This window comes from Streptomyces sp. Ru71 (assembly GCF_002920535.1).
Taxonomy (GTDB): Bacteria; Actinomycetota; Actinomycetes; order Streptomycetales; family Streptomycetaceae; genus Streptomyces.
Map to the genome: position 1 here is coordinate 1 of NZ_PQSS01000034.1, position 56,236 is coordinate 56,236.

A 56,236-nucleotide genomic window follows, 5' to 3' on the forward strand; every position below is an offset into this window, starting at 1 on the left:
TGCTCAGCCGCTTCCCGCCGAGGCCGCCGGGCCCGTGGACCCGAACTCCACGCAGGGCCGGTCGATCAGCGTGCGCACGCTGGGGCAGGGCGTGCCGTTCACCCGTCAGGCCGCCCCCGCCCCCGGCGCCCCGCAGGCGCCGCACCCCGCGTCGGCCACCCCGGCGCCGCACGCGCCCGGAGGCAGCGGACGGCGCCGGAAGCTGGGCACCCCGCCCGATCCCGCCACCCGCACCGCCGACCAGACGGCCGGCGGGGCCGCCGGAGCCACCGGAGCTCCCGGAGCCACCGGGCAGCGGCCCGCGCCCGGGGCGGCTCGCCAGCAGCCGCCGCAGCCCGCCCACCCGACTCCCGGAGCCGGTCCGGCCGGGCAGCAGCCGGCGCCCGGCGCACCCGTGGCGCACCCCTCGCTCGCCGGGCAGGCGCGGCCGGTGCAGCCGGGTACCGAGGGTGCCGGGCGGTCGTACGCCATAGGGGCGCCGGACGAGAACGCCGCCGAGGGTCCCGAGCCGCTCGACGGGCCCGGCGGAGCCGTGGAGGTCGCCGACGCGCCCCCGCCGCGGCCGATGGACGACGAGCTGCCGCCCGAGCCGCTGGACAACCCGCGCCGGCTGCTGGTGTGGCCGGCCCCGGACGTGTCCACCGAGCAGGCGCTGAGCGACCGCGGCTACCGGCCGGTGATCGTGCACTCGCGCGAGGAGGTCGACGCGCAGATCGCGGCGTTCCCGGCCGCGCTGTTCGTGGACCCGCTGACCGGGCCGATCACCCGGACCGCGCTGCAGCAGCTGCGACAGGCCGCCGTGGCCGCCGAGGTGCCGGTGATGGTGACGGCGGGCCTCGGGCAGGCCTCGCGGGAGGCGGCGTACGGCGCCGACCCCGCCGTACTGCTCAAGGCGCTGGCGCCGCGGGACAGCGAGCAGCACCCGCCGCGGGTGATGCTGATCGAGGAGCACGCGGAGATAGCGCTGGCGCTGACCGCGACGCTGGAGCGGCGCGGGATGCAGGTCGCGCGGGCCGCGAGCGACGCGGACGCGGTGGCGCTGGCGGGGCAGTTCCGGCCGAACCTGGTCGTGATGGACCTGATGCAGGTGCACCGGCGGCGGGCCGGGATCGTGGACTGGCTGCGCGCGAACGGGCAGCTCACCCGCACCCCGCTGGTCGTCTACACGGCCGCCGTCGACCCGGCCGACCTGCCGCGGCTGGCGTCCGGCGAGACGGTGCTGTTCCTGGCGGAGCGGTCCACCAGCGCGGAGGTCCAGACACGGATCGTCGACCTGCTGGCCCGGATCGGCACGAACTAGCTCATCGCGCGATCAGCCTGCGCGCCGCTTCCTTGACCGAGGCGCGCAGGCGGGCGCGGTCGGGGTCGTCGGCGCCGACCAGGATGCGGCTCATCTGCGGGACGACGGTGACCCAGTTGGCCAGGGCGATCAGCAGAAGCAGCAGGTCGGCGGCCGGGATGGCGTCGCTGATCACGCCGCGTTCCTGGCCGTCGCGGATCGCGGCGACCTTGGCGGCGTAGTGGTCCTGGCGCTCGGCCTCGTCGGGCAGTTCGGCGGTGCCGTACTCGATGCCCTCCCAGTAGAGGAGGCGCAGCAGTTCGGGGTGGGCGGCGTGGTAGTCCATGAGCCGGTCCAGCCAGCCCTCGATGTCGTCCGGGTCGACCGGCACCGCGGCGGCGAGGTCGACCATGCGGCGGCCCAGGACCTGGGAGAACAGCTCCGACTTGTTGCCGAAGTAGGCGTAGATCAGCTGCTTGTTGGCCTTCGCCTCGCTCGCGATGCGGTCGATGCGGGCGCCCGCGATGCCGTACCGGGCGAACTCGGCGACGGCCGCCTCGAAGATCCGGGCCCTGGTGGCCTCGGGGTCCCTTGCTGCCATGGGGCACAGCTTAGCCCCTCGGGTAACCAACTGGTTGGTTGACAGGGAATCGAGCGGGACTCCAGACTGTTCACCCAGCGTCCAACCAACCAGTTAGTTGTTAGAGCAGGCTCGAAGGAGACCCTCCCCATGCCCGCCACCACCACCGGCGTCCGCCACCGTCCCCCGGTGCGCGACCGCGGCCCCCGCACCACCTCCTCGGGGCTCTTCCTGACCCTCATCGCCGTCTGCTCCGCGGTCACGGCCGCCAACATCTACCTGGCCGCGCCGCTGCTCCCGCTGATCGCCCGCGACTTCGGCTCGGCGCCCTCCGCGATCGCCTGGATCGCCTCCGTCGCCCAGCTCGGCTACGCGGTCGGCCTGCTGTTCTTCGCCCCGCTGGGCGACAGCGCCAACCGGCGCCGCCTGGTCACCGTGCTCACCGTCGTCACCACGGTGGCGCTGGCCGCCAGTGCCGCCGCCCCCGGCACCGGGGCGCTCGCGGGCGCGGTGTTCGTCGCCTCCGCGGCGACCGTCATCCCGCAGCTGCTGGTGCCGCTGGTCGCCGAGCGGGCGCCCGCCGACCGCCGGGCCTTCCATGTCGCGGCCGTCATCTCCGGGCTGTTCGCGGGCATCGTCGCCGCCCGGGTGGTCGGAGGGCTCGCCGGGCAGGCCTTCGGCTGGCGCTGGGTGTTCGCGGGCTCGGGCGTGCTCACGCTGACGCTGGGCCTGGCGACCGCGCTGGTGCTGCCCTCCACCCGGCGGGGCGGCGCCGGCTTCTTCGCCGGGATCGCCGCGCTGCCCGGGCTGCTGCGCCGCTCGCCCGACCTGTGGCGGGCGTGCGTGCGGCAGGCCGGGATGTTCGGGGCGTGGAGCGCCCTGTGGACCTCGCTCGCGCTGCTGCTGACCGGTCCGCGCTACGGCATGTCCACGGCGACGGCCGGGCTGTTCGGCCTGTTCGGGCTCGCGGCCAGCGTGGTGGCGCCGCTGGCGGGCGGCCTGGTGGACCGGTTCGGCGCGGCGAAGGTCGTGCGCCGGGCCTACCTGGTCGCGGCCGTGTCGGTACCGCTGTTCTGGCTCGGCGGGCATGTCGTCGCCGCGCTCTTCGCGGCCGCGATCGCGATCCACGCCGCCCTGGTGGCCTCGCACGTGGCCAACCAGACCCTGGCCCTGACCACCACGACCACCCCGGCCACCGCCAACACCGCGTACGTGGTGAGCGGCTTCGCGGGCGGCGCCCTCGCCTCCGCCCTGGCCGGCCCGGCCTTCGGCCACTTCGGCTGGGGCGGCGTGTGCGCGGTGGCGGCGACCTGGCTGCTGATCGGCTGGGGAGCCACGGCCGCACGCCGGTGATGGCCCGGGGCCACGGCCGCACGACGGTGGGCCCCCGGCCACGGCCGCACGGCGGCCCCGGGCCACGGCCTTACGCCGGGACAGCTCCTGACCACGGCGTACGCCGGGACGGCTCCTGGCCACGGCGTATGCCGCCCCCGCCGTCCGGGGCGGCCGGGCAGGCCGGGCCGCCGGCCAGCCGGGGCGGCGGGGCCGCCCGGGCCAGTGCGGGGCGCCGCCCCGCCCGGGTCCACGCGGGGCGGCGCCGCCCCGCCAACCCGCGCGGGCCGTCACCGCCGTACGACGGTGACGGCCCGCGCGACGGACACCGCGTGTGTCCGTCGGCCGAGCGCCGCACACGCTCGTGCGACGGGCACCGGGCGTACCCGCGCAGGGCGTCACCGCATCGCGGCGGTGGCGCCCCGTGGTGTGACTAGAGCTTGGTGATCTCCAGCTCGCCCTCCGCGTACTGCCTGCGGAGCACCTTCTTGTCGAACTTGCCGACGCTCGTCTTCGGGACCGCCTCGACGATCGTCCAGCGCTCCGGGAGCTGCCAGCGGGCGATGTGCCCCTCGTCGGCCAGGAAGGCGCGCAGGGTCTCGAAGTCGGCGGTGGCGCCCTCCTTGAGAACGACCGTGGCCAGGGGCCGCTCGCCCCACTTGTCGTCGGGGACGGCGACGACGGCCGCCTCGGCGACGTCCGGGTGGGACATCAGCGCGTTCTCCAGCTCGACGGAGGAGATCCACTCGCCGCCGGACTTGATGACGTCCTTGGCCCGGTCGGTGAGGGTGAGGAAGCCGTCGGGGGAGATGGTGCCGACGTCGCCGGTCTTCAGCCAGCCGTCCTCGCTGAACTTGTCGGCGGGGCGCAGGGCTTCGGCGTCGGGGCCGTTGTAGTACGCGCCGGCGATCCACGGGCCGCGCACCTCCAGCTCGCCCGCCGACTCCCCGTCCCAGGGCAGGCGTTCGCCGCCGGGGCCGGTGAGGCGGGCCTCGACGGAGGCGGGGAAGCGGCCCTGGGTCAGGCGGTAGCCGAACTCCTCCTCGGTGCCGACCGCGTGGGCCGGCGGGCGGGCCACCGTGCCGAGCGGGGAGGTCTCCGTCATGCCCCAGGCGTGGCAGACCCGCATGCCGAGCTTGTCGAAGGCCTCCATCAGGGAGGGCGGACAGGCCGAGCCGCCGATGGTGACCTGGTGCAGCGAGGAGACGTCACGCGGCCGCGCGGTGAGCTCGGCGAGCAGGCCCTGCCAGATGGTGGGGACGGCGGCGGCGTGGGTCGGCTTCTCGCCCTCGATCATCTCGGCGAGCGGCGCCGGCTGCAGGAAGCGGTCCGGCATCAGCAGGTTGACGCCGGTCATGAAGGTGGCGTGCGGCAGGCCCCAGGCGTTCACATGGAACTGGGGCACCACGACCAGGGACGTGTCCTGGTCGGTCAGGCCCATCGACTGGGCCATGTTGACCTGCATGGAGTGCAGGTAGATCGAGCGGTGGCTGTAGACCACGCCCTTGGGGTCGCCGGTGGTGCCGGAGGTGTAGCACATGGAGGCGGCCTGCCGCTCGTCCAGCTCCGGCCAGTCATAGGTGGTCGGCTTCCCGGCGAGCAGCTCCTCGTACTCGTGGACCCGCGCGGTGGCGTCCGCGAGCAGCGAGCGGTCACCGGGGCCGCTGACCACGACGTGCTCGACGGTCTTCAGCTGCGGCAGCAGCGGGGCGAGCAGCGGCAGCAGGGAGCCGTTGACCACGACGACCTTGTCGGCGGCGTGGCCGACGATCCAGGTCAGCTGCTCGGCGGGCAGGCGCAGGTTGAGCGTGTGCAGGATCGCGCCCATGGAGGGGATCGCGAAGTACGCCTCGACGTGCTCGGCGTTGTTCCACATGAGCGTGGCCACGCGGTCGTCGTCGCGTACACCCAGGTCCTCGCGCAGGGCGTGCGCCAGCTGGGCGGCGCGGGCGCCGATCTCGGCGTAGGAGCGGCGCTGCGGTGCGCCCTCGCCGGTCCAGGTGGTCACCTGCGAGGTGCCGTGGACGGTCGACCCGTGGGTCAGGATCCTGGAGATCAGCAGCGGTACGTCCTGCATCGTGCTCTGCACGGCGTCCTCCCGGGCGACGTTGCCTACGCGGTGGTAACGGGTTGCGCTGATTCTGCGCACATACCGCGCGGTATGTCACTAGGGAGCGGCGATCGATCACTGCGCCGTAGGTCACGAAACGGCTGTGAGCGACGACTCGCGCCCTCAGCCCGCCGGTATCAGCTCCGGGTCCTCGCGCAGCTTGCCCAACGCCCGCGACACCGCCGACTTCACCGTGCCGACCGACACGCCGAGCACCTCGGCCGTCTGGGCCTCGCTGAGGTCCTCGTAGTACCTCAGCACGACCATCGCCCGCTGTCGCGCCGGCAGCTTCATGATCGCCCGCCACATCGCGTCGTGCAGCGCCTGCCGCTCGGCCGGGTCGTCGTCGCCGGGCACCGGCTCCGGCTCGGGCAGCTCGTCGGTGGCGAACTCGTCGACCTTGCGCTTGCGCCACTGGGAGGTGCGGGTGTTCACCAGCGCGCGCCGCACATAGCCGTCGACCGCCCGGTGGTCCTCGATGCGCTCCCAGGCGGCGTACGTCTTGGCGAGCGCGGTCTGCAACAGGTCCTCCGCGTCGCTCGGGTTCGCGGTGAGCGAGCGGGCGGTACGCAGCAGCGCCGACTGGCGGGCCCTGACGTACGACGAGAAGGACGTGTACGACGGCGTCCACGTCGCGGCCTTCGAAGCGCTGGTGCAGACGGGTGTGGTCATGGCTCCACGCTAGGAGCCTCGGGCGTCGTCGCGGATCGCCCGCAGGTCCCGAAGCGGAGTCCCCCTCAGGTTGTAGGGGTGGGGCTCGCCCCACCTCCCAGAGGTGGAGCCGGGGGGGACCTCCCTGCGGGATGACCCCTGGGGGCCTCACCGGTCCACGGCCAGGACCAGGCCCGATGTCGGCACCCCGGTGCCCGCCGTCACCAGGGTCAGCTCGGCCCCCGGCACCTGGTTCACGGACGTGCCGCGCAGCTGCCGTACCGCCTCGGCTATCCCGTTCATGCCGTGCAGATACGCCTCCCCGAGCTGGCCCCCGTGGGTGTTCAGCGGCAGCCGGTCCTCCGCCACGAAGGCCGAGGCCTCCCCGGGCCCGCAGAACCCGAACTCCTCCAGCTGCATCAGCACGAACGGGGTGAAGTGGTCGTACAGGATCGCCACGTCGATGTCGGCCGGCGCCAGGCCGCCGGCCCGCCACAGCTGCCGTGCGACCACGCCCATCTCGGGCAGGCCCGTCAGGTCGTGCCGGTTGAAGCCGGTCATCTGCTCCTGCGCCCGGCCGGCGCCCTGCGCGGCGGCCGCGATCACGGCGGGCGGACGGCGCAGGTCGCGGGCGCGTTCGACCGAGGTGACGACGACCGCCTGGCCGCCGTCGGTCTCCTGGCAGCAGTCCAGCAGCCTGAGCGGCTCGGCGATCCAGCGGGAGGCGGCGTGGTCGGCGAGGGTGATGGGCCGGCCGTGGAAGTACGCCGCAGGATTGGTCGCCGCGTGCCGGCGTGCCGTCACCGCCACCGGCCCGAACGCCTGCGGGGTCAGCCCGTGCGCATACAGGTACCGCTGGGCCGCCATCGCCACCCAGGACGCCGGTGTGAGCAGCCCGAACGGCATCACCCAGCCCAGCGCCACGCCCTCGGCGGTCGGTTCCCGGTGGGTGACACCGGAGCCGAAGCGGCGGCCCGAGCGCTCGTTGAAGGCCCGGTAGCAGACCACCACCTCGGCGAGGCCGGAGGCGACGGCGAGCGCCGCCTGCAGCACGGTCGCGCAGGCCGCGCCACCGCCGTAGTGGACGCGGGAGAAGAAGGACAGCTCGCCCATCCCGCAGGCCTGCGCCACGGTGATCTCCGGGCTGGTGTCCATCGTGAACGTCACCAGCCCGTCGACGTCGCCGGGCGTGAGCCCCGCGTCGGCCAGCGCCGCCCGCACCGCCTCCGCCGCCAGCGCCAGTTCGCTGCGGCCCGAGTCCTTGGAGAACTCCGTCGCCCCGATCCCGGCGATCGCGGCCCGGCCGCCGATCACGGCCCCTCCCAGGTGACGGTGACGGTGCCGGTGACGTGCCGGCCGAGGCCGTTGTCGCCGGTGACCTCGACGACGGCGCTGTCGCCGGTGACGTCCCGCAGCCTGCCCCGGAGCACCATCGTGTCGCCGGGGTGGTTGGGTGCGCCGAGCCGGATGGCGATCTTCCGCAGCACCGCCGTCGGGCCGAGGTGGTCGGTGACGTACCTGCCGACCAGGCCGTTCGTCGTCAGGATGTTCATGAAGACGTCCGGGGCGCCCTTGTCCCGGGCGAGCTCCGGGTCGTGGTGCACGTCCTGGAAGTCGCGGGAGGCGAGGGCCCCGGCGACGATCAGGGTGCGGGTGATCTCGACGGTGAGCCGGGGAAGTTCGTCCCCGGGCCGGAGCACGGGCGAGGACATCGGTTTCACTGGCGTACCTCCAGGAACACGGGCAGCACGAGGTCGTCGTCGTACCGCCGGAAGTCCAGCCGCACCGGCATCCCGATGCGCACTTTGTCGTACGGCACGCCCTCCACGTTGCCGACGATCCGCACGCCCTCGGCGAGTTCGACGAGGACGACGGCGTACGGCGGGTCGAAGGCCGGGAAGGGGGGATGGTGCATCACGACGTAGGAGTGGACCGTGCCCTCGCCGCGCGCCTCGACGGTGTCCCACCGAGGCGAGCCGCAGGCGTGGCAGCCGGGCAGCCACGGGAAGCGCAGGGTGCCGCAGGCGCCGCACCGCTGGATCAGCAGCCGGTGTGCGCGCACGCCCTCCCAGAAGCCGGCGTTGTCGCGGTTGACGACGGGCCGGGGCCGCGGCGGGCGCCGGCGTGCGGGCGCGTACTTGAGGATGCGGAAGCGGTGGGTCCCGGCGAGTTCGCCGCGTACCCGGATGTCGGTCCGGGTCGTCACGAAGTGGCCGCTGCCGAGCTTGGTCGTCTTGCGCTCGGAGACCGACTCGATCACCGAGTCGAAGGTGATCTCGTCGCCGGGGCGCAGGGGGCGCAGGTACTCCTGCTCGCAGTCGGTGGCGACGACGGCGGTGCAGCCCGCCTCGTCGAGCAGGGCGAGCAGTTCCTCGTACGCGGCGGAGCGGCCGCCGTGACCGCTCAGGCCGCCCATGGTCCACACCTGGAGCATCGCGGGCGGTGCCACGGCGTCCGGGCCGGTGTAGGCGGGGTTGCGGTCGCCGACGGCTTCGCACCAGTGCCGGATCATGGGGAGGTTGACGGGGTCCTTGCCCGCCGTACCGGCGGCGGCGGTCCGCCCCTCGTAGGCCTTGAGCCGTGCCCCCAGCGGATCCGTCACCACAGCACCCCCCTGAACGTCCGGGTCATGTCCGACGAGCCATTCCTGACTGTCCGTCAGATCTGATGCTGTGTCAACACAGCTGCGCGGCGGTGCCGGAGCACCGCCGCGCGACCTTGTGAACCACCCCACAGAGCACACTTCGAGCGGGCACCGAGGGGGCCGGCGCCGTTCGCGCCGGCCCCCTCAGCTCACCACCACAGCGGGGAGAAGCTGACGGCGACGTTCTCGTTGCCCTGGTTGATCGCGGTGAAGGCCGAGCCGTTCACCTGGGCGGTATTGCTCTGGTTGGAGGCACCGGAGCCGGTCGCCTGCTGCTGTGTGGTCGACGAGTTGCCGTTGTTGTCGCCACCGACCCCACTGCCGACGATGCCCTGGATCGCGCTGGTGACGGCCGCACTCGATCCGTCGTCCGCGATGGCGCCGTTGTCGGCCGTCGCGACGCCGGCGAAGAGAGCGGCGGCCAGCGGGAGGGCGGAGACGGCGGCGAGAACGCGGGCGGTACGGATGCTTGCCATGTGAGTTCCTCCATCAGGACCCGTTCACGCGCCGGCCGGGTCGGCCGGTCACGCGTCAACTACGTTCCATCGCGGGGCAGTTGGCCGTCCGCCCCGGGTGATCTGTACGACGTCGCGAGACCAGAGTTGCCCACCGAATCCCCGGCGAACCATCCCGGAAGGCGCGATTCGCCCTCAAGCGTGATGACAAGTCGATAAACCCCTTTCACCACCTTTCACCGGCCGTTCAACCACAGGTCGGACACCTCGGGCCGGACCACCCCAAGCACCGCAAGGGGTGAACCGTTCCGGCGCGGTTCCCGCCGTTCCGCCGCCCCACGGCGTGTCGGCCCGCACCGACCCGAAACCGCTCTTCCCTTACTCGAACATGCGTACGAACATAGACGCATGGCCCCCACCGACCGGCAGGCCAGGACGCTGGCCCTCGCCCACGCGCTGTCAGCCGCCGAACGCGGCCTGGCGGTCATCCCCCTGTCCCGCACCAAGCTCCCGGCCCTGCGCTCCCCCCACCACGACGACCCCGCCGGCGCCCCGCCCTGCCACGGCGAGTGCGGCCGCTTCGGCCACGGCGTGTACGACGCCACCACCGATCCCGAACGGATCCGCGCCCTGTTCGCCGCCGCGCCCTGGGCCACCGGCTACGGCATCGCCTGCGGGCTGCCCCCGCACCACCTGATCGGCATCGACCTGGACACCAAGTCCGGCACGGACTCCTCCACCGCCCTGCGCGAGCTGGCCCTTCGCCATCTGTTCACGATCCCGCCGACGGTCGTCGTCCTGACCCCCTCCGGCGGCCGCCACCTCTGGCTCACCGGCCCCCCGGACACCGCCGTCCCCAACTCCGCGAGCCGGCTCGCCCCGGGCATCGACGTCCGCGGCGCCGGCGGCTACCTGGTCGGCCCCGGCTCCCGCACCCGGCACGGCGAGTACACCGTCGCCCCCGGCAGCGCCCACCTCGCCCCGGCCCCCTGCCCCCCGGCCCTGCTCCGGCTGCTGCTGCCCGCCCCGCACCACCGGCGCACCTCGGCCGGCGCCCACGGCCAGGGCCTGGTCCACTTCGTGCTGGCCGCCCACCGGGGCCAGCGCAACACCCGCCTGTTCTGGGCCGCCTGCCGCGCCTACGAGAACGGCATCGGCCCCGCCCTGCTCACCTCGCTCGTCGACGCGGCCCTCGACACGGGTCTGACGGAACACGAGGCCAGGGCGACGATCGCGTCGGCGGCACGGCTGACCGGGCATCGGCCTTGACGGCTCACGCGGGCCGGCCAGACATCGGCCGTGAGGGCTCACGCGGGCCGGCCAGACATCGGCCGTGAGGGCTCGGCGCGGGCCGCCGACGACCCGCCGGCAGGCCCTCGGCGTGATCGTCGGCGACGAGCCGCGTCCCCCGCCGGCCTCAGCCGGAGCCGTACTCGCGCAGGCCGGCCTGGACCTCGTCGATGTTCATCACCGGAAGGAACTCGATCCTGGCGCCGAGCTCCTGGAAGAACGGCTCCGCGATGGTCGGGATCTTGGCGGGATCCTGAAGATCGAAAACGATGAACCCGGTCCGCATGCCGTCCTTCGCCCCGAAGAACGCCGCCTCCGGGTTCAGCCGCTCCAGCGTCGACTTCATGATGTCCGGCAGCGTCTGGTCCTTGATCGCCTTGTTCGCCCTGTCGGTGTCCATCTGGACAGTCAGCAGCACCCTCATCAGCGCTCCACCTCGATGTCTCTCCCTCGGCGCCACGGGTGCCCTGCGCACCCAGGCCGAGCAGCGGTACGTCAACGGTCGTCGCCCCTGGTGGCGGCTGCATCCGCACAAGGCCGAACGGGTCGCGGCGCCGGGCCGGCGCCGTCGCACCGCGTCCGGGTTGGGTTTCTCCATGGCGCGGGCATACGGGAGAGGCGGCGTGAGGAGATCGCGCGACACTCGTGCCGCGGCAACCGGAACGCACACTCGATCTTCAGGGGGGCGAGGACATGACGGACAGGGAAACCGCCGAGACCGGCCATGACCGGCCGGCGGGCGTCCCCGGCGCCCGGCTCCAGGACGCGCTGGAGGCCATCGGGGCCGGCGCCTACCTGGTCGACGAGCAGGGCCGTATCGTCGCCGCCAACTCCCTCGCCGAGCGCCTGCTGGACCGGCCCGCCGAGGACATGATCGGCAGGGACGCGCACGAGCTGCTGCACCGCGGGCCCCAGGGCCAGCCACTGCCCGCCACGCAGTGCTGCATGCGGCAGGCCTTCCACGCCGGACACCCCGCGCAGGCGGCGGAGGACTACTTCGCCCGCGCCGACGGCTCCGTCCTGCGCATCTCCTGGCTGATCGCCCCCTACGCCATGGACGGCTCGGAGCCCGGCACACTCGTGATCTTCCACACCCCCGAGCCGGCGCCCGCCACCGGGCCGCGTCCGGAGCAAGCCGCCGAGCGGCTCAGCGACCTCGAACGGCTGGCCCTGCTGGCCGAGACCACGTCCCAGCTGACCTCCACCTTCGACGTCGACGAGGCACTGCGCCGCCTCATCGCCCTGGTGGTGCCCCGGCTGGCGGACTGGGTCGTGATCGACCTGATCACCGAACGCGACGAGGTGTGGCGCACCGCCGTGGTCCAGGCCGACGGCGACACGCTGGTGCACCACGAGGAGTTGCAGGGGCCCATGCCGCCAGTTCCCGAGGAGTCCCCGATGCCCCTCTCCCGGGCCCTGCGCGGCGTCGCCTCCACCCTGGCGGGGCCCGAGACCTACCGGGTCGCCCCGGATTCCGGGATCGCCGTGGAGCAGCGCCGCCTGTTCGACGCCACCGGCATCCACTCGGCGGCCATCGCACCCCTTCGCGGCACCCGTGAAGTCCTGGGCGCCATCACCCTGGGCCGCGCCAAGAAGGCGGGCGACTTCACCGTCGCCGACCTTCCGCTGCTGGAGGACATCGCGCGCCGCGCCGGTATCGCCCTGGACAACGCCCGGCTGTACCAGCGCCAGCGCGCGGTCGCCGAGACCATGCAGAACCATCTGCTGCCGCAGATGCCGAGCGTGCCCGGCCTGCAGATGGCCGTCCGCTATCTGCCCGCCCCCGACGACTCACAGGTGGGCGGCGACTGGTACGACGCCTTCACGCTGCCCGACGGCGCCACCGCCCTGGCCGTCGGAGACGTCGTCGGCCACGACCTGGAGGCCGCCGCCGGCATGGCCCAGCTGCGCAACATGCTGCGCGCCTACGGCTGGTCCCGGCAGGAACCCCCCAGCCGCATCGTGGAACGCCTCGACGAGGCGATCATGCCCATCACCGACGTCTCCATGGCCACCCTCGTCTTCGCCCGGGTCACCCGGACCGACGACGGCCGCTGGCAGCTGTCCTGGACCAACGCCGGGCACCCCCCGCCCCTGCTCATCACCCGCAACGGGCTGGCCCGCTACCTCACGGGCGGCCATGGTCTGCTGCTGGGCACCGGTGTGCGCGGATCACGCCCCGACGCCACCGCCGCGCTGCCGCCCGGATCCACCCTGCTGCTGTACACCGACGGCCTCATCGAAGCACCCGGCCGCACCCTGGACGACGGCCTCGACCGCCTCCGCCAGCACGCCGCCGCCCTGGCCCACCGCCCCCTGGCCTCCTTCACGGACGAACTCCTGCGCCGCGTCCAGCCCCCCGGCATCGACGACGTCGCCCTCCTGGCCGTCCGAACACCACACGATGCGGACGCCGGGAGGACGACTCCCCCGGGGCCCGTGACGAGGAACGACACGGGCAGCCCGTGACGAGGAACGACAAAGGGGTGTCTCCCGCGGGAGACACCCCTTCAGACCTGTGGTGTCCACAAGTGGTGCGGAGGCGGTGGGATTTGAACCCACGGTGACATCGCTGCCACGACGGTTTTCAAGACCTTTCCACAGTCACGACCCCTAGCCGCTGCACCGCAGGTCAGACGCGTGCGAGCACTCCCGCAGAGCCGTCGTCGTCATCATCGTGCCCCCTACGTGCCCCTTTGGCTTCGTCGTGTCCGCTGAACCACGCATCAGAAGCCTCGGCGACCTGGTCGTCACGGCCGGCCACCGGGCGGGCGTAGTGCCGGGTCGTCACGCTCGCATTCGAGTGCCCGAGCCGATGGGCGGCGGTCATGACGCCATACCGGTCGGCAACCCAGGTTCCATGCGAAGCCCGGAGGTCGTGCGGAGTGACGTCGGTGAGCCCGGCCGCCGTCACGGCAGGGTCGAAGTACGCCTTACGCCACTGGTTGTAGCGCAGCGGCTTGCCTGCAGGAGTGGTGAACAACAGAGCGTCCTCACCCCCGGGCAGCACTTCGAGGTAGGACCCGAGCCGCTTCACCAGTGAGGGTGCCAGGCGCAGAAGCCGCTTCTGATGGGACTTCGGGGTGTCGAAGACCAGAGCGCCGTTCGCTTCGGCGAGGTTCTCGTCGACCAGGAGGAAGCCGCCGGCCACGTCGACGTCCGAGCGCCGAAGGGCGAACGCCTCCCCCACCCGGAGGCCCGCGAAGGCGAGCAACGCAATCAGCAAGTCATGCGGCTTCGCAGCACTGCGGACGATGCGTGAGGCTTCCAGCGGGGTGACGATGTGCGGCTCGGTCTGCGGCATGCGTGGGAGGCGTACACCACGGCACGGGGTCTGCGGGATCAGATCGTTGTCCACTGCCGACGCCATGATCTGCGACAACACTCGGTACGCCTGGCGGATACGTGAGGGGCTCAGCCCCTCAGTGCGCATCGCAGCCACCCACTCAGTGACCGTGATCGGCCGCAAACTCGACAGCTCGCGATCACCGAGCGCCGGATTGATCCGCGAGTTGATCAGGGACCTGTAGGACGCCTGTGTCTTGTGCTTGAGCTGCGGAGCGACGGCAGCAAGCCAGCGAGCGGCCCAGTCCCGCACGGTCGTCTGTCCCTCGGCGGGGTCGAGCCAGCGGCCTTCCTCGATCTCGATGCGCTTCCGCATGAGCCACCGGTCGGCATCCGTCGACGTGGCGAACGTCCGATCCGCAGGCCGCAGCACACCGTCCGGGCCGGGGTAGCGGGCTTGGAAGCGGCCGGACGGCAGCTTGCGCACACGGCCGAACGTCCGGCGAGACCTGCGCTTCGGCGCCATCAGGCAGCACCCCGCAGAGCCATGGGGCGCAGGATGACCGGTTCCACGGTGTTGGCGGCCACGAACGCCTCCACAGCACTCTCAGGGATGCGCACATGCCGACCGACCTTCACAAAGGTGATCCGCCGCTCTTCGATGAGTCGGCGAGGGAACCGCACGCCCGTGCCGAGGCGTTCGGCGACTTCCTGCACAGTGAGCAGTCGGTCCGTGGTCACTAGTCGTCTCCTTCCGAACGGCTGTCGGCGAGCGCTTCACGTGCGAGTTCGCGACCTTGCTGGATGTCGCGGCGGATGTTGGCGGCGAGCCATGATTCGCCGGGGGTGTGGCCGTGGCCGGCGTAGGTCCAGTGGGCGAGGGTCAGGGTGGTGGCCTCCTGGTCGTCGGGGTCGGGCAGGCCGAGGGCTTGGCGTTGCTGGGCGGCGCGGTAGTCGGCGCGGACCTGGCGCAGGGCGCCGTGGGTGGTCGAGTAGCGGCGAGACTTAGTGGAGAAGTGGCCGCGGAAGCCGAGCATGTGGGCCCAGTCGCGCAGCTTGCGGTCGGGGTAGAGCAGGTGCAGGTCGAGGCAGGCGGCGATGAGCCGGGCCGGGTGGTCGGGCACGCCGAGCAGGGCCAAGGCCTCCTTGTTGCCGATGCGGCGGTCGACGGTGCCTGTGGTCTCGGCCGCCTTGGTGGCGTACTTCGCGACGTACGAGGCCACGGCCTGTTCGGTGATGTCCTGGCCGTCGCCGAAGGCCTTGATCGGGCGCACGTCGAGCTGCGCGCCCCAGCGCAGCGTGCGGGCAGGCGCGGTCCTTGCCGGTTGATCGGGGTCCGGCTGATACCGAGCCGAAGGCACGTCCACGGCGACGCGGGCGGCTGCAGCGCGGATGGCGTCGGTGAGCAGGTCGAGGGTGGCCCAGGCCGGGGGCGGGGTGTCGGGTCCCTCGGGGCCGTCGAAGCGGATCACGGCATGGAAGTGGACGGCTCCACGCTTTTGGTACTCGGCGACCTTGCCGAAGGAGACCCGGGACTGTTCGTGGGCGGCCTTCTGGGTGAGGCCGGCGCGGCGGGCGATCTCGCGGCGCAGATAGATCGTGAAGTAGCGCCACAGCTCGGAGGCGTGGTTGTTCCACAGCACGGCGCCTGCGTAGTCGTAGGACTCCGGGTCGAGCGGGGTGCCCAGCTCTGGGGCGTCCTCCGGGTGGCGAGTGCCGCAGCGGCAGGGCCGGTTGCCGGGCCGGTTGTGGACCGGGCCGAACGACGGCGCGGTCAGCGTGGCGAACACGCGGGGATGGTCCCGGATGGTGTCGGGGGTGCCCTTGGCGGGGTCACCGACGAGACCGGCGCGGATGAGGTGGTAGGTGTCCCCGGCGTAGGTCCAGGCACAGGCGGGGCAGCGGGAGGCCCGGCGGTTGCCGCACGCGATCCGGAGCCGTCCACCGGGCTCATTGTCGGACGTGTAGGAGTGCAGGACCTGCCGCGTTTGCTTGTCCCGGACGACGACGGATCCTTGCAGGTGGATGGGGTCGGAGCAGCCGCCGGTCCGGCGGATCTGGTCTTGGATGCGGTCGAAGCCGTCAGACCCGGCCAGCCTCAGCACGTCCTTGAGGGTGGCCGGGTCCAGGCCCGCCATGGTGGCGGTGTCGGTCAACTGGTCACCTCCCGACGCGGGCGAGCGTGGCGGCGAGGAGCTGGTGGCCGGTGCCCTTGCAGCTGGGGCAGTTGACGCGGAGCGTGGCGCGGGTGCCGTCCGGGTGGCGGGTGCCGGTGGTGATGGCGGCGGTGGCGAAGCCGTCGCAGTCGCGGCAGATCCGCCGGTTGGGGGTGTGCTGGGGCATGATGAGGCTCCCTTTTCGGGTCCGTTGGGTTCGGAAGGGGTTCAGGCGCCCGGAGCGGACGAAGTTTGGCGACCGAGGCCGCTCCGGGGGCCGCTTAGCGTGTGTTGCGCCTGCCGTGGCCTTTGGCCGCGTACATCGCGGCGTCGGCGGCGGTCAGGGCGTCGGTGAGAGTCGGCACCGGCAGGTGTACGCGGTGGCAGTGGCCGACCGAGGCCGCCACCGGCAGGACGCAGCCGTTGTGCGTCACCGGCTGGTCCAGCGCGAGCTGGAGCGCGTAGAGGCCGGCGGTTTGAGTGGGGTCGGTGACGAGGGCGGCGAATTCGTCTCCGCCGAGGCGGGCGGCGATGCCGTGGCGTCCACACCAGTCGGCGAGGCGGCGGGCGGTCGCCATCAGGGCCGTGTCGCCGGCGGCGTGGCCATGGGTGTCGTTGATGGCCTTGAAGTCGTCCAGGTCGACCAGGACCACGAGGGCGTTCGGGTGCTTGGCCAGCAGGTGTTCGGCGCGGGTGGTCCATCCGGCGCGGGTGTGCAGGCCGGTGAGCCGGTCGCGGCGGGCGGTCGAGAGGCGGCGGGTGAGCAGTCCGCCGTGCAGGGCCCAGCCCAGGGCCGGTAACCCGGCGGCTATGACGTGGGTGTCCATGCTGGTCACCGCCCCTTCTGGAGGTCCTTGACGAGGAGGCGGAGGACGACGGCGACGACGGCAACGGAGACGCCGGTGATGGCAACCGCGAGGAGCATGGAAACCAGGACCGCGCCGACGACCAGGACCACGGCGCCACCGCCGGCGGCGAGGGCCAGCGCGCTGCCCGGGGTGAGCTGCACGGCGGGCCGGTTCGAGGCCGGGACCACCGGAGCGGCGGCCGGGACGGCGGGCGCCGGGGTACTGGACTGCGGCGCCAGGTCGGCCGGGGGCGGGGCGGTGTCCTGGGGCGGGTACTTCGGGGTGAGCACGGTGGTTCTCCCTTCAGGTCACTTGTTGAGGGCGGTGCCGATGACGGGGCTGAGGAAGCTGTCGGCGACGAGGTAGCCGCCGAGGAGGAGCACGATCACGAGCCACCAGGGCGGGCGGACGAGCTTGACGCCGAGGTAGCCGACGACGAGGAGGGCGAGCCAGAGCGGAACGTCCATGGCAGGTGGTCTCCTAGGCCTGGCACCGGTGGGTGCGGGCGGCGAGTTCGGCGGCGGAGCGGTCGGGGTAGTCGGCGGAGAAGCCGCAGCCGGGGGCAGTGCAGGCGGCGGTGTGCTTGTCGCGGCCCCGGCCGTCGTAATAGGTGGCGACCTGAACGGGGCCGATGCGGATGCGGTCGCGGAAGTTGCGGTACACAGCCACGAGCGATCTCCCTTGGGAGTTAGGCGAGTTGGAGTTGGGCGGCGATGGCGTCGACCATCGGCGCGGGCAGTCCGAGCCGGGCCGAGAGCGCGTCGGCGGGCATCGGGGAGCCGGTGGACGCCTGGTGGGCGTCGGCGAGCTTCCGGGCGTGGTCCAGCAGCGCGGCCGGGACCGACGGAGACGCGGGCGCAGGCGTGGGCTGCGGCGGGGCCGAGGGCGAAGCTGGGGCCAGTTCGGGCGTCGGGTCCGGAGCCGGGGCCGTTTCGGCCGTGTCGGCGCGGTGCATCTCGACTTCCGACGCAGCCGGTTCGTCGTCCTCGGGCTGTGCGGGTACGGCCGGGGTGTGGACGAGGAGGGTTCCGCCGAGGAAGGCCAGTGCCGGCCATCCGGCGACGAGGATGCGCAGCCAGGCGGGCACGTGCTCCAGGTCGAGCAGCCCGGCAGTGGCGACGTTCGCGCCGAGTGAGGCGGCCAGGGCGATGACGAACCAGGTCCAGGCCGAACGGTCACGGCGGGCCGTGCGCAGCCGCCGCCAGGCGGCGACCAACAGCAGGTCGACCGAGACCGGGTAGGCCCAGGCCTTCCAGCCGGACTGGCCCGCGGCTGCGGCGAGGTCGTGGAGGTGGGCGAAGGACAGAGCTCCGGCGATGACGGCCTGGATGAGCACGGCGTCCGGGCGAATCGAGCGAGGCATGACACCTCCCTTCGGGCGTCAGTCGGTGCCCGGGCGGGGCTTGACCAGCGACGGGCCGGGCGCCGGCGCCTCGGCGGGCACGAACGGGCGGAAGGGCTCCAGCGCGGGGAGGTCTGGGACCAGGTGGGCGAACTCCCGGCAGACGGCGACCACTTCATCCCGAGAGGTGTGCGGGGTGCGGATCTTCGACCAGCCGCCCGTAGAGTCCGCCGCCACAGCGGTACCGGGGCGCTCCATCGGGATTAGGCTGGCGACCGGCACCGCGTCCGGAGCGACGTCGGCAAGGCCCATCTCTGCGGTCTGCTTGTCGTTGACCCGGTGCACCACGCGGCCGGTGAGCTGGGCGCGGAGCATCGTGGCGCCCTTGCCCAGCTCGGAGCCGAAGCGCTGAGCGCAGATCTCCAGGTAGATGCCGACCGCGCGGGCCATCTGCGCCAGCCGGATCAGCGCGGTCACGATCCGCTCCCGGCGTTCCTCGTCCTTGCGCGAGGAGATCAGGAACAGCTCGGCCACCTCGTCGACCAGGACGACGACCGGCACGGGCCGCACGGTGTCGGGCAGGTCCCAGATGTCGGAGGCACCGTGCAGGCTCAGCAGGTCGAACCGGTCTTCCATCTCCGCCACCAGCACATCCAGCAGCGAGGTGGCATCGTCTGGAGTGGTGACCAGGGCCGAGAATCGAGGCGCGAAGGCGGACTGTTCCACCCCGCGCTTGCAGTCGATCCCCACCAGCGCGACCGGAAGCTGAGCGAGGCCCTTGATGAGGTTGCGCTGATACATCGACTTGCCCGAGTGGTTCGCGCCCAGCGTCAGGGCCATGGGGGCCTTGCGGTAGTCCCGCACGAACGCGGTCCCGTCCTCCCGCAGCGCGACCGGCACCACCATGTCGTGCGGCCGTGCCTTGCGCGGCATCCGCACCCGGCCGAGCACGTCATAGCCGGTCATGCGCAACTCGACGTATCCGGGCTTGGTCTCCACCACGGTCACCGAGTGCACGCCCCAGGCGTGACGCAGCCGCTCCGAGGACGCCTTCACGTCCGCCGGTTCGAGGCCGGCGGGCAGGCGCAGGGTGACCCGCAAGCCAGTGGGCGTGGCCCGCACCCGGCGGATCTTCGGCGGGACCGGCTGCACCTCGCGGCGGGCGACGTTGCGGGTGACGAACGCCCGCAGGCCGGACGGCTGAACCGTCAGCCCGCACACGTCCATCGTGGAGCGGTACGAGAAGGTGAACCGGCCCCAGGTGAGCGGTGCCCCGAGCAGCGACCAGTACACGCGCGGGGCGTGGACCTTCGCATATCCGAGCCCACCGGCACCGGCTAAGGCTCCCGTGGTCTCCAGCCACGTCGTCACATCGGCCATGTCAGGCCACCGGGGTGATCGCGACCGCGCGGAACGAGATCCCGTGCCGCTTCTGCCCGTTGAACTCCTTCTCCCAGTCCCGGGCCTTGAGCCCGATCACCTTGACCGGCATGCCCGGCGCCAGACCCTCCGGGTAACCCGTCTCCGGGATGGTCACCTGGTACAGGTTGCCCTCGCCCTCGTCGGAGACCAGCAGGCCCACCGTCGAGAGGCCGGCACCGGTCTCCCGGTCGATGGCCCGTTCCCCGGTCTTGGCGTTCGCCATCTTCGGCACCGGCGGGGTCGCCACGAACACCACTGCGGTCGAAGTGTCGATCTTGAAAGACGGCATGTACCCATCCCTCGTTCAAAGGAGGTCGCCCGCTGCGACCTCTCTAGACATCTCTAGGAGAACTCACATCTCTAGAGATGTCAAGAAAGATGTCTAGAGAGGTTCTCTGGCGCGGGTGAGGGTTACACGCAAGAGGCAGGGCAACATCTGTTGCCCTAGAGTGGGATGTCTAGAGAAGAAGGGAGGACTCCGGGATGGCCAGCACCGACAACGACCGTCGGCCGAAGTACCAACGGATCGCGGACTCTCTACGGGAAGCGATCCGGTCCGGCACGTACGGTCCCGGTGACCGGCTTCCAGGGGAGAACGAATTGATGGCCACGCATGGCGTGGCACGCATGACCGCTCGTCAGGCACTCAGCGTGCTCAAGGACGAAGGGGTAGCCGAGTCCCGAAAGGGTGCCGGCGTCTTCGTCCGAGCCTTTCGCCCGTTGAGGCGCCGAGGTATCCAGCGGCTTTCACAGGAGCAGTGGGGCAGCGGGCGCTCGATCTGGTCTGCCGACATTGAGAACCGCACCCTCACGGTCGATCAGGTCACGGTGTCGGAGGAAGAGGCACCTGAAGGGATCGGGGCCGTCCTGGAGCTCGGGGACGGGGATACCGTGTGCGTGCGGCGGCGGCGATTCGTCCTGGACGGGAAGCCAGTCCTCTTGGCGACCAGTTATCTGCCCACCTCGGTGGTCGCGGGTTCCGCGATCATGCAGGAGGACACGGGTCCTGGCGGAACGTACGCCCGACTCGCCGAACTCGGTTACAAGCCCGTCCACTTCCGCGAAGAGATCCGCTCGCGCATGCCTACGAAGGGCGAAGCGGATCAACTGAGCATCTCCGCAGGTACGCCGGTCATCCTCATCTGCCGGACCGCGTTCGCAGACGAGGGGCGCCCCGTCGAGATCAACGAAATGACGCTCGATGCCGCCTCCTACATCCTGGAGTACGACTTCGACGCCTGAGCTGCAGGCTCGTCGAGTGTTCGTTCGCCAGGGGTAGCACTGCAGCAGGTGCCGATCCACTGCCCGGCGCAAGTACCCTCCCCCGCATGGCACCTAACGAGCATGAAGCGAAGACGGCGCAGCCGCGCATGGCCGCGGGTGCGCTTTTCTTTGACTCCGACGGCCGAGTCCTCATGGTCGAGCCCACCTACAAGGACTACTGGGACGTGCCCGGGGGCTACGTCGAGGTGGGGGAATCGCCGCTGCAAGCCGCCGTTCGAGAGGTGCGAGAGGAACTCGGGATCTCCGTCTCGCTGGGGCGGTTGCTGGCGGTCGATTGGGCACCCAACGACGCGGAGGGTGACAAGGTCCTGTACCTGTTCGATGGCGGGCAGCTCCCGCCGGAACTACTCGACCAGGTCGCGCTGGGAGCCGACGAGCTGCGAGCCTTCCACTTCGTGCCGCTGGCGGACATCGAGAAGCGGACGATTCCCCGGTTGGCCCGCCGTATCCGGAGCGCCGCTCAGGCTCGCGATGACGCTGCACCCATCTACCTGGAGCACGGCACGACTCCCGAGGCACCGGCGGCCTAGGCGTTCCCGGGCTCGGGGGCAGGCACCTGTTACAGGTTTCTCTACCTCATCAAGGCACCCGGCTCCGCTCCGCTCCGCCGGGCGCGCTTCCCGGCTCCGCTGCGCGCTGCGCTCCTGCCTTCGGCCCGCTCCGCGCACGCTGCGCCGACGCGCGCCCACATGTGGATAGGACCGGTGGCCATGAGGGGATCACCGCATTGCGCGGCCCCTGTCAGAACAATGCCTCCGGCGGGGGATCGGCCGGCACCGGGATGGAGGGGGCGCCGTCGCCGACCGCGGGTCCGATGTGGCGTGCGCGGGGAGCTCCCATCCCGTCCACCGTCGACCCAGGCGAAGCCGAGCAGACGCGGCCCATGGCGTCCAGGTCGTTCGTACAGTGGCGCGCTCCACCTGGACGCCATGGACCACGCCCGCTCCACGGTGTGTGGGTCGACGGCGGACGGGATGGGAGCTGAGGAGAGTGGTGGTTACTGTGGCTGGTTATCCACTCACCAACGCAGACCGTCGAGAACCAACATCGCTAGCCCGAACACGTGCCGCTCAACTTGTGCAGGGCGATGGACGTGATTGCGCTGCCGATGGGTGCGATTGCGCTGCCACAGTCCGGGCAGTTTCTTTGTCCGGTTCCGGTAGGAGCATGTTCCTCAAGCTGGTGCCTTAGGTACGGATACTGGTTGCCGAAGGCCTTGCCGCAGATGTCGCAGCGATACGGGAGCGAGCGGCTCGGGCAGAGAATTGGGTGGCCAATCGCGTCCGCGACCGGGCGATGGCAATAGCGGCACTCCGGCAGTTGCCCCGTGGGCGGCGGAAGGGCCGAACGGGCCTGCAACGCAAGTGGTGCGGTGGGGTGGGTGCCCGCCGGCAGCCAAAGCCCGCCTGCCGCCCTGACGGGGTCACGTGCAGTGAACAGTGCGTCGCGGCTCGCCCCCATGCCAGCAATCGCGTACTCGCCACTCGGCACGGTGACGTCGAGCTGCTGCCCGATTCGGGCGGGAATCACCAGGCCGTCGCGCTGCGCCGGTCCGGTGCGGCCAGCCAGAAGCAGGGAGACTGGGTCACCATCGCGCAGCCCTGACCCGCGCGCCGGAGAATCCAGCTGGGGGACAACGGAGATCACCTGTTGCGGCACGCCGGGCCCGCCGAGTGTCTCAGCAGCATCGAGGTGAGCCCACTGTCCGTCCGTGACAGGGGGCGGGTCCCCCACCAGCCTGACAGCCTGTAGCGGCTGTCCATTGGGGCTGAAGATGAGGTGGCGTCGGCGGTAGAGGTATTCGCCACCAGCGACGAGCAGCGGCCCAAAGGGTCCGACGAGCAGGGACAGAGCGCCGAGGATCCCCTTAACCCACTTCAGGGAGTCTTCCTCGTCGGGGCGCCAGGATTGCGGCGGAGGGGGTGCATTCATCTGGCCTCGAACCTCCAAGGCCGGGTGGCTAAGGCCAATTATCCCCAGGAATGGCCAGCTATCGCTACGTGTCACACATATCAGCGGCACCTCTGTCGGGGCATGGTCGCCGCGCAAAGGGGGGAAGGCGTGCCCCTCACGTGCCCGAACTGACGGGAAATCATGGGGAACCGCGGGTGATCACGGGAAGTGGGAACGGGCGAGAGCCCCTGACCTTTTGGCTGGTCAGAGGCTCTTGCGCTGCGGAGGCGGTGGGATTTGAACCCACGGTGACATCGCTGCCACGACGGTTTTCAAGACCGTTCCCTTCGGCCGCTCGGGCACGCCTCCCCGCGCCGCCGGTCAGGGCGGCGCGGGACAAGACTAACGGGTCGGCAGGCGCCGTGGGCCGGTCAGCTGTCGCCGACGCGGGAGCCCAGGGTCAGTTCGACCGTGTGGGACGTGCCGTCGCGCTCGTAGGTGATCGTCACCTTGTCGCCGGGCTGGTGGGTCCAGATCTCGCCGATCAGCGTGGGGCCGGAGTCGATCACGTGGTCGTCCAGCTTGGTGATGACGTCGCCGGGCTTGAGGCCGGCCTTGGCCGCGGGGCCGCCCGGTTCGACGGAGGCGGAGCCGCCCGCGCCCTGCGGGGTGATCGTCGCGCCGTTGGCGGACTCGTCCAGCGAGACCGACGCGCCGATCTTGGCGTAGACCGGCTTGCCCGTCTTGATCAGCTGCTGGGCGACGTACTTGGCCTGGTTGACCGGGATGGCGAAGCCCAGGCCGATCGAGCCGGACTGGCCGGAGCCGCCCATCCCGCCGCTGCCGGTGGACTGGATCGCGGAGTTGATGCCGATGACGTTGCCGTGCGCGTCCAGCAGCGGGCCGCCGGAGTTGCCCGGGTTGATCGAGGCGTCCGTCTGCAGGGCGCTCATGTAGGACGCCTGGCTGCCGGAGCCGTCGCTGGAGGCCACGGGGCGGTTCTTGGCGCTGATGATGCCCGTGGTCACCGTGTTGGACAGGCCGAAGGGCGCACCGATCGCGATGGTCGCGTCGCCGACCGCCACCTGGTCGGAGTTGCCGAGGGGGAGCGGCTTGAGGTTCGACGGGGCGTTCTTGAGCTTGATGACGGCGACGTCGTAGCCCTGGGCGTGGCCCACCACCTCGGCGTCGTACTTCTTGCCGTCCGGGAAGGTCGCCGTCAGCTTGCCGCCGTCCACCGCGTCCGCCACCACGTGGTTGTTGGTGACGATGTGGCCCTGGGTGTCGAAGACGAAGCCGGTGCCGGTGCCGCCCTCGCCGTTGGTGGACTCCGCCTCGATGGTCACCGTGCTCGGCAGCGCCTTGGCCGCCACCCCTGCCACCGTGCCGGGGTCGCGCTTGACATCCCCGCCGCTGGTGGCCGCGGAGACGGTGGTGGAGCCGGTGCTGTCGTTGTCCTTGGCCAGCGTGTAGCCGAGGCCGCCGCCCAGGCCGCCGGCGACCAGCGCGGCCACCAGGACGGCGGCGAGCAGACCGCCGCGCCCCGACTTCGGCTTCGGCGCGGGCTGCTGCGCGTACGGCACGCCCCAGCCGTGGCCCGTGCCGCCACCGGCCGCACCACCACCTGCCACGCCGCCACCGGTCGTGCCGTCGCCGTACGTCGGCTCGCCCACGGCGTACGCCGGGGTCGCAGGCGGCGGGGGCGGCCAGCCGGCCTCGGGGGCGGAGCCGGCGGTGCCCGGGTGGGCCGCCTGCTGCGGGGCGTCGGCCGCGGGGCTCGTGGCCGGCTGGGCCGGCGGCTGCTGCGGGGGCGCCGTGGACGGGGTCACCGGTGCCTGGCCCTGGGGCGCGGGTGCCTGGCCCTGGGGCGCGGGCGGCTGCGCGGAGGCTGCGGGAGAGTCCACCGGCACGGGAGGTGCAGACGGGGCCGGGGGTACCTCAGTGCCCTCGTTCTCGGTGCTCACAGCTCTTCTCCTCGATCCACGGCTGTCGTTGTCGAAACACAGGGTCACAGGTCGACGGGTCACAGGTCGACCGTCTTCGGGCACGCGCGGCCCCGATGCATGTGCATTTGTATGCCGCCAGCTTTTCCCACCTGCCGTCAGGGGGCCGTAAGCGGTGGCTGTGGGTTCCTGACCATCCTTTATATAGGACCTGTCGGACTAAAGGTGCGTACCACTGGAACGTCTCCCGCGCTTCCGCCCACCCGCGGTCCCCCGTCTACCCCGTCCCGGTGGCACCATGACGCGGTGACCCACGCACGACCGCACCACATCCAAGTCGTCGCCCACCGCGGAGCCTCCGAGGACGCGCCGGAGCACACCCTCGCCGCCTACCGCAAGGCCATCGAGGACGGCGCGGACGCGCTGGAGTGCGATGTCCGGCTGACCGCCGACGGACACCTCGTCTGCGTGCACGACCGCCGCGTCAACCGTACGTCCAACGGCCGCGGCGCGGTCTCCGCCCTGGAGCTCGCCGATCTGGCCGCGCTGGACTTCGGCTCCTGGAAGACGCGGGACGCCTGGCGCGGGCGGGACGAGGAACCGGACTGGGAGTTCCGGCCGGAGGACCGCGAGGCCACCTCGGTGCTGACCCTGGAGCGGCTGCTGGAGCTGGTGGCCGACGCCGATCGGCGCGTGGAGCTGGCCATCGAGACCAAGCACCCCACCCGCTGGGCCGGGCAGGTCGAGGAGCGGCTGCTGCACCTGCTGAAGCGGTTCGGGCTGGACGCGCCGGACTCGCCCGAGGAGTCGCGGGTGCGCGTGATGAGCTTCTCGGCGCGCTCGCTGCACCGGGTGCGCACGGCCTCCCCGACCTTGCCGACGGTCTATCTGATGCAGTTCGTCTCGCCCCGGCTGCGCGACGGCCGGCTGCCCGCGGGCGTGCGGATCGCGGGACCCTCGATCCGGATCGTGCGCGGCCACCCCGGATACGTGGAGCGGCTGAAGCGGGCCGGCCGGCAGGTGCACGTGTGGACGGTGAACGAGCCGGAGGACGTGGAGCTGTGCGCCCGGCTGGGCGTGGACGCCATCATCACCAACCGCCCGGCAGCGGTGCTGCGGCAATTGGGGCGCTGAGCGCGAGAGGCCACCGACGGCCCGGCGGCAGTCACTTCGGTCACATCAGCCCTACAGGTCTCTTGACCCTCGGGCGCTTGCTGCCCCATCCTCCCCTATCGGTCACACCGATGAAATCCAGCCACATGACTACGGGGAGTGCTCCGGCGCGTTCGGTCCGTGTTCGACGGCGGTGAATGCGTCCAAGGACGCGGATTGGCCGGTTTCCGGTACAGGCCAATGGGGCAAACACACCGTGGCGTGGGGCGAAGGAGGTCTCGGGGGTGGCGTTGGTGGTGGCACAGGAGGTGCCCACGTCGTCGAGCATGGCCGTACCCCATGGCCCTGCGGGCGTGGGGAAGGCGAGACACCGCATGCGTGATCAGTTGCGCAGCAGCGGTGTGGCCGAATCGGTCATCGATGATGCCGTTCTGATTCTTTCCGAACTCTTGAGCAACGCGTGTAAACACGGCCGCCCCTTGGGCGACGCGCTCGCCGGGGACGGGGACGTACGGGCCGCGTGGCGGGTGGACCCCGACGGCCGGCTCGTCGTCGAGGTGACCGACGGCGGCGGCCCGACCCGCCCGGCCCCGGCCACCCCCTCGGTGACCGCGCACGGCGGACGCGGCCTGAACATCATCACCGCGCTGGCCGACGACTGGGGCGTCCGGGACGACGTGCGCGGCGAGGTCACGGTGTGGGTCGTCGTCCAGGACGACGTGTACGACCCGGACGCCGGACGTCGGCGCGACGACTTCGCCTCGCGCGTTGCCGCACCTCCGGTGGCCGCGATGGTCGACCTGGACTTCGCGGACGCCTTCGACGACCTGGGCTGACCCCGGCCGCGGAGCCGTCCGCGGTCGTCCCGCGCGGCCTGCGCCACGGTCGGCGCCGACGGGTCGTCGTCCACAGGTCGGCGTCGGTCATGGCCTGAACGGCTAGGCTCGCGCCGTACCAGACGAGCCGTATCCGGGAGACACCCACCATGGCCAAGAAGCGACCCCAGACGAAGGCCGCGCGCCCTCAGCTGAGCGACCAGGAGATCCCGGTGGTGGGCGCCCGTGAGCCCTGCCCCTGCGGCAGCGGCCGCCGCTACAAGGCCTGCCACGGCCGGGCCGCCGCGCAGGCGGTGACGGAGCTGGTGCACCGCCCGTTCGAGGGGCTGCCCGGCGAGTGCGACTGGGTGGCGCTGCGCGAACTGGTGCCGGCGGCCACCGTCGAGCTGACCCTGAGGGACGGCCTGCCCGAGGGCGTCCCCTCCGTCACGCTGGCCACCGTGCTGCCGATGGCGTGGCCCGCGCTGCGCCGCGACGACGGCGCGGTCATGCTCGGCCTGCAGAACGACACGGCGTCCGGCGACATCAGCCGCGACCTGGCCGACACGCTGCTGCGCGCCCTGGAGGCGAAGCCGGGCAACCCCGTGCAGGGCCGCCGCGCCCCGGCCGACGGGCCGCGACTGCAGGACCTGCTCGACCCCGAGGGCGCTTTCGAGCCGGTCGTGCACAGCGGCTTCGAGTTCTGGGTGCCGGACGCGGAGAACGCCTCCCCGGAGGTCACCGCCTCCCTGGAGCGGGCGAACGCCGCGGCGATCCCGACCGTGCGGCTGACCGGTGTGGACGCGGCGTACTGGTGCGAGACGCCGGACAAGAACCACCTGCGCTGGGTCATGCCGCACCCGGAGGAGCAGCTTCTGGACGCGCTGGCCCGGCTGCACGCGGCCGGTCGCTCCGGCCTGGGCGAGGGCACGCGTCTGGTCGGTTCCTTCCGGGCGCACGGGCTGACCGTGCCGGTCTGGGACCTGCCGACTTCGGTCACCGCTTCGGACGTGGAGAAGCCCGCCGCCGAGTTCGCCGAGCGTCTCGCCGAGGCACTGGCCGTCAAGGAGCCGCTGACCGCGCAGGAGCGCCGGGCGCGCGGCGGGCTGACCAACCGGCAGGTCACGCTCAGTTGACACCCGCACCCCGCGAGGGGTGACGCCCGTCACAGCGGATGACGCCGCCGGGCCGCCGGGATGTCCGATTGGCCCGGTCACGGCGTTTCCGCGGGTGTCCGAATTCGCGAGGGAAAACTAGAGATCGAATTTGCTTGGCGCCGATCTCTTGTTACCGTCTCCGTAGCCCGGTTGCTGGTGCATCCCCCGTCGCCAGCAACCGGGTCTTTCCATACGCGACGCCGTCCATAGTCCGGCGTGATGCGTCAACTGCCCGTCTGCTCCGGTGAGTTACTCCCGGCCCGCAGCAGCAGCGGCCCCCCACCCCCCGCCCGTGCGAACTCCGCGACCGCCGCGTAGGCGCCCGGCGAGCCGACGGTGGCCTCCCGGGGCGTCTCGCAGGTTCCCGGCTCGTCGTCGGCGCCCAGCGCGCAGCTCAGTTGCACCGTGTGTCCGTCCGGCCGCATCAGGCTCAGCGCCGCCGACAGGGCCCGGCCGGTGGTGTTGCGGTAGTAGGTGCGGGCCCAGGTCTGCGTGCCCTGGGTGAGGACACAGGTCTGCGCCTCGATGCCGTCCGGCGAGGTGAGTTCGGGACCGCAGCGGGCGGCGGTGGCCAGGCCGAGGCCCAGCAGCAGCGGCGAGCGGCCGTCCCCGTCGGGCGGCGCCTCGTGCTCGCCGGGCGGCGACGCGTGCTCTGGGGAGCCGGCGCCGTCCGCGCCGGCGCCGTCGGGCTTCTCGTCGTCGTAGGTGGCACCCGAGTACGTCGGCGACCGTACGACCGAGTGTTCCGCGTCGTTCACGTCGCCCGCGGACGCCACGGCCAGCGGCAGGGCGACCGCGCACGCCACGACGCCCGCGAGGGCGGCCAGGCGGAGGTTCATGAGGGGGACGATAACGACCGGGGGCGGGCACGCGATCAGGTCACGGCCGACACCCCTACAACTCGGGCGCGCTCACACCCGTACGAGTGAGGGCGTCGACCACCGCGTCCACCACGGCCTCCACGTCCGGCACCCAAGGGGCGGCCGAGCCGGGCAGCGGGGCCCGCTCCCAGCGGACCGTGCCACGGCCGGTCTCGGAGGGGGGCAGCGCGAGGTAGCCGCCCTCGCCGTGGAAGCGCAGCGAGCCGGGCACGTAGTCCTTGGCGTAGAGCAGCTCGCCCAACTGCTCCAGGGAGTAGGGGCGGACGAGGATCCACCAGCGGGTATCGGTGGCGACCACCGGGCCCAGGCGCATGCCGTCGCGGTCCAGCGCGGCCAGCGCGCGGGCGGCGGGCAGCGCGGGCAGCGAGACCGCGCAGGGCGCGCGGCCGCCGGTGGCCAGGACGATCGGCGCGGTGGGCCGGTTGGTCCACCACCAGCGCACCATGCGTTCGTCGGTGGTGGCGGCGAGCAGTCCGGGGTCGAAGGGGTGCGCGCCGGGGACCGTGCAGTCCGGGTCGGGGCAGCCGCAGCGCGAGCGGCCCTCGGGGTCCGCCGCCACGCCCGGCAGCACGGGCCAGCGCCACTCGGTGGCGAAGGTCAGGGCCGCGCCGATCAGCTCAGGCCTCCCGCTCCTCCGCCGGGACAGACGGGGCAGTCGGGACAGGAGCCTGCGTCGCCTTCCGGGGATCTCGCGCATGAGCGCTCGTTCCTTTCCGTTGCACGCCTGGCAACACCGAGGACCTCATCACACCATGTGTCGATCTCTGCACTCTGCGTACCTGTTGGCGCATCACACCCCGGCCTCACGCACGGGGAACCCCTGTGGGCCGAGCTTCGGCGGCTACGTGCGGCCGCTGACGTCCATGCCGTGTTCAGTGTTCGGCACCAGCATGGCGTGGCGCGGGGTGGCGAAGTGTGGCGTTTGCCGTCCCGCGTCTTTCGCTTCGCCGCCGCCACGGGAGGATGGGGCTGGGTCGTCGGTGGATAGGACGCCCGATCCGGACACCAGGTTCCGGGCGGCCTCCCCGCCACCCCGGCCCATACCGAGTACGTACCCATCACGACCACTGTGACGCTCCGTGGAGCAAGGCCAGTCGACCGCAATCACCCGATACCCGAGGCAGTTTTCAGCCAACTTCGCTATTGCGCAAGGGGTTACCGCAAGGAGCCCCGCAAAGCCCGTGAACACCACGGACACCAGGAATCCCAGCAGGACAATGCTGGACATCCCCTCACGAGTGCGTGTACATGTGGAGACACTGCTAGCGGCGCAGAAGACATGGGGGTTTGCGATGCTTTTCAGCAGTACGCACCGGTCGGAAAGCCGGTTGCCATGAACGCCCCTCATCCGCAGAAAGTGGCTGGAATCGATTCAACGGTTCCGGCCCCCGCGCACACTGCCGCGCCCGCCGCTGCGGCCACCGCGCCGGTCCCGCCGCCGCACGCCCCCGGCGCCCTGCTCCAGGACCGGCTCGCCGGCTGGGTGTCGGACCTGACGACCCTGCACGAGCTGACCGAGCGCCTGGCCCGCACCGGCACCCTGAACGACGCCCTGCACGAACTGCTGCGTGCCGGGGCCTGTCTGGTCGGCGCCCGGCGCGGGCTCGTCGCCCTGGAACCGGCCGACGGGCGGGGCCCGGACACCAGCGTCGGCCTCGGTCTGGGCCGCGCCGATCTCGGCCACATCGAGACCGTGCCGCGCAGCGCCACCCCGCTCGGCCGCATCCTCGACGGACTGCCCGGCGGCGACCGGGAGATCGCCGAGCCCGACCTGTTCGCCGAGGACGGCCTCGACCCCCGCCACCGCGAGGTGGCCGCCCGCCTCGGATACGCCGCCAGCTACGCCCTCCCCCTGTCCGCCGAGGCCGCCGGCCGCCTCGGCGCCGCCGTCTGGCTGTACGACGAACCCGCCGAACCGGTCGAACGCCAGCGCCATCTGGTCGGCCTCTACGCCCGCTACGCCGCCGAACACCTCGCCCGGCTGCTGGAGGTGGAGCGCACGCGCGCGTGCATGGCGACCATCTCCGAGGAACTCCTGCCGGCCCGCCTCCCCCGGGTCGCCGGTGTCCAGCTCGCCGCCCGGCACCGCACCGGTCCGCGCGGCGGCGGCGACTGGTACGACGCGCTGCCGCTGCCCGACGCCGCCCTCGGGCTCGCCGTCGGCTCGGTCACCGGCTCCGGGCCGAGCGCCGTCGCCGCGATGGGCCGGCTGCGGGCCAGCCTGCGGGCGTACGCCGTGATGGAGGGCGAGGACCCGGTCGCCGTCCTGTCCGACCTGGAGCTGCTGCTGCGGCTGACCGAGCCGGCCCGTTCGGCCACCGCCCTGTTCGCCTACTGCGAGCCCGCGCTGCGCAAGATCACCCTGGCCGGTGCCGGGCACTGCCCGCCGCTGCTGGTCGGCCACCGGCGCACCGAGTTCGTCGAGACGTCCGTCTCCGCGCCGCTCGGGATGCTGGCCTGCTGGGAGGCGCCCAGCGTGGAGCTGCAGGCCGAGCCCGGGGAGACGGTGCTGCTCTACACCGACGGTCTGCTGCACCGTACCGGCGATCCGGTGGACCGGGCCTTCGCCCGGCTGCACGCGGCGGCCGCCGGGGTGCCGCGGGCGCTGCGCCACGACCCGGACGCGCTCGCGGACCATGTGCTGCGGACGGTTCTGCCCGACGGCCTGGACCGGCAGGACAGCGAGGAGGACGTCGTCCTGCTGGCGGCGCGCTTCGAGTAGCGCCCGGCGCACGGGGTACGCCGCACCTCCAGGTAATGGCTCCTACGCCCCTGAGCCCCCTTCCGTACGCCCGTACGATGGAGGCGGTCCAGTGCCGTACCCAAGGAGGAAGACCGTGGCGGAGGAGCTCCCGTCCGCGCCCAATGATGCTGCTACCGCAGCGGGCCCGGAGACTGCCGAAGAAGAGCAGATCAAGCAGCGCAAGAACGGACTGTCCCGGGGCGTGTCCGACGAGCTGGCCGAGAACATGAAGACCGGCTGGGCCGACACCGAGCTGCGCGACCTCGCGCCGATCGCCCAGGCCGCCGAGACCGCCGCCCGCCGCGCGAAGCTGTCCGCCCGCTTCCCCGGCGAGCGCCTCGTCATCCCCGCGGGCAACCTGAAGGTCCGCTCCAACGACACGGAATACCCCTTCCGCGCCTCCGTCGAGTACGCCTACCTGACCGGCAACCAGACCGAGGACGGCGTCCTGGTCCTGGAGCCCCGGGACGAGGGCCACCAGGCCACGCTCTACCTGCTGCCGCGCTCCGACCGCGAGAACGGCGAGTTCTGGCTCTCCGGCCAGGGCGAGCTGTGGGTCGGCCGCCGCCACTCCCTGACCGAGTCCGAGGCGCTGTACGGCATCCCGGTCGCGGACGTGCGCGAGCTGGCCGGCGCCCTGCGCGAGGCCACCGGCCCGGTCCGCGTCGTACGCGGCCACGACGCCGGCATCGAGGCCGCCCTGACCGACAAGGTCACCGCCGAGCGCGACGAGGAGCTGCGGGTCTTCCTCTCCGAGCTGCGGCTGGTCAAGGACGACTTCGAGATCGGCGAGCTGCAGAAGGCCGTCGACTCCACCGTGCGCGGCTTCGAGGACGTCGTGAAGGTCCTCGACAAGGCGCAGGCCACCTCCGAGCGCTACATCGAGGGCACCTTCTTCCTCCGCGCGCGCGTCGAGGGCAACGACGTCGGCTACGGCACCATCGCCGCGGCCGGCCCGCACGCCTGCACGCTGCACTGGGTCCGCAACGACGGCCCGGTCCGCGCCGGCGACCTGCTGCTGCTGGACGCGGGTGTGGAGACGCACACGTACTACACCGCCGACGTCACGCGCACGCTGCCGATCGACGGCCGTTTCTCGGAGATCCAGAAGAAGATCTACGACGCCGTGTACGAGGCCCAGGAGGCCGGCATCGCGGCGGTCAAGCCGGGCGCCAAGTTCCGCGACTTCCACGACGCCGCGCAGCGAGTGCTCACCGAGAAGCTCGTCGAGTGGGGCCTGGTCGAGGGCCCGGTGGAGCGCGTGCTGGAGCTCGGTCTGCAGCGCCGCTGGACGCTGCACGGCACCGGGCACATGCTCGGCATGGACGTGCACGACTGCGCCGCCGCCCGCACCGAGACCTATGTCGACGGCACGCTGGAGCCGGGCATGGTGCTCACGGTCGAGCCGGGCCTGTACTTCCAGACCGACGACCTGACCGTGCCGGAGGAGTACCGGGGCATCGGCGTCCGCATCGAGGACGACATCCTGGTCACCGAGGACGGCAACCGGAACCTGTCCGCCGCGCTGCCGCGCCGCTCGGACGAGGTGGAGTCCTGGATGGCGCAGATCAAGGGCTGAGCACACCGCGAGGGCGTGCCGCCGGGGTCATACGGCCACCAGCGGCGCGTCCTCGCGCCATTTGAGGATCTTGTCGAAGCTGACCACCGCGCCCCCGCGCCCGGGCCTGCCGCCGATGTGGACGTGGTCGGCGAGTTCGCGGATGAGGAACAGGCCACGGCCGTGCTCGGCGTCGTCGTGCGCGCGCCGGGGCGCCTCGGCGGCGGTGAAGCCCGGGCCGGCGTCGGCGACCTCGATCCGGCACAGCTCCCCGTCGAGGTAGGCGGTGACGCGGTAGGCCTCCGCGGAGGCGTCGAGTCCGTCCCCGCCGTGCTCCACGGCGTTGGCGCAGGCCTCGGTCAGGGCGACGGACAGGTCGTAGGAGATCTCGGGGTCGACGCCCGCCGTCTCCATGGTGCCGAGCAGCAGGCGCCGGGCCAGGGGGACGCTCGCGGCCTCGCGCCGCAGATGGAGTGACCACCAGATGCTCATGCTCCAGCCTCCCGGCCGCGGCTCGACATACCGATACGTATTGCCGCCACGGCCCCGATGTAAGCCCGGAATTGACGTGATGCCGCCCATATGGGGGATGTGCGGGCGGTGGCAATCGGTGTATGTGGGGCCTGAGTGCGCATTCGGCATCTTGCGGACCTGCCGTATGGGGGCGGTAAGGGCAGTGCGATGATGGGCCCGCCATGACTGCCCCTCACCCGCGCACGGCGCGCGCCGGATGCGACGTCCGGCTTCTGCGGGCCGCGGTGTTCGCCGCGGTCTGCGTCGTGCTGGCCGCGGGTGGGCACGCGCTCGCCTCCTGCGCCACGGTTCCGCTGTGGACGCTGGGTGCGGGCTTCCTCGGGGTGTTCCTCGTCGCGGCGGCGCTGGCGGGCCGGGAACGCGCCCTGCCGGGCATCGTCGCGCTGCTCGGGGCCGGGCAGACCGTGCTGCACACCCTCTTCGGGCTGGGCCAGCACACGGCCGGCACCTCCTCGGCCACCTCCGACGCCTCGCTGGTGGCGCAGGCCGCGCGGCTGGTGTGCGGGGCCGGTGCCGCTCCGCTCAGCCCGGTCCAGGCCCAGCGGATCCTCGCGACCGCGCGGGTCCAGGGCGCCCCGGCCCACCATCCGGCCGACGCCCTGTCCGGCGCGGCCGGCTCCCCCGCCGCCCTGCTGCCGTCGCTGCCGATGCTGCTGGGACACCTCCTCGCGGCGCTCGTCGCGGGCTGGCTGCTGCGCCGGGGCGACACGGCCCTGCTGCGGGTGATGGAACTGGCCGCGCTGTCGGCGCACGAGGTCGTGGAAGGGGCGCTCATCCGCTCCCTGCGCGCGGCGCTCGCGCTGGTGCGCGCCCTGCTGGCCGGGCTGCCGACGGTGTCCGCCACGGGCCCGCGCCCGCCGCGCACCGCGCTGCTCGCGCCGCCCGCCCCGCACACCACCGCGCTCCAGCACACGGTGATCCGCCGCGGTCCGCCGGCCGCCGGCGCACTCGTCCTCGCCGCCTAGCGCGACGCGACCGCCACTCCACGGGATTCACGAGAGATCCACGAGGGGCCGCCGCCGTCGTGCGGCGCAGCACGCACGTGTGCGTGCGTCCCTTCCTCACCACCGGTCGATCTCCGCATCACCGGTCGATCTCCGTGATCCAACGGACTCACTCGAAGTGGAGTGCACCCTTCCATGAAGGCTTTCCGTGTTGCCGTGCCCGCCGTGCTCGCCGTGGCCGGGCTGACCGTCCTGTCGACCCCCGCCTTCGCGCACGTCTCCGTGCAGCCCGAGGGCACCGCCGCCAAGGGCGGCTACGCCGTCGTCGACTTCAAGGTGCCCAACGAGCGCGACAACGCCTCGACCACGAAGGTCGAGGTCAACCTGCCCACCGACCACCCGCTGGCCTCCGTGATGACGCAGCCCGTGGACGGGTGGAGCGTGAAGGTGGACAAGGCCACGCTGGCCAAGCCGCTCACGGTGCACGGCAAGAAGATCACCGAGGCGGTCTCCAAGGTGACCTGGACCGCCACCGGCAAGGGCATCGAGCCGGGCACCTTCCAGAAGTTCCCGCTCTCGGTCGGCCAGCTCCCCGAGGACACCGACAAGCTGGTCTTCAAGGCGATCCAGACCTACTCCAACAACGAGGTCGTGCGCTGGATCGAGATCCCGCAGGACGGCCAGGCCGAGCCCGAGAACCCCGCCCCCGTGCTGGAGCTGTCCGCCGCCTCCGACGACCACCACGGCACCGCCGGTGCCTCCGACGACGACCACGGCACCGCCGGTGCCTCCGACGACAGCGCGTCGAACGCCGAGAAGACCGCCGCCGGCACGCAGGCGTCCGACGGCGACGGCACCGACACCACTGCCCGCGTGCTCGGCATCGTGGGCATCGTCGTCGGCGCGGCCGGTGTGGCGTACGGCGTGTTCGCCGGCCGCCGGCGCACCGCCGCCTGATCACCGCCCCTCCGGGGCGTGCGCGGGGTCCGTTCCCACGGCCCCGCGCGCGCCCCGGCGCTCACACCTTTGGGATCTTTCTCCATGCGCACCAAGACCTTCGCGGCGGCCGCCCTCCTCGCCACCGCCGCCCTCACCCTGACCGCCTGCGGCAGCGGGGACGACAGCGGCAGCCCCGTCTCCGTCGTCTCCGAGGAGTCGGGCTCGGGCAGGGCCGGCACCGTCCTCGACCAGCCGTTCGAGAAGCCGGACCTGGTCCTGACCGACACGCACGGCAAGAAGTACGACCTCCGCAAGGAGACCGCGGGCCGGCCCACGCTGATCTACTTCGGCTACACGCACTGCCCGGACGTGTGCCCGCTGACGATGAACAACATCGCCGTCGCCAAGAAGCAGCTGCCCCAGGCCGAGCAGGACAAGCTGCGCGTCGTGTTCGTCACCACCGACCCCGGCCGGGACACCCCGGCCGAGCTGGGCAAGTGGCTGAACGGCATCGACAGCCAGTTCGTCGGCCTCACCGGTGACTTCGCCACCATCCAGGCCGGCGCCCGCACCCTCGGCATCTCCATCGAGCCGACGAAGAAGGACAAGAACGGCAAGCTCGTCTCGGTGCACGGCACGCAGGTCTTCGCCTTCTCCCCGAAGACCGACCGCGGCTACCTGTACTACGGCGAGGACACCACCGTCGACGACTACACCAAGGACCTCCCCAAGATCGTCAAGGGGGAGAACCCGTGAGGGCCTGCGCGATGGGTGCCGCCGCGCTGACCGGAGCGCTGCTGCTGACCGGCTGCGGCTCGTCGGAATCCGGGTCGGGGTCCGGGGCCGGGGCCGGGTCGGGGAAGGCGGCGCTGTCCGTCGGCTCCGCGTACATGCCCCAGCCCGTCTCGGACATGGCGGCTGGCTTCCTGACCATCGCCAACAAGGGTGGCGCCCAGGACGAGCTGACCTCCGTCACCAGCGACATAGCGGGCAGCGTCACCGTCCACGAGACCGCGGGCGGCGCGATGCGGGAGGTGGCCTCCCTGCCCGTGCCGGCACACGGCCGGGTCGTGTTCGAGAGCGGCGGCAACCACCTGATGTTCGACCGGCTCAAGCGCAAGCCGAAGCAGGGCGAGAACGTCACCGTCGCACTCCACTTCGCGAAGTCCGGCACCGTCGAGGTCCGGATGCCGGTGAAGGCCGCGACGTACAACCCCGCGACCGGACACTGAGGGAGCAGCCACCGTGAACCGGACCATCGCCCCCCGCGTGCGGACCCTGGTGCTGCTGCTCGTGGCCGCGCTCGGCGCGCTGCTCGCCGCTGCCGCGCCGGCCTCCGCGCACGCCGCGCTGACCGGCAGCGACCCCCAGCAGGGGACGGTGGTCAAGCAGGCGCCCGCCCGGGTCTCCCTGACCTTCTCCGAGCAGGTCGCGCTGAACGACGACTCCCTGCGCGTCCTCGATCCCAAGGGCGAGCGCGTCGACGACGGCAAGCCGTCCGAGGTCAGCGGCACCACCTACGCCGTGGCCCTGCACAGCGGGCTGCCCGACGGCACCTACACCGTCACCTACCAGGTCGTCTCGGCGGACAGCCACCCCGTCTCCGGCGCCTACACCTTCTCCATCGGCGCCCCGTCCAAGACCACCGTCTCGACCGCCGGCCAGGCGGCCGGGGGCGGTGTCGTCGGCGGGCTGTACGGGTTCGGCCGGTACGTGTCGTACGCCGGGTTCATCGTGCTGACCGGCGGCGCCGCCTTCGTGCTGGCCTGCTGGCGGCGCGGCACCGGGGTGACGGCCGTGCAGCGGCTCATCGTCTCCGGCTGGGTCGCGCTGACCGCGGCCACCCTCGGCCTGCTCCTCCTGCGCGGCGCCTACACCACCACCGGCAAGGCCGGCGACATCCTCGACCTGGACCTGCTCGGCCAGGTCCTGCAGACCAAGACCGGCGCGGCGCTGGTCTCCCGCCTGCTGCTGCTCGCCGCGGCGGCGCTGTTCGTCGCCGTCCTCTTCGGCGCCTACGACAAACGCGACGAGGACGAGCAGCGGGACCTGACCTTCGGGCTGGCGCTCGGCGGCACGGTCGTGGCCGCCGGCCTCGCGGCGAGCTGGGCGATGGCCGAGCACGCCTCCGTCGGGCTCCAGGCGGCCCTGGCCATGCCGGTCGACGTCGTGCATCTGCTCGCCGTCGCCGCCTGGCTCGGCGGGCTGGCCACCCTGCTCGTCTCGCTGTACTTCGCGCCCGCCGACACCCCGGTCGAGGCCGCCGCCGTCCGCCGTTTCTCCACCGTCGCCCTCGGCAGCGTGACCACCCTGGCCGCCACCGGTGTCTACCAGTCCTGGCGGCAGCTCGGCTCGTGGTCGGCCTTCACCGACACCGGTTACGGGCAGCTGCTGCTGGTCAAGATCGGGCTCGTGGCCCTGCTCGTCGGCATCGCCTGGATCTCCCGGCGCTGGACGGGCCGGCTGACCGACCCCGCGGTCAGGCGGGTGAAGAAGAAGGAGCGCGAGCCCGCCGCCCGCGAGCCCGTCACCACGCCCGCCGGTGACTCCCGGCGGGCCGCCGAGCTCGCCCGGCAGCGCGCCGCGATGGACACCGCCCGCCGCAAGCAGCAGCGCGACGCCGACCCGAACCGGTTCGGGCTGCGCCGCTCCGTCCTCGCCGAGGCCGCAGTCGCCGTCGTCCTGCTCGCGGTGACCACCGTGCTCACCTCCACCGAGCCCGGCCGCACCGAGGAGGCCGCCCGTGCCGCCACGTCCTCGCCCGCCGCGGTGACCGGGACGGGAGCCGTCACCCTGGACATCCCGTTCGACACCGGCGGCAAGGACGGCAAGGGCGTCGTCAGCATCGACGTCGACCCGGCCCGGACCGGCGCCAACGAGCTGCACATCTACGTCACCCGCCCGGACGGCCGCGCCTTCGACGTGCCCGAGCTGAAGCTGGCCTTCACCCTCACCGCCAAGGACATCGGGCCGCTGCCCGTCGTCCCGGACCACATCACCACCGGGCACTGGTCAGCGGACGGCGTGCAGATCCCCATGGCCGGCGACTGGCAGGTCGCCGTGACCGTGCGGACCTCCGACATCGACCAGGTGACCGTCTCCAAGAACGCGCAGATCGGCTGATAGCACCATGCCTGACCAGTCCCCCCTCTCCGTGGATGCGCCCGACTCTGTCGATGCGCCGGGCGTCTCGCGCCGCCGGCTGCTCGGCACCGCCGGGGCCACCGGGCTCGTGCTCGGCGCTGCCGGCGCGGGAGTGGGCTACGCCTCCGCCCCCGCGCAGGCCACCCCGCTCACCTCGCTCGGCGCCGACCGCGCGATGTTTCACGGGAAACATCAGCCCGGCATCACCGACGGCCTCCAGGCCCGCGGCCACCTCGCCGCCTTCGACCTGGTCGCCGACGCGGGCCGCAAGGAGGCCGCCGCGCTGCTGCGCCGCTGGTCGGCGACCGCCGAGCGGCTGATGGCGGGCGAACCGGCGCCGCATGACGACACCGATGTGGCCCGCGACGCCGGACCGTCCTCCCTGACCATCACCTTCGGCTTCGGGTACTCCTTCTTCGGCCGGACCGGCCTGGACAAGCAGCGGCCGGTCGCCCTCGACCCGCTGCCCGCCTTCTCCTCCGACCAGCTCGACAAGGCCCGCAGCGACGGCGACCTGTGGGTGCAGATCGGCGCCAACGACGCCCTGGTCGCCTTCCACGCGCTGCGCGCCCTGCAGAAGGACGCGGGCTCGGCCGCCCGGCTGCGCTGGCAGATGAACGGCTTCAACCGCACCCCGGGCGCCACCGGCCACCCGATGACGGCCCGCAACCTGATGGGCCAGGTCGACGGCACCCGCAACCCCAAGCCGTCCGACCCGGACTTCGAGCGGCGCGTCTTCGTGCCGTCGGACGGGCAGCCCGCGTGGATGGCGAACGGCTCCTACGCCGTCGTACGCCGCATCCGCATGCTGCTGGACGACTGGGAGAAGCTGCCGGTCAAGGACCAGGAGGCGGTGATCGGGCGGCGCAAGTCCGACGGTGCGCCGCTGTCGGGCGGCACCGAGACCACCGAGATGGACCTGGAGAAGACCGACGCGAACGGCGAGTACGTCGTCCCGGTCAACGCACACGCGCGGATCACCCGGCCCGACCGCAACGGCGGTGCGGCGATGCTGCGGCGCCCGTTCTCGTACCACGACGGCTTCGACGCCCACGGGGTGCCGGACGCGGGGCTGCTGTTCATCTGCTGGCAGGCCGACCCCCTGCGCGGCTTCGTGCCGGTGCAGCGCAAGCTGGACCGGGGGGACGCCCTGTCGCGGTTCATCCGGCACGAGGCGAGCGGGCTGTTCGCGGTGCCGGGCGGCGCGGCGAAGGGGGAGTACGTGGGACAGCGGCTCCTGGAGGGGTGAGCGGGGCCTCGGGAGGGGTGAAGCGCGGCTTCGGGAGGGGCGAGGCGCGGCTTCTGCCGGGACGAATGGGCCGCACGAGGCCCGTGTGACTCTTCCGGGTCGTTCAAACCACCCGGTCGAGTGGTTGTGATGAGACGCCTCGGCCGGGTGTGCGCGCGGCCATTAGGGTGAAGTCATGCCAGCCAGCTACGCCTATCTCGGCCCCGAGGGCACCTTCACCGAGGTCGCCCTGCGCACGCTTCCGGAGGCGGCGACCCGGGAGCTCGTCCCCTACGTGTCCGTGCAGTCCGCGCTGGACGCGGTCCGCGGCGGCGAGGCCGAGGCGGCGTTCGTGCCGATCGAGAACTCAGTCGAGGGCGGCATCACCACCACCCTGGACGAACTGGTCGCGGGCGCCCCGCTGATGATCTACCGCGAGGTGCTGCTGTCGATCACCTTCGCGCTGCTGGTGCGGCCCGGCACCGAGCTGTCCGACATCAAGACGGTCTCCGCGCACCCGGCGGCCCAGCCGCAGGTGCGCAACTGGCTCAAGGAGCATCTGCCGGACGCCACCTGGGAGTCGGCCGCCTCGAACGCGGACGCCGCCCGCCTGGTGCAGGAGGGCCGCTACGACGCCGCCTTCGCCGGCGAGTTCGCCGCCGCCCGGTACGGCCTTGAGGCCCTGGAGACCGGCATCCACGACTACCCGGAGACCGCGCAGACCCGGTTCGTGCTGGTGGGGCGCCCGGCCCGGCCCGCCGCGCCGACCGGCGCCGACAAGACGTCCGTGGTGCTGTGGCAGCGCGACGACCACCCCGGCGGGCTGCGTGATCTGCTCGGCGAGTTCGCCACCCGGGGCATCAACCTGATGCTGCTCCAGTCCCGGCCCACCGGGGCGGGCATCGGGAACTACTGCTTCTGTGTCGACGCCGAGGGCCATATCTCCGACCGGCGGATGGCCGAGGCCCTGATGGGACTGAAGCGGATCTGTCTGCAGGTGCGCTTCCTCGGGTCGTATCCGCGGGCCGACATCGAGCCCGGGGACGTCCGGACTCCGCCTCCCGGAACGTCGGACGAGGAGTTCGTGGCGGCTTCGGACTGGGTGGCGCGCTGCCTCGACGGCCGGTTCTGAGCCGGTCCTACCTGCATATCTTCGTTATCCACAGAAGTTATCCACAGGTGGGCTTCTCGACCTGGGGACAAGTCGACAGGCAAGCGCCACTCAGTCGACAAATCGGCCTACAGGACCCAAGTGCGCCCACAGGCGCATGGGTCACACTTCGTCCACCTGTTTCCTTTGATCAATCCTTTGGAGCGAACACTTTCCACTCGAAAGTGCGGCTAAAAGCGGTTTGCACCGGGAATCCTCAGGTCCGGATGCGGTCACCCGGTGATCAATTCAGAAGTCCACAGATCTTTCTCACACCCTGTGGATAACTTCTCGGCGGCTGTGGATTTCTGTGGACGACAGGGGGTCTCAAGTCCCGCCGTCCGCAAGCGAGTCCGGTCGCCGGGCGCCGCTCGATCACAGTCCGCAATTACCCCATAACTCCTCGTAAGCCACTATTCCGGCGCGTCCCGGAATAGAGAGTCGTGAGCCGTCACCCGGCACCGGTAGCCTTGACCGCGTGATTGACCTTCGCCTGCTTCGTGAGGACCCCGACCGTGTGCGCGCCTCTCAGCGCGCTCGTGGAGAGGACGTCGCGCTCGTCGACGCTCTCCTGTCTGCCGACGAGCGGCGCAGGTCCTCCGGCGTCCGCTTCGACGAGCTGCGCGCCCAGCAGAGGCAGCTCGGCAAGCTGATCCCCAAGGCCGCCGGCGACGAGAAGGCCGAGCTGCTGAAGCGGGCGAGCCAGCTCGCCGCCGACGTCAAGGCCGCCGACGCCGAGCGTGACGCTGCCGACGCCGAGACCCAGGAGCTGCTGCTCAAGCTCGGCAACCTCGTCCACCCCGAGGTTCCCGTGGGCGGCGAGGAGGACTTCGTCACGCTGGAGACGCACGGCGAGATCCGCGACTTCGCCGCCGAGGGCTTCGAGCCCAAGGACCACCTGGAGCTCGGCCAGCTGCTCGGCGCCATCGACGTCGAGCGCGGCGCCAAGGTCTCCGGCTCCCGCTTCTACTTCCTCACCGGTGTCGGCGCCCTGCTGGAGCTGGCCCTGGTGAACGCCGCGCTGGCCCAGGCCACCGCGGCCGGCTTCACCCCGATGCTCACCCCGGCGCTGGTGCGCCCGCAGTCCATGGCCGGCACCGGCTTCCTCGGCCAGGCCGCGCAGGACGTCTACCACCTCGACAAGGACGACCTGTACCTGGTCGGCACGTCCGAGGTGCCGCTCGCGGCGTACCACATGGACGAGATCCTCGACGCCGACCAGCTGCCGCTGCGCTACGCCGGCTTCTCACCGTGCTTCCGCCGCGAGGCCGGCTCGCACGGCAAGGACACCCGCGGCATCTTCCGCGTGCACCAGTTCGACAAGGTCGAGATGTTCTCCTACGTCCTCCCCGAGGACTCGCAGGCCGAGCACCAGCGCTTGCTGGACTGGGAGAAGCAGTGGCTGACCTCGCTGGAGCTGCCGTTCCGCGTGATCGACGTCGCCTCCGCCGACCTGGGCGCCTCGGCCTCCCGCAAGTTCGACTGCGAGGCCTGGATCCCGACCCAGGGCAAGTACCGCGAGCTGACCTCGACCTCGGACTGCACCGAGTTCCAGTCGCGCCGGCTGTCCATCCGGGTCCGTGAGGACAAGAAGGTCCGCCCGCTGGCCACGCTCAACGGCACGCTGTGCGCCGTTCCGCGCACCATCGTGGCGATCCTGGAGAACCACCAGCAGGCCGACGGCTCGGTCCGTGTGCCCGAGGTGCTGCGCCCGTACCTGGGCGGCCGGGAGGTCCTGGAGCCGGTCGCCAAGTGACCGGCTTCCCGTACCGGCTGATCGCCACCGACCTCGACGGAACGCTGCTGCGCTCCGACGAGTCGATCTCGCGGCGCACCCGTGACGCGCTCGCCGCGGCCACCGCGGCGGGCGCGGCCCACATCGTCGTCACCGGCCGCGCGGTCCCCTGGACCCGGCACATCCTCGACGACCTCGGCTACCGGGGCCTCGCGGTGTGCGGCCAGGGCGCCCAGGTGTACGACGCCGGGGAGCACCGTCTGCTGACCACGGTGACCCTGGACCGGCAGCTGGCCGGGGTGGCGCTGGCGAAGATCGAGGCGGAGGTCGGCCCGCTGTACCTGGCGGCCAGCCGCGACGGCCTGGACGGCGAGGTGCTCGTCGGCCCCGGGTACGCGCTGACCGGCTCGCTGCCCGCGACCCCGTTCACGGACGCGTCCGATCTGTGGAGCGCCCCGCTGAACAAGATCTACATCCAGCATCCGGAGCTGTCGGACGACGAGCTGGCCGAGGCGGCCCGGCGGGCCGCGGGCGGCTTCGTCAGCGTCGCGATGGCCGGCGCCGGCATCGTGGAGCTGCTGCCGCTGGGCCTGTCGAAGGCCACGGGGCTGTCGCTGGCGGCCCGCCGGCTGAAGCTGAAGGCGGCCGACACGGTTGCCTTCGGCGACATGCCGAACGACATCCCGATGTTCGCCTGGGCAGCGCGGGGTGTGGCCATGGCCAACGCCCATGAGGAGCTCAAGGCTGTCGCCGACGAGGTGACGTCCTCCAACGAGGAGGACGGCATCGCGGTGGTACTGGAGCGGATGCTGGGCTGACGGGGGACGCCGTGGGGGGTGCGGTGTCCGTCGCCGGGTGCGGACGAGTGGCTGGCCGGTCGCGCGGTTCCTCGCGCCCCCACGGGGTTGCAGTCACCGCCCGCTGTGACGCCCCCCTCGACTCCGCCTCACTCCTCGCCCGCCAGTGTGAGCGATCGCAGCTTCTGGCCGGCGTACCACGTGGCCAGTGCCGTGACCGCGATGAGCAGCACCGTGGCCGTCGTCAGGCCGACATCGGAGGTGACCAGGTCGCCGCCGGCGACCTTGTGGGCCACGGCCAGGGACCACTGCTGGATGCTGAGCGTGCGGGCGCCCGGCACCAGGGAGCCGAACAGCGCCTCCCAGACGAGGGCGTAGACCAGGCCGAAGACCACCGCGTGCCGCGACACCGTGCCCAGCAGCAGGAACACGGCCGCGTAGGCGATGGAGGAGACCAGCGCGGCCACCGTGTAGGCGACGGCGATCTGCTGGCCGTTGCCGTTGAGGACCAGCCCCGCGATCAGCGTCGGCACGGCGGAGAACACCATGGTCACGGCGATCGCGACGATCAGCTTGGTGATGATGATCGTGGGCCGCTTGAGGGGCTTGGACAGCAGGTACACCACGGAGCCGTCGTCGATCTCGGGACCGATCGCGCCGGTGCCGGCGATGACGCCGATGATCGGCACCATGGTGGCGAGCGCGAACCCGCCGAGGACGTCGGAGGCGGTCTGGTCGTCGGCTCCGGTGAGCGCGCGCACGGCGACGGAGATCACGATCAGCAGCAGCGGCAGCGCGCCGAGGATGAGGGCCCGGCGACGGCCGAGCAGGGCCCGGTAGGTGAGCCGGGCGACGGTGGGGTCGTACATCTTCGGCCTCCTACGCCGCGACCAGATACGAGAACACGGACTCAAGGGACTCGTCGGACGGCGAGACCGTCAGCAGCCGGATGCCGTTCGCCTGGGCGACGCGGGGCAGCAGGGCCGTGAAGCGGGCGAAGTCGACGGCCTGGACGCGCAGCGCGCCCTCGGCGTGGTCGACCTCGATGCCGGAGGTGGACGGGTCGGAGATCAGCGCGGCCGCGAGGGCGCGGTCGTCGCTGGAGCGCACCAGGTAGCGGTGCGGCCGGTCGGTCATCAGACGCCGGATCCGGCGGAAGTCACCGCTGGCCGCGTGGCGTCCGGCGACGATCACCTCGATGTGCCGGGCGAGCTGCTCCACCTCTTCGAGGATGTGGGAGGAGAACAGCACGGTGCGGCCCTCGTCGCCCATGCGCCGCAGCAGCTGCATCAGCTGCATGCGCTGGCGCGGGTCCATGCCGTTGAACGGCTCGTCGAGCAGCAGCAGCGAGGGGTCGTGGACGAGCGCGCTGGCCATCTTCACGCGCTGCCGCATGCCCTTGGAGTACGTGGCGATCCTGCGGTCCTGGGCGTACTCCATCTCGACCGTGGCGAGGGCCCGCTGAGCCTCCTTGTCGCCGAGGCCGTGCAGTTCGGCGTTGGCGACGACGAACTCGCGGCCGGTGAGGAAGTCGTACATCGCCTCACGCTCGGGGACGATGCCGATGTGCCGGTAGATCTGCTCGTTGCGCCACACCGGCTGCCCGTCGAGGGTGACGGTGCCGGTGGAGGGGGCGAGGAAGCCGCCCATCATGTTGATCAGGGTGGACTTGCCGGCACCGTTGGGGCCGAGCAGGCCGGTCACGCCGGGCCCGATGGTCATGGTGATGTCGTTGACGGCGACCACGTTGCCGAACCAGCGGGAGACGTGATCGATGCTCAGTGTGGTCACAGTCCCACCTTCTTGTAGCGGCGCATGAGCAGGCCGTGGCTCGCGGCGATCAGGCCGAGGGTGACGAGGACGTAGACGGCTCCCTGGGCGCGGCTCGGGCCGTCGCCGCCGGGGAAGGCGGACGTCGCGCCGAGGAACGCGGACTGCACGCCGTCGATCAGCGTGGTCGGCGAGAACAGCCCCAGCCAGGCGATGGCCCCGGTGCTGTCCTGGGCGTAGGCGATGCCCTGGACGACGGAGACGGCGCCGTAGGAGATGGTCAGGACGGCGATGACGGCCGCGATGCCGAAGCCGCGGCGGGGCGTGACGGAGGCGATGACCAGGCCGATCCCGGCGAAGAGCAGCGACAGCAGTGCCACGGAGACGAGTCCTTGTGCGAAACCCTTGGTCTGGTCGGCGAAGTCCAGCTTGGCCAGCAGCGCGCCGACGTAGAGCACGAGCAGCGGGGTGGCCGTCAGCAGGAACAGCGCCGAGGCGAGCGCCGCGAACTTGGCGCGGACGTAGTCGGCCGTTTCGATGGGCCGTGAGAAGTACAGCGGTACGGTCTTGAAGCGCAGGTCGCGGGAGACCGACTGGGGTGCCTGCGAGGCGACGTACAGGCTGATGACGGCCTGCATGATGATCGCGTAGCGGGTGTAGTCGACGGGCAGGTCCTTGGCCTTGGTGGCGACGGCGACCGCGACCATGATGGCGGCCGGCACGCACATCACCACGAACAGCAGCATCGGCAACACCTTGGACTTGGCCGACCGGCCGAGGCCGTAGGCGCCGCGCAGGGACTGCGCGTACAGCGAGCGGCGGGCGTAGGCGCGGCCGAGGCGGGGGCCGTCGTAACCGCGGTAGCCGATGTCGTGGATGCGGCTCTGGTCGCCCGCTTTGGTGACCAGGGGGTGCTCAACCGCCATGGACGGTCGCCTCCTTCCGCTGCTCGTCGCTGCTGGTGAACACTTCCGAGATGTGGTGCCGGCGCTGTTCCATCCGCACCAGGCCGAGGCCGAGGTCGGCGACGACGTCCCGGATCAGGTCGTAGGTCTCCTCGCCCTGCGCGGTGAGCAGCAGGGTGTGGCCGGCGCCGGGCAGTCCGCCGCCGTCGTCGTGGGTGGTCACCCCGCGCGCGTTGAGTGCCTCGCGCACGGCGCGGGTGCCGTCGGGGTGCTCGTCGGTGTCGGTGACCTCGATGGCGAGGGTGGTGGTGGTCTGCGTGAAGTCGGTGGTGGAGCTGGAGCGCAGCAGTTTGCCGCCGTCGATGACGACGACGTGGTCGCAGGTGCGTTCCAGCTCGCCCAGCAGGTGGGAGGTGACCAGGACCGAGATGCCGAAGTCGGTGTGCACGCGGCGGATCAGGCCGAGCATCTCGTCGCGGCCGACCGGGTCGAGGCCGTTGGTCGGCTCGTCGAGGAAGACCAGCTGCGGGTCGTGCACCAGCGCTTGGGCGAGCTTGACGCGCTGCTTCATGCCGGTGGAGTAGCCGCCGATGGGGCGGTAGCGCTCCTCGTAGAGGCCGACGTGGCGCAGGGTGTCCGCGGTGCGTTCGCGGGCGGCGGTGGGCGGCAGGCCGGACATGCGGGCCATGTGCACGACGAACTCGGTGGCCGAGACGTCGGGCGGCAGGCAGTCGTGCTCCGGCATGTAGCCCACGCGCTCGCGGATGGCGGCGCCCTGGGTGGCGACGTCGAGGCCGAGCACCGCGGCGCTCCCCTCCGTGGCCGGGGACAGACCCAGCAGGATCTTGATCAGGGTGGACTTGCCGGCGCCGTTGGCTCCGACGAGTCCGGTCACACCGGGCCCGATGTCCACGGACAGCCGGTCGAGCGCGGTCACCCTCGGGAACCGCTTGCTCAGGCTTTCGGTCGCGATCACAGTCACAACGTCGAAGGTAGTGACCCAGAGCACGGACGTCGTCAGACCGCAGAGCCGTCCCGGTATCAGACTCCAGGTGTACGGGCCCGTAGGGGATCTGGTGCCTGAGAGCTACGGGCACCCCCTCTGCCCCTCCTTGATTCCGCACCTATTGACTCCGCGTCTAACAAGTGCCAGATTCGCTCAGGTCAAGTTACGGGCACGTAGCGCAGTCGACGATGACCCTGGGAGGCGTTGGCATGACGACGGCAGTGACCCGCGAGATCTCCGCCGAGCTGCGAGGTTTCCAGCGGGTGCAGCGCCTGGCCTACGAGTGCGCCGAGGCCGTCGCGGCCCGCCTGCAACCAGGAGTGAGCGAGCGCGAGGCGGCACGGATGCAGCGTGAGTGGCTGCACGAGCGGGGCGTGCGCGACTGGTTCCACATGCCGTTCGCCTGGTTCGGCGACCGCACGGCGTTCACGGACTTCAAGGTTCCGCTGCAGTTCTTCCCCACCAACCGGCGCCTGGAGCCCGGGATGCCGTTCATCCTGGACATGGCCCCGGTGTACGAGGGCTACACCGCGGACATCGGCTACTCGGGCTCGCTCGGCCTGAACCCGGTGCAGAACAAGCTGATGGCGGACCTGGAGGCGCACCGCGAGCTGATCCTGCGCGAGGTGCGCGAGCGGCGCTCGCTGCGCGAGATCTACGAGGACGTGGACCGGCTCATGGTCCGCCAGGGCTATGCCAACCGGCACCGCGCCTACCCGTTCGGCGTGATCGCGCACAAGGTGGACCGGGTGCGTGAACGCCGCTTCTCCCCACGCCTGTTCGGGTTCGGCACGCAGTCGCTGAAGGGGCTGCTCAGCGACGCCGTGCACGGTCACCGCGAGGGCTGGTCGCCGCTGTGGTCGCCGTACCGCTTCTCCGACCACCCGCCGCAGCCGGGGCTGTGGGCGGTCGAACCCCATCTGGGCTTCCGGGGCACGGGCGCGAAGTTCGAGGAGATCCTGGTCGTCACCGACTCCGCGGATCCCGAGGAGAGCGCCTTCTGGCTGGACGACGATCTGCCGCACGTGCGGCGCTGGGCGGAGGACAAGTGACCATCGAGGGTGCTCGCGAGCGCCGGGTGCGCACCGGCGGGGTGGAGCTGTGCGTGGCCGAGCTGGGTGATCCGGCCCAGCCGACGGTGATCCTGGTGCACGGCTATCCGGACAGCAAGGAGGTCTGGTCCGAGGTCGCCGTCCGGCTCGCCGACCGCTTCCACGTCGTGCTGTACGACGTCCGGGGCCACGGCGCCTCCACCGCGCCGAAGCCGCTGCGCGGCGGGTTCACGCTGGAGAAGCTGACGGACGACTTCCTGGCGGTCGCGGACGCGGTGAGCCCCGGCCGGCCGGTGCACCTGGTGGGGCACGACTGGGGCTCGGTGCAGTCCTGGGAGTTCGTGACGGTCAAGCGCACCGAGGGACGGATCGCCTCCTTCACCTCCATGTCGGGGCCGTCCCTGGACCACTTCGGCCACTGGATCAGCAAGCGGCTCAAGCAGCCCACGCCCCGGCGGGTCGGTCAACTCCTCGGCCAGGGCGCCAAGTCGTGGTACGTCTACCTGCTGCACACGCCGAAGCTGCCCGAACTGGCCTGGCGGGGACCGCTCGGCAAGGCCTGGCCCGGCATCCTGCGGCGCGTCGAGCGCACTCCGGACGGCGACTACCCCACGCCGTCGCTGCCCACCGACGCGGCACACGGTGCCTGGCTGTACCGCGACAACGTCCGCGCCCGGCTGCGCCGTCCGCGCCAGGACGCGTACGCGCACGCGCCCGTGCAACTCGTCACGCCCCTTCGGGACGCGTTCCTGTCGGAGCGGCTCTACGACGAACTGGAGCTGTGGGTTCCGCAGTTGACGCGTCGCACGCTCCCGGCCAGGCACTGGATACCGCGCACCCGTCCAGACCATCTCGCGGCCTGGATCTCGGAGTTCGTCACCTCGGTCGAGGGCGGCCGGCACCAGGTGCAGGCCTCCGGCCGGCACGCCGATCGCTTCGGCGGGCAGCTGATCCTGGTCACCGGGGCGGGCAGCGGTATCGGCCGGGCCACGGCGTTCGCGTTCGCGGAGGCCGGCGCGCGGGTGGTCGCCGTCGACCGGGACGGCGAGGCGGCCGCCCGGACGGCCGAGATGTCCCGGCTGATCGGCGCACCGGACGCCTGGGCGGAGGCAGTTGACGTCTCCGACGAGCAGGCCATGGAGAAGCTCGCCGAGAAGGTCGCCGTCGAGTACGGCGTGGTGGACGTCCTGGTGAACAACGCCGGAATCGGGCTGTCCGGCAGCTTCTTCGACACCACCCCGGACGACTGGCGCAAGGTGCTCGACGTCAACTTGTGGGGGGTCATTCACGGTTGCCGTCTCTTCGGCCGGCAGATGGCCGAGCGCGGCCAGGGCGGCCATATCGTCAACGTCGCGTCCGCCGCCGCGTACCAGCCGTCTCGCGCGCTGCCCGCCTACAGCACGTCCAAGGCGGCCGTGCTGATGCTCAGCGAGTGCCTGCGGGCCGAACTCGCGGGCCAGTCCATCGGGGTGAGCGCGATCTGCCCCGGCTTCGTCAACACCAACATCACCTCCACGGCGCGCTTCGCGGGTGTGGATGCGGAGGAGGAGCGTCGTCGGCAGAAGAAGACGGCGCGTCTGTACGGCGCGCGAAATTACCCGCCCGAGAAGGTGGCTGACGCCGTGTTGGATGCCGTGGTCCGCGACGCGGCCGTGCTGCCGGTGACGCCGGAGGCTCGCGTGTTCCACGCCATGTCCCGTTTCATGCCGGGCGCGTTGAGGGCGTTGGCGCGGGTGGAGCCGCCCGTCTCCTGACCATTGGCCGTTCCGTCAAAGTCAGTTGACCAATCGGCTTGTTTTCTGGTGCGGTTGTCCACAGAACCGTCAAGTGGCCTGTGGATAACCGCACTTGGTTGTGGATCAAACCTGTGCGCCAAAAAATGTGCGTGATCCACGTCTCTCGCGTCATCATGACGACATGAACGAAAACGACACGGACGACCGACGCGTCGTGAGGGTGTCGAAGTATCTCTCGAAGCATCTGCGGCACCAGCCCGAGCACATCGGACTGGTGCTGGATGCGGGCGGCTGGGTGGAGATCGACACGCTTCTGGCAGCGGCGGCCGGGCATGGCTTCCCGATCACCCGGGAGGAGCTGGAGCACGTCGTCGCCGTCAACGACAAGAAGCGCTTCGCGATCGAGGGCGGCCGCATCCGCGCCAGCCAGGGCCACAGCGTCGGCGTGGACCTGGGCCTGCCGCCGGTGACCCCTCCGCAGTACCTCTACCACGGCACTGTCGCGCGCCACCTGGAGTCGATCCGCGCCGAGGGCCTGCGGCCGATGAACCGGCATGACGTGCACCTCTCGGCCGACCGGGAGACGGCCACGCGCGTGGGCGCCCGCCGCGGCAGGCCCGTCGTGCTGGCGGTCGACGCCGGCGCCATGCACCGCGACGGACACGTCTTCCACGTCAGCGCCAACGGAGTGTGGCTGACCCAGGCCGTACCGCCGCGCTACCTGCGCTTTCCCCAGGGGCGCTGACAGCCGCCGGCGTCCGTGCGGTGATCGTTTCACGTGAAACACCGTGGAGCGCCTACCCTCGGGGGCTATGAGTCTGCGCCTGAGCACCGTGATCCTCCCCTACCGCCGCTGGAACGAGGGCGGCCGTTCGGCCTGGACCCGCGCGGAGCAGCTCGGCTTCCACACCGCGTACACCTACGACCACCTCTCCTGGCGCAGCTTCCGCGACGGGCCGTGGTTCGGAGCGATCCCGACCCTGACCGCCGCCGCCTCGGTCACCGAGCGGCTGCGGCTGGGCACCCTGGTGACCTCGCCGAACTTCCGGCACCCGGTGACCCTCGCCAAGGAGCTGATCTCCCTCGACGACATCTCCGGGGGCCGGATCACCCTGGGCATCGGCGCGGGCGGGAACGGCTTCGACGCCACCACCCTGCTGCCCAGCGGCCAGGAGCCCTGGACCCCCCGGGAGCGTGCCGACCGGTTCGCCGAGTTCGTTCCGCTGCTCGACCGGCTGCTGACCGAGGACTCGGTCTCCCAGGACGGCACGTTCTACTCGGCGCAGGAGGCGCGCAACATCCCCGGCTGTGTGCAGCGTCCCCGGCTGCCCTTCGCGGTGGCCGCGACCGGCCCGCGCGGCCTGAAGCTCGCGGCCCGCCACGGGCAGGCCTGGGTGACCACCGGCGACCCGAAGCTGTACGAGACCGGCACGCCCGAGCAGTCGGTGGAGGCCCTGCGCGGCCAGGTGGAGAAGCTCTCCGCGGCCTGCGCGGCCATCGGGCGGGACGTGGCCGGCATGGAGAAGGTCCTGCTCACCGGCTTCACCCCGGACCGCGGTCGCCCGTTGGAGTCGCTGGACGCCTTCGTGGACTTCGCCGGACGCCACCAGGAGCTGGGCTTCACGGAGATCGTCCTGCACTGGCCGATCCCCGACTCGGTCTTCGCGGCGGACGAGAAGGTCTTCGAGGACATCGCCATGGAGGGCCTCGCCCAGCTGGCGTGACCCCGGCAAGGGGAAACCCTCAGATGCCCTCAGATGTGCACAGTGCCGCACGGGCGTGCGGGCATATGCGGGACAATGGCTCGGTGACCTCAGCGACCCGACAGCCCGAGACCCCGGCCTCCGCTCTCCCGCCGCGGTTGATCGCCACCGATCTCGACGGCACCCTGCTGCGCGACGACAAGTCGGTGTCGCCGCGCACAGTGGCCGCCCTTGCCGCCGCCGAGGAGGCCGGCATCGAGGTCTTCTTCGTCACCGGCCGCCCGGCCCGCTGGATGGACGTCGTCAGCGACCACGTCCACGGCCACGGCCTGGCGATCTGCGGCAACGGCGCCGCCGTGGTCGATCTGCACGGCGGCCCCGGCGCCCACCGGTTCGTGAAGGTGCGCGAGCTGGCCCGGGACAACGCGCTGGACGCCGTACGGCTGCTGCGGGACGCGGCACCCGGCACCGTCTACGCCATCGAGCAGACCTACGGCTTCAACCAGGAGCCGGACTACCCCAAGCTGCACATGGAGATCCCCGACGTCCTGCTGTCCGCCGAGGAGCTGCTCGGACCGGACGGTCCGCTGCCCGACGAGCCGGTGCTGAAGATCCTCGCCTACCACCCCTCGATCGACCCGGACGCCTTCCTCACCCTCGCCCGGCTCGCGCTCGGCGACCGCGCCAACGTCACCCGGTCCAGCCCCAGCGCCCTGCTGGAGATCAGCGGACCCGGCGTCTCCAAGGCCAGCACGCTCGCCCTGTGCTGCGCCGAGCGGGGCATCTCGCACGAGGAGGTCGTGGCCTTCGGGGACATGCCGAACGACGTCGAGATGCTCACCTGGGCCGGCCGGTCGTACGCCATGGGCAACGCCCACCCCGACGTGGTCGCCGCGGCCTCGGGGCGGACGGTCGCCAACAACGACGACGGAGTGGCCGTCGTGATCGAGCAGTTGCTGTCCGAGCGGGGGTAGGGCCGGTCCGAGCGCGTCCAGGGCGATCCGAGTGCCTCTAGGGCCGGTCCGGCGGGCAGGGGGCCGCGGGCCGGGCGGCAGGGCGGCGAGGTGCGGGTGGCGTCAGCCCACCGGCACCCCGCGCTCCGCGAGCCACGGCAGCGGGTCCAGCGCCGAGCCCATGTCGGGCGTGATGCGCACCTCGAAATGCAGGTGCGGGCCGGTGGAGTTGCCCGAGGTGCCGGACTGGCCGATCCACTGACCCGGCACCACCCGCTGCCCCGGCTCGACCGCCACGGCGGCCAGATGGGCGTACTGCGTGTAGTAGCCGCCCGGATGCCCGACCACGATCTCGATGCCGAAGGCTCCCCCGCACGCCACCCGCACCACCCGGCCCGCGCCCACCGCACGCACCGGTGTGCCGATCGGCACCGCGAAGTCCTGCCCCGTGTGCCGGTGCGCCCAGTGCGAGCCGTCGCTGCCGAAGCCCGCGGACAGCCGGTACGTCTCCACCGGCGCGACCCACGCCCGCGTGCCGTCCGCCGGCGGCTGGTCGAGCCGGACGGCACCGCGGCAGCTGCCCGCCGCGACCGCCGCGTCGGCCTGCCCCTGCAGACGCCCCCGTGCGTCCTCCAGCTTCGCCTCGATGTCCTTCCTCAGCGCGGCGAGCGCGGTCGTGCGCTTCTCCAGCGCCCGCCAGTCCGCCGCCGCCTTCGCCTCGTCGGCCACCAGCCGGGCCTGGGCCCGCCGGCTCCGGTCGATCGCCCGGGAGACGGTCGCCTGGGTCCGGGCGAACGCGTGCTGCTCGCTGATCAGCCGCTCGGGGTGGTCGGCCAGCAGCAGCCGCGCCGTCATCGGCAGGCTGCCACCGGTGCGGTACTGGGCCCGCGCGATCCGCCCCAGATCCTCGTGCAGGACGCCCAGTCGCCGCCGCTGCCCGTCCAGCAGGGCCTCGGCGCGCACGGCCAGCGCGCGCCGCGCGTCGGCCTCCCGTCGGCCTTGTTCGTACCGCTGGGTCGCCACGGCGGCGTCCCGGTACAGCCGGGCGACCTCCGCGCTGACCGCGGCGTCGGGGCCGTCGACGGGCTGGCCGTGGCTCGGCAGGGGCGGCGCTGCCGCGAGCACCGCCCACGCGCAGAGCGGAACCGCGACGAGCAGCGGGCGGCGGAGAGATGAAGACATGCCGGCGATGGTCGCGCGGCGGCGGGTGCGCGGGCCGCTCGCGTCGTACGTCTGGGGGAGCGGATTGCTGCGGACGGGTTGCGCCGGGCGTGCGACGGCGCGTCGGGCCGGCACGCCCGACGCGGGTTCAGTGCGGCGCGTCGGATCGGCACGCCCGACTCCCGATCACTGCGGTGCTTCCGGTCGTCCTCCTCCCCGGGAGGTCGTCTCGTCCTCCCCGCAGGTCGTCACACGACCGCCACGAGCCGCTCCGCGTCCGCCTCCCGCTCGGCCATGCGCTTCAGCGGCCCCTCCTCGGTGGCCAGCCGCGCGTAGGGGCCGCGCTGCACCACGCGCCCACCGTCCAGCACGATCACCTCGTCGACGGCTTCCAGGCCGGCGAGGCGGTGCGTGACCAGCAGCGTCGTACGGCCCTCGGTCGCGGCCAGCAGGTCGGCGGTGAGGGCGTCCGCGGTCGGCAGGTCCAGGTGCTCGGCGGGCTCGTCCAGCACGAGGACGGGGAAGTCGGCGAGCAGGGCGCGGGCCAGCGCCAGCCGCTGCCGCTGCCCGCCCGACAGCCGGGCACCGTGCTCCCCGATCAGCGTGTCCAGACCGTCCGGCAGGCTGTCGGCCCAGGTCAGCAGGCGGGCCCGGGCCAGCGCGTCACGCAGGTCGGCCTCGGTCGCGTCCTTCTTCGCCAGCAGCAGGTTCTCACGCACCGAGCTGTCGAAGAGGTGCGCGTCCTGGGCGCACAGCCCCACGAAACGGCGGACGTCGTCTCCGTCGAGCGCGCGGGCGTCGGCACCGGCGAGCGTGTACGTGCCCGCCGCCGGGTCCAGGAAGCGCAGCAGCACCTGAGCGAGGGTCGTCTTGCCGGACCCGGACGGCCCGACCACGGCGATGCGATGGCCAGGCATCAGGGTGAGATCGACACCGGCGAGCGCGTCCCGGACCTGGCCGGAGTGGCGGGCGGTCAGACCGCGCACGACGACCGGGAAGGGCGTCGCGGGTGCCGCGAGCGGCCGCTCCGGTTCCTGTACCGGCGCGGGGGAGTCCAGTACGTCGTACACGCGCTCGGCGCTCTCGCGCACCCGCTGGCGGTACTGCACGGCGAGCGGCAGGGACGTGACGGCCTCGAACGCGGCCAGCGGGGTGAGGACGACGACGGCCATCGCGACGCCGCCGAGGCGTCCGGCGGCCACCGCCTGGGCGCCCACCAGGGCGGACGCGGCGACCGTCAGGCCGGCCAGCAGAGCGCCGAGCCCGTCGCCGAGCGCGGTGGCGGTGGCGGCGCGGGCGGCGATCCCGGTGAGCTCCCGGTCGGCCCGGGCGGCTTCGGCCGTGCGGGCGGGCAGGGCGCCGGCCACGGTGAGTTCCGCGGTGCCGGTGAGCAGGTCGGTGACCCGGGTGGCCAGGACACCGCGTGCGGGGGCGAGGCGCCGTTCGGCGCGGCGGGCGACGGCGCCGGTGAGCAGCGGCACGCCCGCGCCGGCCGCGAGCAGACCGGCGGCGAGCACCGCGCCCGCCTCGGGCAGCAGCCACGCGGTGAAGCCGACGGACGCGGCCGAGACGAGCACGGCGGCCCCGGCGGGCAGCAGCCAGCGCAGCCAGTAGTCCTGCAGCGCGTCGACGTCGCCGACGAGCCGGGCCAGCAGGTCGCCCCGGCGCCGGGCGCGCAGCCCGGCCGGCGCCAGCCGCTCCAGCCGCCGATAGACCGCGACCCGGGTGTCGGCGAGCATCCGCAGCACCGCGTCGTGCGACACGAGCCGCTCGGCGTACCGGAAGACCGCACGGCCGATGCCGAAGGCCCGGGTCGCCGTGACGGCGACCATCAGGTACAGCACGGGCGGCTGCTGCGAGGCCCGGGAGATCAGCCAGCCGGAGGTGGCCATCAGACCGACGGCGCTGCCCAGCGCCAGGCTGCCGAGCAGCAGCGCGAGCAGCAGCCGACCGCGCCGGGCACCGGACATCGCGCGGACACGGGCGAGCACGTTGCCGCGAGTCGCGGCACCGGGTTCGGCGTCGGCGTCGGCGTCGGGGCGGGCATCGGCATGGGGTCGGGCATCGGCTGCGGATCGGAAATCGGCCTCGGATCGGGCTTCGGCCTCGACTAGGTACGTCTCGGCAGCCGTGTGTGGGGTCCCGAGCGCGTCGGCGCCCCTCTCACCGCCGCTTACCGCCCGCGCGGCCGGCTCCACGGCGCTCTCCAGTCGCACCACCCGGTCCGCGACCTCCAGCAGGGCCGGGCGGTGCACGACCAGCAGTACCGTGCGGCCGACGGCGAGGCGGCGCACGGCCGCGACGACGTCCGCCTCGGTCCGGCCGTCCAGTGCGGCCGTCGGCTCGTCCAGCAGCAGCACCGGCCGGTCGGCGAGGAACGCCCGGGCCAGCGCCAGCCGCTGCCGCTGCCCGGCGGACAGCCCGGCCCCGTCCTCGCCGAGCAGCGTGCCCAGACCGTCGGGAAGCGCGTCGACGAAGTCCAGCGCGCCCGCGTCGGCCAGCGCCTGCCGTACGGCGCCGTCGGCGGCGTCCGGCCGGGCCAGCCGGACGTTGTCGGCGACCGTCCCGGCGAACAGCTGCGGCCGTTGCGGCACCCAGGCGATCCGCGACCGCCACTGCTCCAGGTCGGCGTCGGTGAGATCGACTCCCCCGATCCGCACCCGGCCGGCGGCCGGCCGTACGAAGCCGAGCAGCACGT

General features: G+C 72.2%; 54 protein-coding genes, 1 tRNA gene and 1 pseudogene (1 of these 56 cut by a window edge). 25 read left to right on the forward strand and 31 right to left on the reverse strand.

Annotation, left to right across the window (positions count from 1 at the left end; all coding sequences use genetic code 11):
* Window positions 1–1,300 (forward strand): annotated as a pseudogene (locus tag C3489_RS20520) (nickel transporter); the annotation flags it as partial.
* A gap of 1 nt (window position 1,301) precedes the next feature.
* Here C3489_RS20520 and C3489_RS20525 read toward each other — a convergent pair.
* Window positions 1,302–1,880, reverse strand: a complete 579-nt coding sequence (locus tag C3489_RS20525) for a TetR/AcrR family transcriptional regulator (RefSeq protein WP_103783406.1) — start codon at window positions 1,878–1,880, stop codon at window positions 1,302–1,304.
* A gap of 129 nt (window positions 1,881–2,009) precedes the next feature.
* Here C3489_RS20525 and C3489_RS20530 point away from each other — a divergent pair, with 129 nt between their 5' ends.
* A complete protein-coding gene (locus C3489_RS20530) occupies window positions 2,010–3,212 on the forward strand; it encodes an MFS transporter (RefSeq protein WP_103783408.1) in 1,203 nt (400 codons plus the stop codon).
* A 412-nt stretch (window positions 3,213–3,624) separates the two neighbouring features.
* Here the strand turns inward: C3489_RS20530 and C3489_RS20540 are convergent, their stop codons facing one another.
* From C3489_RS20540 to C3489_RS20565, 6 genes are all read right to left on the reverse strand, one after another.
* Entirely contained in the window at window positions 3,625–5,280 is a 1,656-nt protein-coding gene (locus tag C3489_RS20540) for a long-chain fatty acid--CoA ligase (protein ID WP_103783412.1), read from the reverse strand.
* Between the two features lie 144 nt (window positions 5,281–5,424).
* Entirely contained in the window at window positions 5,425–5,973 is a 549-nt protein-coding gene (locus tag C3489_RS20545) for a SigE family RNA polymerase sigma factor (RefSeq protein WP_103783413.1), read from the reverse strand.
* A gap of 147 nt (window positions 5,974–6,120) precedes the next feature.
* Window positions 6,121–7,266 (reverse strand): lipid-transfer protein, encoded by a 1,146-nt coding sequence (locus tag C3489_RS20550; RefSeq protein ID WP_258054870.1) that lies wholly within the window; start codon window positions 7,264–7,266, stop codon window positions 6,121–6,123.
* Complete coding sequence (locus C3489_RS20555; RefSeq protein ID WP_103783416.1) at window positions 7,263–7,664, reverse strand: MaoC/PaaZ C-terminal domain-containing protein; 402 nt, start codon at window positions 7,662–7,664, stop codon at window positions 7,263–7,265. Before C3489_RS20555 ends, C3489_RS20550 begins: the two co-directional genes overlap by 4 nt.
* A 5-nt stretch (window positions 7,665–7,669) precedes the next feature.
* A complete protein-coding gene (locus C3489_RS20560) occupies window positions 7,670–8,554 on the reverse strand; it encodes a bifunctional MaoC family dehydratase N-terminal/OB-fold nucleic acid binding domain-containing protein (protein ID WP_103783531.1) in 885 nt (294 codons plus the stop codon).
* A gap of 191 nt (window positions 8,555–8,745) precedes the next feature.
* Window positions 8,746–9,072 (reverse strand): hypothetical protein, encoded by a 327-nt coding sequence (locus C3489_RS20565; protein ID WP_103783417.1) that lies wholly within the window; start codon window positions 9,070–9,072, stop codon window positions 8,746–8,748.
* 387 nt (window positions 9,073–9,459) lie between these two features.
* Between C3489_RS20565 and C3489_RS20570 the strand changes: the two genes are divergently transcribed.
* The gene (locus C3489_RS20570) at window positions 9,460–10,320 is read left to right on the forward strand and encodes a bifunctional DNA primase/polymerase (RefSeq protein ID WP_103783418.1); all 861 of its coding nucleotides are present in this window, start codon (window positions 9,460–9,462) and stop codon (window positions 10,318–10,320) included.
* 148 nt (window positions 10,321–10,468) lie between these two features.
* On the opposite strand, the gene C3489_RS20575 is transcribed toward C3489_RS20570, so the two are convergent.
* The gene (locus tag C3489_RS20575; RefSeq protein WP_103783419.1) at window positions 10,469–10,765 is read right to left on the reverse strand and encodes a DUF3303 family protein; all 297 of its coding nucleotides are present in this window, start codon (window positions 10,763–10,765) and stop codon (window positions 10,469–10,471) included.
* Between the two features lie 269 nt (window positions 10,766–11,034).
* Here C3489_RS20575 and C3489_RS20580 point away from each other — a divergent pair, with 269 nt between their 5' ends.
* Window positions 11,035–12,810 carry a SpoIIE family protein phosphatase gene (locus tag C3489_RS20580; RefSeq protein ID WP_103783421.1) on the forward strand — a complete coding sequence of 592 codons (1,776 nt, stop codon included), beginning with the start codon at window positions 11,035–11,037 and terminating at the stop codon, window positions 12,808–12,810.
* Window positions 12,811–12,973: 163 nt separating this feature from the next.
* Here C3489_RS20580 and C3489_RS20585 read toward each other — a convergent pair whose 3' ends face one another.
* The 11 genes from C3489_RS20585 to C3489_RS20635 form a co-directional block, all read right to left on the reverse strand.
* Window positions 12,974–14,152, reverse strand: coding sequence for a site-specific integrase (locus C3489_RS20585; RefSeq protein WP_103783422.1), 1,179 nt, complete (start codon window positions 14,150–14,152; stop codon window positions 12,974–12,976).
* A complete protein-coding gene (locus tag C3489_RS20590; protein ID WP_103783424.1) occupies window positions 14,152–14,367 on the reverse strand; it encodes a helix-turn-helix domain-containing protein in 216 nt (71 codons plus the stop codon). Before C3489_RS20590 ends, C3489_RS20585 begins: the two co-directional genes overlap by 1 nt.
* Window positions 14,367–15,782: a replication initiator protein RepSA gene (gene repSA, locus C3489_RS20595; protein WP_103783425.1), complete on the reverse strand. Its 1,416-nt coding sequence runs from the start codon at window positions 15,780–15,782 to the stop codon at window positions 14,367–14,369. The genes C3489_RS20590 and repSA overlap by 1 nt, the downstream gene beginning before the upstream one ends.
* A gap of 4 nt (window positions 15,783–15,786) precedes the next feature.
* Window positions 15,787–15,969, reverse strand: coding sequence for a hypothetical protein (locus C3489_RS20600; protein WP_103783427.1), 183 nt, complete (start codon window positions 15,967–15,969; stop codon window positions 15,787–15,789).
* A 94-nt stretch (window positions 15,970–16,063) separates the two neighbouring features.
* Complete coding sequence (locus tag C3489_RS20605; protein ID WP_103783533.1) at window positions 16,064–16,609, reverse strand: GGDEF domain-containing protein; 546 nt, start codon at window positions 16,607–16,609, stop codon at window positions 16,064–16,066.
* A 5-nt stretch (window positions 16,610–16,614) separates the two neighbouring features.
* Entirely contained in the window at window positions 16,615–16,920 is a 306-nt protein-coding gene (locus tag C3489_RS20610) for a SpdD protein (protein WP_103783429.1), read from the reverse strand.
* A gap of 18 nt (window positions 16,921–16,938) precedes the next feature.
* On the reverse strand, window positions 16,939–17,097 hold the full coding sequence (locus C3489_RS20615; protein WP_103783431.1) for a hypothetical protein: 159 nt from the start codon (window positions 17,095–17,097) through the stop codon (window positions 16,939–16,941).
* A 13-nt stretch (window positions 17,098–17,110) separates the two neighbouring features.
* Complete coding sequence (locus C3489_RS20620) at window positions 17,111–17,299, reverse strand: mobile element transfer protein (RefSeq protein ID WP_103783433.1); 189 nt, start codon at window positions 17,297–17,299, stop codon at window positions 17,111–17,113.
* 19 nt (window positions 17,300–17,318) lie between these two features.
* Window positions 17,319–17,993 (reverse strand): DUF2637 domain-containing protein, encoded by a 675-nt coding sequence (locus tag C3489_RS20625; protein ID WP_103783435.1) that lies wholly within the window; start codon window positions 17,991–17,993, stop codon window positions 17,319–17,321.
* An 18-nt stretch (window positions 17,994–18,011) separates the two neighbouring features.
* A complete protein-coding gene (locus tag C3489_RS20630; RefSeq protein WP_103783437.1) occupies window positions 18,012–19,352 on the reverse strand; it encodes an FtsK/SpoIIIE domain-containing protein in 1,341 nt (446 codons plus the stop codon).
* 1 nt (window position 19,353) lies between these two features.
* Window positions 19,354–19,683: a hypothetical protein gene (locus C3489_RS20635; protein WP_103783439.1), complete on the reverse strand. Its 330-nt coding sequence runs from the start codon at window positions 19,681–19,683 to the stop codon at window positions 19,354–19,356.
* Between the two features lie 194 nt (window positions 19,684–19,877).
* Between C3489_RS20635 and C3489_RS20640 the strand changes: the two genes are divergently transcribed.
* Together C3489_RS20640 and C3489_RS20645 are read left to right on the forward strand one after the other, a co-directional pair.
* Window positions 19,878–20,636 carry a GntR family transcriptional regulator gene (locus tag C3489_RS20640; RefSeq protein WP_103783440.1) on the forward strand — a complete coding sequence of 253 codons (759 nt, stop codon included), beginning with the start codon at window positions 19,878–19,880 and terminating at the stop codon, window positions 20,634–20,636.
* A gap of 86 nt (window positions 20,637–20,722) precedes the next feature.
* On the forward strand, window positions 20,723–21,208 hold the full coding sequence (locus tag C3489_RS20645; protein WP_103783442.1) for an NUDIX hydrolase: 486 nt from the start codon (window positions 20,723–20,725) through the stop codon (window positions 21,206–21,208).
* Window positions 21,209–21,728: 520 nt separating this feature from the next.
* On the opposite strand, the gene C3489_RS38375 is transcribed toward C3489_RS20645, so the two are convergent.
* The 3 genes from C3489_RS38375 to C3489_RS20655 all read right to left on the reverse strand — a co-directional run bounded on the left by C3489_RS38375 (window position 21,729) and on the right by C3489_RS20655 (window position 24,535).
* Window positions 21,729–22,610 (reverse strand): hypothetical protein, encoded by an 882-nt coding sequence (locus C3489_RS38375; protein ID WP_146075340.1) that lies wholly within the window; start codon window positions 22,608–22,610, stop codon window positions 21,729–21,731.
* A 243-nt stretch (window positions 22,611–22,853) separates the two neighbouring features.
* Window positions 22,854–22,940, reverse strand: a tRNA-Ser gene (locus C3489_RS20650).
* Window positions 22,941–23,002: 62 nt separating this feature from the next.
* A complete protein-coding gene (locus C3489_RS20655) occupies window positions 23,003–24,535 on the reverse strand; it encodes a S1C family serine protease (protein ID WP_103783443.1) in 1,533 nt (510 codons plus the stop codon).
* A gap of 285 nt (window positions 24,536–24,820) precedes the next feature.
* Between C3489_RS20655 and C3489_RS20665 the strand changes: the two genes are divergently transcribed.
* From C3489_RS20665 to C3489_RS20675, 3 genes are all read left to right on the forward strand, one after another.
* Window positions 24,821–25,648, forward strand: a complete 828-nt coding sequence (locus C3489_RS20665; protein ID WP_103783445.1) for a glycerophosphodiester phosphodiesterase — start codon at window positions 24,821–24,823, stop codon at window positions 25,646–25,648.
* A gap of 176 nt (window positions 25,649–25,824) precedes the next feature.
* Window positions 25,825–26,463 (forward strand): ATP-binding protein, encoded by a 639-nt coding sequence (locus C3489_RS20670; RefSeq protein ID WP_103783447.1) that lies wholly within the window; start codon window positions 25,825–25,827, stop codon window positions 26,461–26,463.
* Between the two features lie 149 nt (window positions 26,464–26,612).
* Window positions 26,613–27,578, forward strand: a complete 966-nt coding sequence (locus tag C3489_RS20675; protein WP_103783448.1) for a DUF5926 family protein — start codon at window positions 26,613–26,615, stop codon at window positions 27,576–27,578.
* A gap of 245 nt (window positions 27,579–27,823) precedes the next feature.
* Here C3489_RS20675 and C3489_RS20680 read toward each other — a convergent pair whose 3' ends face one another.
* Together C3489_RS20680 and C3489_RS20685 are read right to left on the reverse strand one after the other, a co-directional pair.
* The gene (locus tag C3489_RS20680) at window positions 27,824–28,438 is read right to left on the reverse strand and encodes a hypothetical protein (RefSeq protein ID WP_103783450.1); all 615 of its coding nucleotides are present in this window, start codon (window positions 28,436–28,438) and stop codon (window positions 27,824–27,826) included.
* A gap of 55 nt (window positions 28,439–28,493) precedes the next feature.
* Complete coding sequence (locus tag C3489_RS20685; RefSeq protein ID WP_103783452.1) at window positions 28,494–29,177, reverse strand: bifunctional DNA primase/polymerase; 684 nt, start codon at window positions 29,175–29,177, stop codon at window positions 28,494–28,496.
* A 636-nt stretch (window positions 29,178–29,813) separates the two neighbouring features.
* Between C3489_RS20685 and C3489_RS20690 the strand changes: the two genes are divergently transcribed.
* Entirely contained in the window at window positions 29,814–31,202 is a 1,389-nt protein-coding gene (locus tag C3489_RS20690) for a PP2C family protein-serine/threonine phosphatase (protein ID WP_181139764.1), read from the forward strand.
* A 115-nt stretch (window positions 31,203–31,317) separates the two neighbouring features.
* On the forward strand, window positions 31,318–32,802 hold the full coding sequence (locus C3489_RS20695; RefSeq protein WP_103783456.1) for an aminopeptidase P family protein: 1,485 nt from the start codon (window positions 31,318–31,320) through the stop codon (window positions 32,800–32,802).
* A gap of 27 nt (window positions 32,803–32,829) precedes the next feature.
* Here C3489_RS20695 and C3489_RS20700 read toward each other — a convergent pair whose 3' ends face one another.
* Entirely contained in the window at window positions 32,830–33,273 is a 444-nt protein-coding gene (locus C3489_RS20700; protein WP_103783457.1) for an ATP-binding protein, read from the reverse strand.
* 203 nt (window positions 33,274–33,476) lie between these two features.
* Between C3489_RS20700 and C3489_RS20705 the strand changes: the two genes are divergently transcribed.
* The 9 genes from C3489_RS20705 (at window position 33,477) to C3489_RS20745 (ending at window position 43,273) form a co-directional block, all read left to right on the forward strand.
* On the forward strand, window positions 33,477–34,280 hold the full coding sequence (locus C3489_RS20705) for a hypothetical protein (protein WP_103783459.1): 804 nt from the start codon (window positions 33,477–33,479) through the stop codon (window positions 34,278–34,280).
* A 174-nt stretch (window positions 34,281–34,454) separates the two neighbouring features.
* Complete coding sequence (locus C3489_RS20710; protein WP_103783461.1) at window positions 34,455–35,216, forward strand: YcnI family protein; 762 nt, start codon at window positions 34,455–34,457, stop codon at window positions 35,214–35,216.
* 84 nt (window positions 35,217–35,300) lie between these two features.
* Window positions 35,301–35,954 carry an SCO family protein gene (locus tag C3489_RS20715; RefSeq protein WP_103783463.1) on the forward strand — a complete coding sequence of 218 codons (654 nt, stop codon included), beginning with the start codon at window positions 35,301–35,303 and terminating at the stop codon, window positions 35,952–35,954.
* Between the two features lie 11 nt (window positions 35,955–35,965).
* Entirely contained in the window at window positions 35,966–36,430 is a 465-nt protein-coding gene (locus tag C3489_RS20720; protein WP_103783465.1) for a copper chaperone PCu(A)C, read from the forward strand.
* 13 nt (window positions 36,431–36,443) lie between these two features.
* A complete protein-coding gene (locus tag C3489_RS20725) occupies window positions 36,444–38,321 on the forward strand; it encodes a copper resistance CopC/CopD family protein (RefSeq protein ID WP_103783467.1) in 1,878 nt (625 codons plus the stop codon).
* 7 nt (window positions 38,322–38,328) lie between these two features.
* Entirely contained in the window at window positions 38,329–39,591 is a 1,263-nt protein-coding gene (gene efeB / locus C3489_RS20730) for an iron uptake transporter deferrochelatase/peroxidase subunit (RefSeq protein WP_103783469.1), read from the forward strand.
* A 175-nt stretch (window positions 39,592–39,766) separates the two neighbouring features.
* A complete protein-coding gene (gene pheA / locus C3489_RS20735; RefSeq protein WP_103783471.1) occupies window positions 39,767–40,702 on the forward strand; it encodes a prephenate dehydratase in 936 nt (311 codons plus the stop codon).
* 496 nt (window positions 40,703–41,198) lie between these two features.
* Window positions 41,199–42,476 carry a serine--tRNA ligase gene (gene serS, locus C3489_RS20740; protein ID WP_103783473.1) on the forward strand — a complete coding sequence of 426 codons (1,278 nt, stop codon included), beginning with the start codon at window positions 41,199–41,201 and terminating at the stop codon, window positions 42,474–42,476.
* Window positions 42,473–43,273 (forward strand): HAD family hydrolase, encoded by an 801-nt coding sequence (locus tag C3489_RS20745; RefSeq protein ID WP_103783475.1) that lies wholly within the window; start codon window positions 42,473–42,475, stop codon window positions 43,271–43,273. The genes serS and C3489_RS20745 overlap by 4 nt, the downstream gene beginning before the upstream one ends.
* Before the next feature lie 128 nt (window positions 43,274–43,401).
* Here the strand turns inward: C3489_RS20745 and C3489_RS20750 are convergent, their stop codons facing one another.
* The 4 genes from C3489_RS20750 to C3489_RS20765 are packed head-to-tail and all read right to left on the reverse strand — an operon-like array spanning window position 43,402 to window position 46,903.
* Entirely contained in the window at window positions 43,402–44,121 is a 720-nt protein-coding gene (locus C3489_RS20750; RefSeq protein WP_103783476.1) for an ABC transporter permease, read from the reverse strand.
* Window positions 44,122–44,131: 10 nt separating this feature from the next.
* Window positions 44,132–45,043 (reverse strand): ABC transporter ATP-binding protein, encoded by a 912-nt coding sequence (locus C3489_RS20755; protein WP_103783477.1) that lies wholly within the window; start codon window positions 45,041–45,043, stop codon window positions 44,132–44,134.
* Window positions 45,040–45,948, reverse strand: coding sequence for an ABC transporter permease subunit (locus C3489_RS20760; protein ID WP_103783479.1), 909 nt, complete (start codon window positions 45,946–45,948; stop codon window positions 45,040–45,042). Before C3489_RS20760 ends, C3489_RS20755 begins: the two co-directional genes overlap by 4 nt.
* A complete protein-coding gene (locus C3489_RS20765; RefSeq protein ID WP_103783481.1) occupies window positions 45,938–46,903 on the reverse strand; it encodes an ABC transporter ATP-binding protein in 966 nt (321 codons plus the stop codon). The genes C3489_RS20760 and C3489_RS20765 overlap by 11 nt, the downstream gene beginning before the upstream one ends.
* Before the next feature lie 239 nt (window positions 46,904–47,142).
* Between C3489_RS20765 and C3489_RS20770 the strand changes: the two genes are divergently transcribed.
* From C3489_RS20770 to C3489_RS20790, 5 genes are all read left to right on the forward strand, one after another.
* On the forward strand, window positions 47,143–47,985 hold the full coding sequence (locus C3489_RS20770) for a M24 family metallopeptidase (RefSeq protein ID WP_103783483.1): 843 nt from the start codon (window positions 47,143–47,145) through the stop codon (window positions 47,983–47,985).
* Entirely contained in the window at window positions 47,982–49,739 is a 1,758-nt protein-coding gene (locus C3489_RS20775) for an SDR family oxidoreductase (RefSeq protein WP_103783485.1), read from the forward strand. Before C3489_RS20770 ends, C3489_RS20775 begins: the two co-directional genes overlap by 4 nt.
* Window positions 49,740–49,902: 163 nt before the next feature.
* Window positions 49,903–50,466, forward strand: a complete 564-nt coding sequence (locus tag C3489_RS20780) for an RNA 2'-phosphotransferase (RefSeq protein WP_103783486.1) — start codon at window positions 49,903–49,905, stop codon at window positions 50,464–50,466.
* A 67-nt stretch (window positions 50,467–50,533) separates the two neighbouring features.
* Window positions 50,534–51,445, forward strand: a complete 912-nt coding sequence (locus C3489_RS20785; RefSeq protein WP_103783487.1) for an LLM class flavin-dependent oxidoreductase — start codon at window positions 50,534–50,536, stop codon at window positions 51,443–51,445.
* A 65-nt stretch (window positions 51,446–51,510) separates the two neighbouring features.
* Entirely contained in the window at window positions 51,511–52,398 is an 888-nt protein-coding gene (locus C3489_RS20790) for an HAD hydrolase family protein (protein WP_181139765.1), read from the forward strand.
* Window positions 52,399–52,500: 102 nt separating this feature from the next.
* Here the strand turns inward: C3489_RS20790 and C3489_RS20795 are convergent, their stop codons facing one another.
* A complete protein-coding gene (locus C3489_RS20795; RefSeq protein ID WP_103783535.1) occupies window positions 52,501–53,559 on the reverse strand; it encodes a M23 family metallopeptidase in 1,059 nt (352 codons plus the stop codon).
* A gap of 227 nt (window positions 53,560–53,786) precedes the next feature.
* On the reverse strand, window positions 53,787–56,236 hold the 3' portion of the coding sequence (gene cydD / locus C3489_RS20800; RefSeq protein ID WP_103783491.1) for a thiol reductant ABC exporter subunit CydD. 1,129 nt of this gene lie beyond the right edge of the window; 2,450 of the gene's 3,579 nt are visible here — the last part of the coding sequence; its start codon lies off the right edge, out of view; the stop codon is at window positions 53,787–53,789.

Coding starts and splice junctions, on each gene's coding strand:
- C3489_RS20525 (WP_103783406.1), bottom strand. CDS start 1,880: ATGGCAGCAAGGGACCCCGAGGCCACCAGGGCCCGGATCTTCGAGGCG.
- C3489_RS20530 (WP_103783408.1), top strand. CDS start 2,010: ATGCCCGCCACCACCACCGGCGTCCGCCACCGTCCCCCGGTGCGCGAC.
- C3489_RS20545 (WP_103783413.1), bottom strand. CDS start 5,973: ATGACCACACCCGTCTGCACCAGCGCTTCGAAGGCCGCGACGTGGACG.
- C3489_RS20555 (WP_103783416.1), bottom strand. CDS start 7,664: ATGTCCTCGCCCGTGCTCCGGCCCGGGGACGAACTTCCCCGGCTCACC.
- C3489_RS20565 (WP_103783417.1), bottom strand. CDS start 9,072: ATGGCAAGCATCCGTACCGCCCGCGTTCTCGCCGCCGTCTCCGCCCTC.
- C3489_RS20570 (WP_103783418.1), top strand. CDS start 9,460: ATGGCCCCCACCGACCGGCAGGCCAGGACGCTGGCCCTCGCCCACGCG.
- C3489_RS20575 (WP_103783419.1), bottom strand. CDS start 10,765: ATGAGGGTGCTGCTGACTGTCCAGATGGACACCGACAGGGCGAACAAG.
- C3489_RS20580 (WP_103783421.1), top strand. CDS start 11,035: ATGACGGACAGGGAAACCGCCGAGACCGGCCATGACCGGCCGGCGGGC.
- C3489_RS20585 (WP_103783422.1), bottom strand. CDS start 14,152: ATGGCGCCGAAGCGCAGGTCTCGCCGGACGTTCGGCCGTGTGCGCAAG.
- C3489_RS20600 (WP_103783427.1), bottom strand. CDS start 15,969: ATGCCCCAGCACACCCCCAACCGGCGGATCTGCCGCGACTGCGACGGC.
- C3489_RS20605 (WP_103783533.1), bottom strand. CDS start 16,609: ATGGACACCCACGTCATAGCCGCCGGGTTACCGGCCCTGGGCTGGGCC.
- C3489_RS20615 (WP_103783431.1), bottom strand. CDS start 17,097: ATGGACGTTCCGCTCTGGCTCGCCCTCCTCGTCGTCGGCTACCTCGGC.
- C3489_RS20625 (WP_103783435.1), bottom strand. CDS start 17,993: ATGCCTCGCTCGATTCGCCCGGACGCCGTGCTCATCCAGGCCGTCATC.
- C3489_RS20630 (WP_103783437.1), bottom strand. CDS start 19,352: ATGGCCGATGTGACGACGTGGCTGGAGACCACGGGAGCCTTAGCCGGT.
- C3489_RS20635 (WP_103783439.1), bottom strand. CDS start 19,683: ATGCCGTCTTTCAAGATCGACACTTCGACCGCAGTGGTGTTCGTGGCG.
- C3489_RS20640 (WP_103783440.1), top strand. CDS start 19,878: ATGGCCAGCACCGACAACGACCGTCGGCCGAAGTACCAACGGATCGCG.
- C3489_RS20645 (WP_103783442.1), top strand. CDS start 20,723: ATGGCACCTAACGAGCATGAAGCGAAGACGGCGCAGCCGCGCATGGCC.
- C3489_RS38375 (WP_146075340.1), bottom strand. CDS start 22,610: ATGAATGCACCCCCTCCGCCGCAATCCTGGCGCCCCGACGAGGAAGAC.
- C3489_RS20670 (WP_103783447.1), top strand. CDS start 25,825: ATGCGTCCAAGGACGCGGATTGGCCGGTTTCCGGTACAGGCCAATGGG.
- C3489_RS20675 (WP_103783448.1), top strand. CDS start 26,613: ATGGCCAAGAAGCGACCCCAGACGAAGGCCGCGCGCCCTCAGCTGAGC.
- C3489_RS20680 (WP_103783450.1), bottom strand. CDS start 28,438: ATGAACCTCCGCCTGGCCGCCCTCGCGGGCGTCGTGGCGTGCGCGGTC.
- C3489_RS20685 (WP_103783452.1), bottom strand. CDS start 29,177: ATGCGCGAGATCCCCGGAAGGCGACGCAGGCTCCTGTCCCGACTGCCC.
- C3489_RS20690 (WP_181139764.1), top strand. CDS start 29,814: ATGAACGCCCCTCATCCGCAGAAAGTGGCTGGAATCGATTCAACGGTT.
- C3489_RS20700 (WP_103783457.1), bottom strand. CDS start 33,273: ATGAGCATCTGGTGGTCACTCCATCTGCGGCGCGAGGCCGCGAGCGTC.
- C3489_RS20705 (WP_103783459.1), top strand. CDS start 33,477: ATGACTGCCCCTCACCCGCGCACGGCGCGCGCCGGATGCGACGTCCGG.
- C3489_RS20710 (WP_103783461.1), top strand. CDS start 34,455: ATGAAGGCTTTCCGTGTTGCCGTGCCCGCCGTGCTCGCCGTGGCCGGG.
- C3489_RS20715 (WP_103783463.1), top strand. CDS start 35,301: ATGCGCACCAAGACCTTCGCGGCGGCCGCCCTCCTCGCCACCGCCGCC.
- C3489_RS20720 (WP_103783465.1), top strand. CDS start 35,966: ATGGGTGCCGCCGCGCTGACCGGAGCGCTGCTGCTGACCGGCTGCGGC.
- efeB (WP_103783469.1), top strand. CDS start 38,329: ATGCCTGACCAGTCCCCCCTCTCCGTGGATGCGCCCGACTCTGTCGAT.
- pheA (WP_103783471.1), top strand. CDS start 39,767: ATGCCAGCCAGCTACGCCTATCTCGGCCCCGAGGGCACCTTCACCGAG.
- C3489_RS20750 (WP_103783476.1), bottom strand. CDS start 44,121: ATGTACGACCCCACCGTCGCCCGGCTCACCTACCGGGCCCTGCTCGGC.
- C3489_RS20760 (WP_103783479.1), bottom strand. CDS start 45,948: ATGGCGGTTGAGCACCCCCTGGTCACCAAAGCGGGCGACCAGAGCCGC.
- C3489_RS20770 (WP_103783483.1), top strand. CDS start 47,143: ATGACGACGGCAGTGACCCGCGAGATCTCCGCCGAGCTGCGAGGTTTC.
- C3489_RS20780 (WP_103783486.1), top strand. CDS start 49,903: ATGAACGAAAACGACACGGACGACCGACGCGTCGTGAGGGTGTCGAAG.
- C3489_RS20785 (WP_103783487.1), top strand. CDS start 50,534: ATGAGTCTGCGCCTGAGCACCGTGATCCTCCCCTACCGCCGCTGGAAC.
- C3489_RS20790 (WP_181139765.1), top strand. CDS start 51,511: ATGCGGGACAATGGCTCGGTGACCTCAGCGACCCGACAGCCCGAGACC.
- C3489_RS20795 (WP_103783535.1), bottom strand. CDS start 53,559: ATGTCTTCATCTCTCCGCCGCCCGCTGCTCGTCGCGGTTCCGCTCTGC.